The sequence below is a fragment of the Roseovarius sp. D22-M7 genome (assembly GCF_037083785.1).
Taxonomy (GTDB): Bacteria; Pseudomonadota; Alphaproteobacteria; order Rhodobacterales; family Rhodobacteraceae; genus Roseovarius.
This window is the reverse complement of the sequence record NZ_JBAPKY010000012.1, coordinates 1-55,913: the sequence shown is the minus strand read 5'-3', so window position 1 is coordinate 55,913 and position 55,913 is coordinate 1. Positions and strand designations below refer to the sequence as shown.

56 protein-coding genes, 1 tRNA gene and 1 pseudogene (1 of these 58 running past the window's edge) are annotated in these 55,913 nt (G+C 66.6%); 28 read left to right on the top strand and 30 right to left on the bottom strand.

Features of this window, described 5'->3' with window-relative positions:
- From hemF to V8324_RS07715, 5 genes are all read right to left on the bottom strand, one after another.
- Positions 1-571: the 5' portion of an oxygen-dependent coproporphyrinogen oxidase gene (gene hemF, locus V8324_RS07735; RefSeq protein ID WP_336419357.1), read on the bottom strand. 320 nt of this gene lie to the left of the window's left edge; only the first 571 of its 891 coding nucleotides appear in the window; its start codon is at positions 569-571; the stop codon falls past the left edge of the window.
- 28 nt (positions 572-599) lie between these two features.
- Entirely contained in the window at positions 600-1,400 is an 801-nt protein-coding gene (locus tag V8324_RS07730) for an SDR family NAD(P)-dependent oxidoreductase (RefSeq protein WP_336419356.1), read from the bottom strand.
- A gap of 42 nt (positions 1,401-1,442) precedes the next feature.
- Entirely contained in the window at positions 1,443-2,432 is a 990-nt protein-coding gene (locus tag V8324_RS07725) for a class I SAM-dependent methyltransferase (RefSeq protein ID WP_336419355.1), read from the bottom strand.
- A gap of 1 nt (position 2,433) precedes the next feature.
- A complete protein-coding gene (clpS, locus tag V8324_RS07720) occupies positions 2,434-2,796 on the bottom strand; it encodes an ATP-dependent Clp protease adapter ClpS (RefSeq protein WP_336419354.1) in 363 nt (120 codons plus the stop codon).
- Positions 2,797-2,881: 85 nt separating this feature from the next.
- The gene (locus V8324_RS07715) at positions 2,882-3,730 is read right to left on the bottom strand and encodes an IclR family transcriptional regulator (RefSeq protein ID WP_336419353.1); all 849 of its coding nucleotides are present in this window, start codon (positions 3,728-3,730) and stop codon (positions 2,882-2,884) included.
- Between the two features lie 201 nt (positions 3,731-3,931).
- On the opposite strand from V8324_RS07715, the gene bhcA reads away from it, so the two are divergent.
- The 6 genes from bhcA to V8324_RS07685 all read left to right on the top strand — a co-directional run bounded on the left by bhcA (position 3,932) and on the right by V8324_RS07685 (position 9,790).
- Entirely contained in the window at positions 3,932-5,122 is a 1,191-nt protein-coding gene (bhcA, locus tag V8324_RS07710; RefSeq protein ID WP_336419352.1) for an L-aspartate--glyoxylate aminotransferase BhcA, read from the top strand.
- Between the two features lie 11 nt (positions 5,123-5,133).
- A complete protein-coding gene (gene bhcB, locus V8324_RS07705) occupies positions 5,134-6,117 on the top strand; it encodes a beta-hydroxyaspartate dehydratase BhcB (protein ID WP_336419351.1) in 984 nt (327 codons plus the stop codon).
- Positions 6,114-7,277, top strand: coding sequence for a 3-hydroxy-D-aspartate aldolase BhcC (gene bhcC / locus V8324_RS07700; RefSeq protein ID WP_336419350.1), 1,164 nt, complete (start codon positions 6,114-6,116; stop codon positions 7,275-7,277). Before bhcB ends, bhcC begins: the two co-directional genes overlap by 4 nt.
- 10 nt (positions 7,278-7,287) lie before the next feature.
- Positions 7,288-8,280 carry an iminosuccinate reductase BhcD gene (gene bhcD, locus V8324_RS07695; RefSeq protein WP_336419349.1) on the top strand — a complete coding sequence of 331 codons (993 nt, stop codon included), beginning with the start codon at positions 7,288-7,290 and terminating at the stop codon, positions 8,278-8,280.
- Between the two features lie 356 nt (positions 8,281-8,636).
- On the top strand, positions 8,637-8,999 hold the full coding sequence (locus V8324_RS07690) for a hypothetical protein (protein WP_336419348.1): 363 nt from the start codon (positions 8,637-8,639) through the stop codon (positions 8,997-8,999).
- A gap of 89 nt (positions 9,000-9,088) precedes the next feature.
- Positions 9,089-9,790, top strand: coding sequence for a CDP-alcohol phosphatidyltransferase family protein (locus tag V8324_RS07685; RefSeq protein WP_336419347.1), 702 nt, complete (start codon positions 9,089-9,091; stop codon positions 9,788-9,790).
- 56 nt (positions 9,791-9,846) lie between these two features.
- Here the strand turns inward: V8324_RS07685 and V8324_RS07680 are convergent, their stop codons facing one another.
- Together V8324_RS07680 and mdoH are read right to left on the bottom strand one after the other, a co-directional pair.
- Positions 9,847-10,446 (bottom strand): YceI family protein, encoded by a 600-nt coding sequence (locus V8324_RS07680; protein WP_336419346.1) that lies wholly within the window; start codon positions 10,444-10,446, stop codon positions 9,847-9,849.
- Positions 10,447-10,477: 31 nt separating this feature from the next.
- Complete coding sequence (mdoH, locus tag V8324_RS07675) at positions 10,478-12,274, bottom strand: glucans biosynthesis glucosyltransferase MdoH (RefSeq protein WP_336419345.1); 1,797 nt, start codon at positions 12,272-12,274, stop codon at positions 10,478-10,480.
- A gap of 200 nt (positions 12,275-12,474) precedes the next feature.
- Here mdoH and V8324_RS07670 point away from each other — a divergent pair, with 200 nt between their 5' ends.
- From V8324_RS07670 to V8324_RS07645, 6 genes are all read left to right on the top strand, one after another.
- The gene (locus V8324_RS07670) at positions 12,475-12,870 is read left to right on the top strand and encodes a 6-pyruvoyl trahydropterin synthase family protein (protein WP_336419344.1); all 396 of its coding nucleotides are present in this window, start codon (positions 12,475-12,477) and stop codon (positions 12,868-12,870) included.
- Position 12,871: 1 nt separating this feature from the next.
- Positions 12,872-13,648, top strand: coding sequence for a methyltransferase domain-containing protein (locus V8324_RS07665; RefSeq protein ID WP_336419343.1), 777 nt, complete (start codon positions 12,872-12,874; stop codon positions 13,646-13,648).
- 97 nt (positions 13,649-13,745) lie between these two features.
- Positions 13,746-14,567 (top strand): RibD family protein, encoded by an 822-nt coding sequence (locus V8324_RS07660; RefSeq protein ID WP_336419342.1) that lies wholly within the window; start codon positions 13,746-13,748, stop codon positions 14,565-14,567.
- Positions 14,564-15,556: a zinc-dependent alcohol dehydrogenase gene (locus tag V8324_RS07655; RefSeq protein WP_336419341.1), complete on the top strand. Its 993-nt coding sequence runs from the start codon at positions 14,564-14,566 to the stop codon at positions 15,554-15,556. Before V8324_RS07660 ends, V8324_RS07655 begins: the two co-directional genes overlap by 4 nt.
- Complete coding sequence (locus V8324_RS07650) at positions 15,553-16,620, top strand: glycosyltransferase family 4 protein (protein ID WP_336419340.1); 1,068 nt, start codon at positions 15,553-15,555, stop codon at positions 16,618-16,620. Before V8324_RS07655 ends, V8324_RS07650 begins: the two co-directional genes overlap by 4 nt.
- Before the next feature lie 76 nt (positions 16,621-16,696).
- Complete coding sequence (locus V8324_RS07645; RefSeq protein WP_336419339.1) at positions 16,697-17,371, top strand: NAD(P)-dependent oxidoreductase; 675 nt, start codon at positions 16,697-16,699, stop codon at positions 17,369-17,371.
- A gap of 31 nt (positions 17,372-17,402) precedes the next feature.
- Here the strand turns inward: V8324_RS07645 and V8324_RS07640 are convergent, their stop codons facing one another.
- Positions 17,403-17,858, bottom strand: coding sequence for a phosphate-starvation-inducible protein PsiE (locus tag V8324_RS07640; RefSeq protein WP_336419338.1), 456 nt, complete (start codon positions 17,856-17,858; stop codon positions 17,403-17,405).
- A 29-nt stretch (positions 17,859-17,887) separates the two neighbouring features.
- Here V8324_RS07640 and V8324_RS07635 point away from each other — a divergent pair, with 29 nt between their 5' ends.
- On the top strand, positions 17,888-18,115 hold the full coding sequence (locus V8324_RS07635) for a hypothetical protein (protein ID WP_336419337.1): 228 nt from the start codon (positions 17,888-17,890) through the stop codon (positions 18,113-18,115).
- Positions 18,116-18,138: 23 nt separating this feature from the next.
- Here V8324_RS07635 and V8324_RS07630 read toward each other — a convergent pair whose 3' ends face one another.
- The 5 genes from V8324_RS07630 to V8324_RS07610 all read right to left on the bottom strand — a co-directional run bounded on the left by V8324_RS07630 (position 18,139) and on the right by V8324_RS07610 (position 23,990).
- Positions 18,139-18,678 (bottom strand): CBS domain-containing protein, encoded by a 540-nt coding sequence (locus V8324_RS07630; protein WP_336419336.1) that lies wholly within the window; start codon positions 18,676-18,678, stop codon positions 18,139-18,141.
- Between the two features lie 218 nt (positions 18,679-18,896).
- Positions 18,897-20,459 (bottom strand): ABC transporter ATP-binding protein, encoded by a 1,563-nt coding sequence (locus V8324_RS07625; RefSeq protein ID WP_336419335.1) that lies wholly within the window; start codon positions 20,457-20,459, stop codon positions 18,897-18,899.
- The gene (locus tag V8324_RS07620) at positions 20,459-21,505 is read right to left on the bottom strand and encodes a hypothetical protein (protein ID WP_336419334.1); all 1,047 of its coding nucleotides are present in this window, start codon (positions 21,503-21,505) and stop codon (positions 20,459-20,461) included. The genes V8324_RS07625 and V8324_RS07620 overlap by 1 nt, the downstream gene beginning before the upstream one ends.
- A gap of 32 nt (positions 21,506-21,537) precedes the next feature.
- Positions 21,538-22,347 (bottom strand): alpha/beta fold hydrolase, encoded by an 810-nt coding sequence (locus V8324_RS07615; RefSeq protein ID WP_336419333.1) that lies wholly within the window; start codon positions 22,345-22,347, stop codon positions 21,538-21,540.
- A gap of 116 nt (positions 22,348-22,463) precedes the next feature.
- Positions 22,464-23,990, bottom strand: a complete 1,527-nt coding sequence (locus V8324_RS07610) for a S8 family serine peptidase (RefSeq protein WP_336419332.1) — start codon at positions 23,988-23,990, stop codon at positions 22,464-22,466.
- Between the two features lie 107 nt (positions 23,991-24,097).
- Here V8324_RS07610 and V8324_RS07605 point away from each other — a divergent pair, with 107 nt between their 5' ends.
- The 3 genes from V8324_RS07605 (at position 24,098) to V8324_RS07595 (ending at position 26,056) form a co-directional block, all read left to right on the top strand.
- The gene (locus V8324_RS07605) at positions 24,098-24,604 is read left to right on the top strand and encodes an RNA polymerase sigma factor (protein WP_336419331.1); all 507 of its coding nucleotides are present in this window, start codon (positions 24,098-24,100) and stop codon (positions 24,602-24,604) included.
- A gap of 27 nt (positions 24,605-24,631) precedes the next feature.
- Positions 24,632-25,336 (top strand): hypothetical protein, encoded by a 705-nt coding sequence (locus V8324_RS07600; protein WP_336419330.1) that lies wholly within the window; start codon positions 24,632-24,634, stop codon positions 25,334-25,336.
- Between the two features lie 643 nt (positions 25,337-25,979).
- A tRNA-Met gene (locus V8324_RS07595) sits at positions 25,980-26,056 on the top strand.
- Here V8324_RS07595 and V8324_RS22355 read toward each other — a convergent pair.
- Positions 26,013-27,638 (bottom strand): recombinase family protein, encoded by a 1,626-nt coding sequence (locus V8324_RS22355; protein WP_442970486.1) that lies wholly within the window; start codon positions 27,636-27,638, stop codon positions 26,013-26,015. The two genes, V8324_RS07595 and V8324_RS22355, sit on opposite strands and share 44 nt — an antisense overlap.
- A gap of 243 nt (positions 27,639-27,881) precedes the next feature.
- On the opposite strand from V8324_RS22355, the gene V8324_RS07585 reads away from it, so the two are divergent.
- Together V8324_RS07585 and V8324_RS07580 are read left to right on the top strand one after the other, a co-directional pair.
- On the top strand, positions 27,882-28,427 hold the full coding sequence (locus V8324_RS07585) for a hypothetical protein (RefSeq protein ID WP_336419328.1): 546 nt from the start codon (positions 27,882-27,884) through the stop codon (positions 28,425-28,427).
- Positions 28,428-28,437: 10 nt separating this feature from the next.
- A complete protein-coding gene (locus V8324_RS07580; protein ID WP_336419327.1) occupies positions 28,438-29,082 on the top strand; it encodes a hypothetical protein in 645 nt (214 codons plus the stop codon).
- Here the strand turns inward: V8324_RS07580 and V8324_RS07575 are convergent.
- The gene (locus V8324_RS07575) at positions 29,073-31,025 is read right to left on the bottom strand and encodes a lytic transglycosylase domain-containing protein (RefSeq protein WP_336419326.1); all 1,953 of its coding nucleotides are present in this window, start codon (positions 31,023-31,025) and stop codon (positions 29,073-29,075) included. The two genes, V8324_RS07580 and V8324_RS07575, sit on opposite strands and share 10 nt — an antisense overlap.
- A 139-nt stretch (positions 31,026-31,164) precedes the next feature.
- Here V8324_RS07575 and dapA point away from each other — a divergent pair, with 139 nt between their 5' ends.
- Positions 31,165-32,040, top strand: coding sequence for a 4-hydroxy-tetrahydrodipicolinate synthase (gene dapA / locus V8324_RS07570; RefSeq protein ID WP_336419325.1), 876 nt, complete (start codon positions 31,165-31,167; stop codon positions 32,038-32,040).
- On the opposite strand, the gene V8324_RS07565 is transcribed toward dapA, so the two are convergent.
- From V8324_RS07565 to V8324_RS07500, 14 genes are all read right to left on the bottom strand, one after another.
- Positions 32,037-32,483: a molybdenum cofactor biosynthesis protein MoaE gene (locus V8324_RS07565; protein WP_336419324.1), complete on the bottom strand. Its 447-nt coding sequence runs from the start codon at positions 32,481-32,483 to the stop codon at positions 32,037-32,039. The genes dapA and V8324_RS07565 overlap by 4 nt on opposite strands.
- 4 nt (positions 32,484-32,487) lie before the next feature.
- Positions 32,488-32,733 carry a molybdopterin converting factor subunit 1 gene (moaD, locus tag V8324_RS07560; protein WP_336419323.1) on the bottom strand — a complete coding sequence of 82 codons (246 nt, stop codon included), beginning with the start codon at positions 32,731-32,733 and terminating at the stop codon, positions 32,488-32,490.
- Positions 32,733-33,398, bottom strand: coding sequence for a CDP-diacylglycerol--glycerol-3-phosphate 3-phosphatidyltransferase (gene pgsA, locus V8324_RS07555; RefSeq protein WP_336419322.1), 666 nt, complete (start codon positions 33,396-33,398; stop codon positions 32,733-32,735). Before pgsA ends, moaD begins: the two co-directional genes overlap by 1 nt.
- A 134-nt stretch (positions 33,399-33,532) precedes the next feature.
- The gene (gene uvrC, locus V8324_RS07550; RefSeq protein ID WP_336419321.1) at positions 33,533-35,401 is read right to left on the bottom strand and encodes an excinuclease ABC subunit UvrC; all 1,869 of its coding nucleotides are present in this window, start codon (positions 35,399-35,401) and stop codon (positions 33,533-33,535) included.
- Between the two features lie 297 nt (positions 35,402-35,698).
- Positions 35,699-36,478, bottom strand: coding sequence for an SDR family oxidoreductase (locus V8324_RS07545; protein WP_336419320.1), 780 nt, complete (start codon positions 36,476-36,478; stop codon positions 35,699-35,701).
- Between the two features lie 12 nt (positions 36,479-36,490).
- Positions 36,491-37,447, bottom strand: coding sequence for a calcium/sodium antiporter (locus tag V8324_RS07540; protein ID WP_336419319.1), 957 nt, complete (start codon positions 37,445-37,447; stop codon positions 36,491-36,493).
- Entirely contained in the window at positions 37,444-37,614 is a 171-nt protein-coding gene (locus V8324_RS07535; RefSeq protein ID WP_336419318.1) for a hypothetical protein, read from the bottom strand. The genes V8324_RS07540 and V8324_RS07535 overlap by 4 nt, the downstream gene beginning before the upstream one ends.
- 1 nt (position 37,615) lies before the next feature.
- Positions 37,616-38,413 (bottom strand): S49 family peptidase, encoded by a 798-nt coding sequence (locus V8324_RS07530; protein ID WP_336419317.1) that lies wholly within the window; start codon positions 38,411-38,413, stop codon positions 37,616-37,618.
- 58 nt (positions 38,414-38,471) lie between these two features.
- A complete protein-coding gene (locus tag V8324_RS07525) occupies positions 38,472-39,233 on the bottom strand; it encodes an ABC transporter permease (protein ID WP_336419316.1) in 762 nt (253 codons plus the stop codon).
- The gene (locus tag V8324_RS07520; RefSeq protein ID WP_336419315.1) at positions 39,230-40,159 is read right to left on the bottom strand and encodes an ABC transporter ATP-binding protein; all 930 of its coding nucleotides are present in this window, start codon (positions 40,157-40,159) and stop codon (positions 39,230-39,232) included. Before V8324_RS07520 ends, V8324_RS07525 begins: the two co-directional genes overlap by 4 nt.
- Before the next feature lie 76 nt (positions 40,160-40,235).
- Complete coding sequence (gene yihA, locus V8324_RS07515; protein WP_336419314.1) at positions 40,236-40,886, bottom strand: ribosome biogenesis GTP-binding protein YihA/YsxC; 651 nt, start codon at positions 40,884-40,886, stop codon at positions 40,236-40,238.
- Between the two features lie 49 nt (positions 40,887-40,935).
- The gene (gene yidC, locus V8324_RS07510; protein ID WP_336419313.1) at positions 40,936-42,771 is read right to left on the bottom strand and encodes a membrane protein insertase YidC; all 1,836 of its coding nucleotides are present in this window, start codon (positions 42,769-42,771) and stop codon (positions 40,936-40,938) included.
- Between the two features lie 62 nt (positions 42,772-42,833).
- Positions 42,834-43,529, bottom strand: coding sequence for a hypothetical protein (locus V8324_RS07505; protein ID WP_336419312.1), 696 nt, complete (start codon positions 43,527-43,529; stop codon positions 42,834-42,836).
- Between the two features lie 106 nt (positions 43,530-43,635).
- Complete coding sequence (locus V8324_RS07500) at positions 43,636-44,199, bottom strand: TlpA family protein disulfide reductase (RefSeq protein WP_336419311.1); 564 nt, start codon at positions 44,197-44,199, stop codon at positions 43,636-43,638.
- A gap of 25 nt (positions 44,200-44,224) precedes the next feature.
- On the opposite strand from V8324_RS07500, the gene argH reads away from it, so the two are divergent.
- The 9 genes from argH (at position 44,225) to V8324_RS07455 (ending at position 53,781) form a co-directional block, all read left to right on the top strand.
- Positions 44,225-45,616: an argininosuccinate lyase gene (gene argH / locus V8324_RS07495; protein ID WP_336419310.1), complete on the top strand. Its 1,392-nt coding sequence runs from the start codon at positions 44,225-44,227 to the stop codon at positions 45,614-45,616.
- On the top strand, positions 45,613-45,795 hold the full coding sequence (locus tag V8324_RS07490) for an argininosuccinate lyase (RefSeq protein WP_336419309.1): 183 nt from the start codon (positions 45,613-45,615) through the stop codon (positions 45,793-45,795). Before argH ends, V8324_RS07490 begins: the two co-directional genes overlap by 4 nt.
- Entirely contained in the window at positions 45,792-46,091 is a 300-nt protein-coding gene (locus tag V8324_RS07485) for a DUF2834 domain-containing protein (RefSeq protein ID WP_336419308.1), read from the top strand. The genes V8324_RS07490 and V8324_RS07485 overlap by 4 nt, the downstream gene beginning before the upstream one ends.
- A 125-nt stretch (positions 46,092-46,216) precedes the next feature.
- On the top strand, positions 46,217-46,582 hold the full coding sequence (locus V8324_RS07480) for a mannan-binding protein (RefSeq protein ID WP_336419307.1): 366 nt from the start codon (positions 46,217-46,219) through the stop codon (positions 46,580-46,582).
- Positions 46,583-46,703: 121 nt separating this feature from the next.
- Entirely contained in the window at positions 46,704-47,969 is a 1,266-nt protein-coding gene (gene lysA / locus V8324_RS07475; RefSeq protein WP_336419306.1) for a diaminopimelate decarboxylase, read from the top strand.
- A 39-nt stretch (positions 47,970-48,008) separates the two neighbouring features.
- Positions 48,009-50,636 (top strand): TIGR02302 family protein, encoded by a 2,628-nt coding sequence (locus V8324_RS07470; RefSeq protein ID WP_336419305.1) that lies wholly within the window; start codon positions 48,009-48,011, stop codon positions 50,634-50,636.
- 93 nt (positions 50,637-50,729) lie between these two features.
- Positions 50,730-52,196: an NAD-dependent succinate-semialdehyde dehydrogenase gene (locus V8324_RS07465; RefSeq protein WP_336419304.1), complete on the top strand. Its 1,467-nt coding sequence runs from the start codon at positions 50,730-50,732 to the stop codon at positions 52,194-52,196.
- Positions 52,197-52,262: 66 nt separating this feature from the next.
- A complete protein-coding gene (locus V8324_RS07460) occupies positions 52,263-53,537 on the top strand; it encodes an META domain-containing protein (RefSeq protein ID WP_336419303.1) in 1,275 nt (424 codons plus the stop codon).
- A 10-nt stretch (positions 53,538-53,547) separates the two neighbouring features.
- Positions 53,548-53,781 carry a hypothetical protein gene (locus V8324_RS07455; RefSeq protein ID WP_336419302.1) on the top strand — a complete coding sequence of 78 codons (234 nt, stop codon included), beginning with the start codon at positions 53,548-53,550 and terminating at the stop codon, positions 53,779-53,781.
- A 286-nt stretch (positions 53,782-54,067) separates the two neighbouring features.
- On the opposite strand, the pseudogene V8324_RS07450 reads toward V8324_RS07455, so the two are convergent.
- Positions 54,068-55,141 (bottom strand): annotated as a pseudogene (locus V8324_RS07450) (IS630 family transposase).
- Between the last annotated feature and the right edge of the window lie 772 nt (positions 55,142-55,913).

Below are 55,913 nucleotides of genomic sequence, written 5' to 3'. Positions count from 1 at the left end.
ACTCGTCCGCCCAGGCCTTTAGCCGCGGGTAGACATCCGCCCCGTGCGGCGCGAGATGCACCTCTTGCTGGGCGTGGAAATGTTCCGTATCCGCGTCGTACTCGATGCAGGGGTTGAGGTCGGACCCGCCCCCGAACCACCATGCGCCGGGTGTCCAGAACATGCGGGTATTCATGTGCACCGCCGGGGCGTGCGGGTTCTGCATATGCGCGACAAGGCTGATCCCCGACGCCCAGAAGCGCGGGTCGTCCTCCATTCCCGGCACGCCGCGCGCGGCCATCGCCTTTTGCGCGGCCTCGCCTAGATGCCCGTAGACCTGCGAGACGTTGACGCCGACCTTCTCGAAGACGCGCCCACCACGCATCACGCTCATCAGCCCGCCGCCGGCGTCCGATCCGTCATCGCTGGCGCGCGTGGTCTCGGTCACCTCGAACCGGCCGGGGGCCGCGTCCGACAACGGGCCGGTGGCGTGGCTGTCCTCGAGCGCTTCGAAGGCCGCGGCGATCTCGTCCCGCAACTGCCGGAACCATGCCGCGGTGCGGGCTTTCTCTTCTGAAAAAATCTCACTCATCGGTCATTCCCTGGTATTCCCTCGCCCCTTAATGGGCCGGGGCGGCGACGGGATCAAGCAGGGTACGGCCGCCATCCATTGTCAGGATCTGCCCGGTCATGAAGCTCGACCCCTCGCAGGAAAGGTACTGCACCGCTTCGGCCAGTTCGGTCGCCGACGCGATGCGCCCGAGCGGCGTGTGACACTCGATATCCTCGCGGTAGTCGCCGTGATCGCGCAGCGTATCTTTCAGCGATGCGCTCATCACCGATCCGAACGCCACGGCATTGACCCGGATCCGGTACGGGGCGAGGGCCACGGCAAGGCTGCGGGTCATCTGGTCGAGGGCCGCCGACGAAATGGAATAGGCCATCAGGTCGGGATGCGTGCGCCGCGCGGCGATCGACGACAGGTTGACGATGGTGCCCGCCGGGCCCTCGGTCGTGCCCTTGCTTTGCTTGATCATCCGGCGGGCGACCATCTGGCTCATCCGCAGCGACGTCATCAGGTTCTGCTGCAACAGCATCTCGACGGCGTCGTCATCGGGGTTGAGAGGATCCGACGGCACAACCTGGCGACAGGCGTTGATCAGGATGTCGATCTGGTCAAACGCGTCCAGCGTCGCCGAAAGCAGGTTGGCCTGCGCCAGCCGTTCGCGCAGATCGCCGGCGAAATAGCGCACGTTGTCGGCCTCGGCGGCCTTGCCCAGTTCGGCCTTGAGATGCGCCTCGTCCTTGTCGGCGAACATCACGTTGGCGCCCTTGTCGGCGAAGTGCCGGCCAATGGCGAGGCCGATCCCGTTGGCGCCGCCGGTGACGATGGTCGTCTTGCCCGCGATGGTGAATGACATGGCATGAGCCTTTCGAGCTTGTCCCAGGAAGGAGGCGAAGTATTACCGGGTCTTGCGCACCGGATGCCGGGCCCGCAGGATCTTGAAGCGGGTATCGCCCGCAATCTCGTCGACATGTTTGAAGCGCTGCGTCAGCGTCGCCTCGTAGAGCAGATGACGATTGGCCACCATCCACAACGTGCCCGAAGGCTTCAACGCGCGCGCCGCCGTCGCGATGAAGGCGCGGCCGAGATCGGGATCGGCCGTGCGACCGGTGTGAAAGGGCGGGTTCATGACCACCGCGTCGGCCCGTGTCTCGGGCTGCCAACTGGTCACGTCGGCCCAGTGGAACGCCGCGCGCGGATCGTGAACGTTATGGCGCGCGCAGTCGAGGGCGTCGTGATGGGCCTCGACCAGATCGAGCCGTGTCACGTCCCCGCGCTCGACGATGCGCGCGCCGAGATATCCCCAGCCGGCGCCGAGATCGATCACATGCGCGCCAAGCGCGGCGGGAAGGCAATCGGCAAGCCAGCGCGATCCCGGGTCGATCCCGTCGGCGGAAAACACGCCCGCCTTTGTGATGAAGCCGCCCTCGATCTCGGCATCCTGCGGGATCCAGTCGGAGAAATCCGACCCCGGCACAAGCGTGAAGATCTTGCCATGCGCCTTCGACAACGGCGCCTCGGCAGCCTCGCGCCGGCGGCACTCCTTGAGGAGCGACTCCACACCATCGGTCTTCTCGCCGTCCACGATCACCACCCCGTCGCTGACGCGTGTCGCCTGCGCGATCAGCGCGCGGGCCAGCGGCTTGGCGCGCGGAACGTGGACGATAGCCGCGCCATAGCGGCCCTCGGGCGCCACGGCACAGTGATACCCGCGCGCGCGAAAATGCTCGAAATTGGGTTTGAACGGGGTCAGGATATGCACCCGGTCGGCGTCCAGTGGCGACAGGTCCGACCCGATCTTGGGGGCGAGGACCGCGACCCGGCCCTCTTCGGGCAGGTGAACGGTTCCCGTCGTGACGGCAAGCGACAGGCGTGTCGGCGCGCTCACGCTATTCCTTTTCCATCGTGCATTGCAGCGGGTGCTGATGACGTCGGGCGAAATCCATCACCTGACCGACCTTGGTTTCGGCGATCTCGTGACTGAAGACGCCGACCACCGCAACACCCTTCTTGTGCACGGTCAGCATGATCTCGAAGGCCTGAGCGTGGGACATGCCGAAGAATCGCTCCAGCACCGCGACGACGAACTCCATCGGGGTGTAGTCGTCGTTGAGCAGCAGCACCTTGTAAAGCGGCGGACGCTCGGTCTTGGGCCGTGTCTTTACCGCGACGGCGCCCTTGCCCTCGCCGTCGGAATCGTCGCCCTCTCCGGACGCTTCGGGAAACTGCAACGTCATCATGTGCTGTCTCATCCTCGTTGCACTTCGGTCCATGCGATGTGTGCAGCATATAACTTTTGCCACCCATGAGAAAAGGGGGTGCGCGGGATTCGCACGCTCAGGGCGCGGCCTCGTGGGGTGCCTCCGGGCCTTCGGGGATCCGGCCCGCGATCAGATGCGTGATTCGCGTCGCCGCCCGCGCCACGGCCTCGCCGAAATCCGCCAGCCGCGCATCGGGAAACCGCGACGACGGGCCGGAGATCGAGATGCCCGCACAGGGCTCGGCCCGGGCATTGAAGATCGCGGCACCGATGCACGACATGCCGTCATGGCGTTCGTTGCGGTCAAAGGACCAGCCGCGTGACGCGGTGCGCGCCAGATCGTCGAAGAGCGCGCGCTGCGTGACATGCGTCCGGTCGGTAAAGCCGTGCAGCCCCGCCCCGGTCAGTAGCGCCGCGCGGCGATCCTCCGATAGCGCCGCGAGGATCGCCTTGCCGATCCCCGAGGCATGCATCGGGGTGCGCGAGCCGGGCGGAAAGAAGGCGCGGATCGGGTTACCGGTCTCGACCTGCCCGATGAATACCACTTCGGCGCCGTCGGGCACGGCGAGATTCGCAGTCTCGCCGGTCTCTTCCATCAGGCGCCGCATCACCGGGCGGCCCGCCTCGGACAGATCGGTGCGTTTGAGATAGGCCACCCCGGTGCGATACGCCTCTATACCGATGGTCCAGTCCTGACGCTCCTCGTCGAAGCGCACGAAGTCGCGCTTTTGCAGGGTGGTCAGGATGCGGTGCGTGGTCGCGGTCGGGATGTCGAGCGACTGCGCGAGATCGGTCAGGCTGACCCCGTCGCGTTGTGCGGCGGCGACGAGCACGCTCAGCGCGCGGTCGAGCGCCTGCATGGTGCCGGCACTGCTTTCGGCAAACTGCGATTTCGGGCGGCCGCGGGGGCGTCTGATCTGGGTCATGCGGGTCACCTCGTAGCCAGCGGGGACAGTGTGGAAACGAAAAATATTTTCACGATTACATGATGGACGAAATCGGAAAAAGGAAAACCGTTCAGAATCAATCTATAGACGGGCTTTTATCCGAAATGGAAAATGTTTTCAAGAAAATTGCCTAAACCGCGCGCATCGCGCATACTAACTTTAACCAAAAAGGATTGCGCCATGTCAGATCAGAACCCGGTCTTCATTCCCGGCCCCACGAACATTCCCGATCGCCTGCGACGCGCGATGCAGGTGCAGACCCAAGACCACCGGTCGCCCGCCTTTGCGGCGACGCTCGCGCCGGTCCTGGCCGGGTGCAAAACGGTGTTCGGTACAAAATCCGGCGAAATCATTACATTTCCCGCCAGCGGCACCGGTGGCTGGGAGGCGGCGATCACCAACTCGCTGTCGCCCGGCGACACGGTCCTTGTGGCGCGCAATGGCATGTTCAGCCATCGCTGGATCGACATGTGCCAACGCCACGGGCTGGATGTGCGGGTCATCGAATGTGCGTGGGGCAGCGGCGCGCCCGCCGACGAGTTCGCCGTCGCGCTGAAAGCCGACACGGATCACGCGATCAAGGCCGTGCTGGTCACCCATAACGAGACCGCGACCGGCGTGCGCTCTGACATCGCGGCGATCCGCGCAGCGATGAACGGGGCCGACCACCCTGCCCTGCTGATGGTGGATTGCGTCAGTTCGCTGGCCTCGATGCCGTTCGAAATGGACCGCTGGGGTGTTGACCTCGCCATCTCGGGCTCGCAGAAGGGCTTCATGCTGACCACCGGCATGGCGATCGTCGCCGCCAGCCCGAAGGCGCTGAGCGCCATGGATACCGCGCAATTGCCGCGCACCTTCTTCGATTTCCGCGACATGCTGGGCGCCACGGCACAGGGCGGCTTTCCCTACACACCGCCGCTGCAACTGATCCACGGGATGGCCGAAAGCCTGACCATGCTGTTCGACGAGGGGCTCGACAACGTTTATGCCCGCCACACGCGGATTGCCGAGGGCGTGCGCGAGGCGGTCAAGGGCTGGGGGCTGTCCCTCGTGGCCCGGTCGCCCGATCTCTATTCAGACACCGTCAGCGCGATCCACGTGCCGGAAGGGTTTGACAGCAACGCGCTGATCGACCACGCTTTCACAACCTACGGCGTCAGTTTCGGCGTCGGGCTGGGCGAATTGAACGGCCGCGCCTTCCGCATCGGGCATCTTGGCAGCCTGACGGATACGATGGCGCTGTCGGGGCTGGCGACCATCGAGATGGCGATGGCCGATCTGAACTATCCGGTCAGGCTGGGAAGTGGGGTCATCGCCGCGCAGGAACACTACCGCGCCACCGCCAAGCTCGCGCTGACCAAAGCGGCCTGAAAGGACACAGCATGCTGGACCAACAAGGACCGGGCGACCTGACAATCGAGGACGTGCGCACAGCGCATGACCGGATCAGGCCGTATATCCACCGCACCCCCGTCCTGACCTCGTCGTTCCTGAACGAGTTGACCGGGGCGGAGCTGTTCTTCAAATGCGAGAACTTCCAGAAAGCCGGCGCGTTCAAGGTGCGCGGCGCGACCAACGCCGTCTTCGGCCTGAGCGACGAGGTCGCAAAGCGCGGCGTCGCCACGCATTCGAGCGGCAACCACGCGCTGTCGCTCAGCTACGCCGCCGGGCGGCGCGGGATCCCCTGCCACGTCGTCATGCCGCGTACGGCCCCTACGGCCAAGAAGGACGCGGTCCGCGGCTATGGCGGAATCATCACCGAGTGCGAGCCGTCGACCACGAGCCGCGAGGAGGTCTTCGCGCGCGTCCACGCCGAGACCGGTGCGGATTTCGTCCATCCCTATAACGACTTGCGGGTGATCGCCGGCCAGGCGACCTGTTCGCTCGAATTGCTGGAGCAGACCGAGAACCTCGACGCGGTCATCGCGCCCATCGGCGGCGGCGGCATGATCTCGGGCACCTGCCTTACGCTGTCGAACCTTGCGCCCAACGTCGAGATCTACGCGGCGGAACCCGAGCAGGCGGATGACGCCTATCGCAGCTTCAAGGCCGGTCATATCATCGCCGATGATGCGCCGGTGACCGTGGCCGACGGGCTCAAGGTGCCGTTGAAGGACAACACCTGGCATTTCGTGTCGCATCATGTCACCGACATCCTGACCGCGAGCGAGGACGAGATCATCGACGCGATGCGCCTGACTTGGGCGCGCATGAAGATCGTGATCGAGGCAAGCTGCGCCGTGCCGCTCGCCACGATCATCAAGAATCCAAAGATCTTTGCCGGCAAGCGTGTCGGCGTCATCATCACCGGCGGCAATGTCGATCTCGACAAATTGCCCTGGATCGACCGAGGAGAGAAATCATGAACAAGCCCGTGACATTCGAAAGCTACGAGGTCGGCTTTGACATCCCCGCCCTGCCCGGCATGGACGAGGCGGATATCCAGACCCCGTGTCTGGTGCTCGACCTCGACGCGCTGGAGCGCAACATCGTCAAGATGGGCGAATGGGCCAAGGCGCATGGCATGCGGCACCGCGTGCATGGCAAGATGCACAAATCCGTCGACGTGGCGCTGCTGCAGGAACGGCTGGGTGGCGCGTGTGGCGTCTGCTGCCAGAAGGTGAGCGAGGCAGAGGTTTTTGCCCGCGGCGGCATCAAGGACGTGCTGGTCAGCAACCAGGTCCGCGACCCCGCCAAGATCGACCGGTTGGCGCGGATGCCCAAATTGGGCGCGCGCACCATCTGTTGTGTCGATGACGTGGCCAATGTAGGCGACCTGTCGGAGGCCGCGCAGAAGCACGGCACCCAGATCGAGTGCCTCGTGGAAATCGACTGTGGCGCCGGGCGCTGCGGTGTTACGACGACGCCCGAAGTGGTCGAGATCGCCAAGTCCATCGATGCGGCACCCGGGCTGAAATTCGCCGGGCTTCAGGCCTACCAAGGCGCGATGCAGCACATGGACAAGTACGAGGACCGCAAGGCCAAGATCGACCTCGCCGTCGCCCAGGTACGCGACGCCGTTGAGGGTCTGAAGGCCGAGGGCATCGAGTGCGACATCGTCGGCGGCGGCGGCACAGGCAGCTACTATTTCGAGGGCAATTCCGGTGTCTACAACGAGCTGCAATGCGGGTCCTACGCGTTCATGGATGCCGATTACGGCCGGATCCTCGACAAGGACGGCAAGCGCATCGACCAGAGTGAATGGGAAAATGCGCTGTTCATCCTGACCAGCGTCATGAGCCATGCCAAACCGGAAAAGGCGATCGTAGATGCCGGCCTCAAGGCGCAATCCGTGGATAGCGGCCTGCCGGTGATCTTCGGGCGCGACGATGTGGAATACGTCAAATGCTCGGACGAGCATGGCGTGGTCGCCGACCCCGAGGGCGTACTCAAGGTCAATGACAAGCTGCGCCTCGTGCCCGGCCATTGCGACCCGACCTGCAACGTCCATGACTGGTACGTCGGCGTCCGGGACGGCAAGGTCGAGACCGTCTGGCCCGTGTCCGCACGCGGCCGGGCGTGGTGAGGGCGGCCGGATGGACACTCAGGTGAACACCCAGGGCGTCGTCATGGTCGGCGAGGACATCTGCAAACAGGTCATAAGCCGTGCAGATGCCTTCGCGGCGGTCGAACAGGTCTTCGGCGCGATGGCGCGCGGCGATGCCTACAACTTTCCCGTGGTGCGCGAGGCGATCGGTCATGCCGAGGCGCTTTACGGCTTCAAGGGCGGGTTCGACCGCGCCGGCCTGACCCTTGGCCTGAAGGCCGGCGGGTATTGGCCGGGCAACGCCGACAAGGGGCTGACCAATCACCAGTCGACGGTGTGCCTTTTCGATCCAGATACCGGGCAGCTTGTCGCGCTGGTCGGGGGAAATTACCTGACAGCACTCCGCACCGCGGCGTCTTCGGCCATCTCGATCGCGCATCTCGCGCGACCGGATGCAAAGGTGCTGGGGATGATCGGCGCCGGGCATCAATCCGCCTTCCAGTTGCGCGCCGCCGCAGAGCAGCGCGATTTCGACAAGGTCGTGGCGTGGAATCCGCATCCCGACATGCTGCCCGCCCTGGGCAAGGTCGCCGGGGAGCTCGGGCTGGACTTCGAGGCGGTCAGCCAACAGGACCTGGCCGCGCAATCGGACGTGATCATCACGATCACCAGCGCGCATCAGCCGCTGCTGATGACCGACTGGGTGAAACCGGGCACACATATCGCCTGCATGGGCACCGACACCAAGGGCAAGCAGGAGGTCGATCCCGCGCTGTTCGGTGTGGCACAGGTGTTCACCGACGAGATCGCACAATCGGTCAGCATCGGCGAGGCGCAACATGCGGTGGCCGAAAGCGTGATCGGCGAAGGCGACATCACGCCGATCGGCGCGGTGATCAACGGCACCCATGCCGGGCGCGGCACCGCCGAGGCGATCACGCTTTTCGACGGCACCGGCGTGGGCCTGCAGGATCTGGCGGTGGCGTCGGTCGCCGCCCGGCTGGCGCGCGAAAAGGGGCTGGCGACCCCGCTGTCGCTGTAATTCCAAAGCCACGCGCGAGGGTGGGCTGCGCTCTCCCTCGCGCATGTGTCACGCGATCGTTGGGTGACCGTGAAGCCGTGATATGAGACGTTCTGCCGCAGGATCCCATCAATTCCTGCAACCAGAACGGAGATACACGATGTTGAAACGTCCGCTTCTCGCCACCGCGGCGACGCTTGCCAGCAGCCTTGACTTCGAGACCACCACGACCGCGGCCGACTGTCCGGTAGAGCACGAAAGCGTCTGGGACATGTCCGCGGAGGACATCACCGACTGCATGGAGGCCGCGATGGCCGACGCCTACGCGAAAAAACGAGCACGAGGCTGCGGGCGCCTATCGCGACCGGACCTTGACCTTGACCCGCCCGGCCGTTCAGGGCGCGCACAGCCAGAGACTGTTGCAGACCTTCGCCAATGACGCCGCGGGGGAGCAATATCTCAAGTTCGCCACCGAAGGGGTCGAGATGCCCGCAGGCTCTGTCATGGCCAAGGAAAGCTTCGGGATCGATGACGGCAACGGCCGCATCGGGCCGCTGTTTTTAACGACCAATCTCGAAGAGGGTGCATCGCCCGACACGGACGATTGGCGCTATGCCGCCGTTACCGGATCCGGCGGAACGATGGGGATCAGCCAGAGCTTCTGTCATGATTGCCAAGTCCAGTGGGAGGCGCAGGACATGATGGCCTATCCGATCGAAGAGGTGCGCATTTCGAACTGACACGGTGAGGGGAAGTGAGCGTCTTGTCCGCGGTAAAGCAGGCCGGTTTCCCTTTGCAAATCGGGCGCGGTTGCGCCATTGACACGCGCATGACCACCAAGATGCGCGCCCTCGCCGTTCACCTGCTGACCGCCACAGGCGCGGTCTTTGCGATGCTCGCCATGCTCGCGGCGATCGACGCCAAGTGGGAGTTGATGTTCCTGTGGCTGGTGGTGGCCTTTGCCGTGGACGGGGTCGACGGGCCCCTCGCGCGCAAGTACGACGTGGCGGCGAACGCGCCGCGCTTCGATGGCGAGCTTCTCGACCTGATCATCGATTATCTCACCTATGTCTTCATCCCGGCCTTCGCGCTTTTTTCCTCGGATCTGCTGCCGGGCTGGACGGGGTGGGTCGCGATCATCGTGATCACCTATGCCAGTGCGATGTATTTCGCCGATACCAGCATGAAGACCAAGGACAAGTCCTTTCACGGCTTTCCGGGCTGCTGGAACATGATGGTGATCGTGATGTTCGCGGTGAGACCGGATTTCTGGTTCATCCTCGCGCTTGTCGCGGTGCTGTCGGTGGCGATGTTCCTGCCGTTGCGGTTCATCCATCCGGTCCGCACCAAGCGGTGGCGCTGGCTGTCTCTGCCTGTGGCCTTCGCATGGACGTTCTTTGCGGGCTGGGCGGCATGGGTCGAGTTCGACCCGCAAAGCTGGGCGCATTGGGGGCTGGTGGTGACCAGCATCTACCTTGTCTTCGCAGGCATCGCGCAGCAGATCATACCGGAAAAGCGCCCGGCCGGCTGATCGACCGCCGGCACCCGCCGCGAGGGTCGCGGCGCGGGTGTCGGTGCGGCTTGTACTCAGTCGGCGCGGATCGCCTCGAATTCGAGGATGATGCCGACGCTGTCGCCGACCATCGTGGGCAGCGCGTAGGTCATGTCGAAATCGCTGCGCATGATCTCGGCCGTGGCGGAAATACCAAGCGTTTCCTTGCCGTGGCCGAAGGGATATTCCGCGCGCTTGTTGAGCGTGACGTCCAGCGTCACCGGCTGCGTCACGCCCCGGATCGTCAGATCGCCGGTGACCGTACCGGTGGTCTCGGACGTGGCCGTGCCGCCATCGGCGGTGAAGGTGATCATCGGGTGATCGCCGGCATCGAGGAAATCCCCGCCGCGGACGTGATTGTCACGCTCCGCGTGATCGGTGTCGACACTTTTCGCCCCGATCTCGACGCGTACCTGCCCAAGCTCGCGGGTTTGAGGGTCGTAGTCGAACTGGCCCTCGATTTCCGAGAAGCGGCCAAGGACCTTGGCGTAGCCGATATGCATCACCGTGAAGGCCACCACGGTATGCTCGGGGTCGATCCGCCAGGTCGCGGGCGCGGCCTGCACCGGTATTGCGACGCCGAGCGTGGTTGCCGCACAGAGGGCGGTGACGGCTGTCAGGCGTTGGATGGTCATGCGGTTCTCTCCTCGTCGTTTCGGTTGTTTCTCAGGCGGTGCCCGTGCGGGGCGCGGTGGCCTCGGGGACCGCCGGCTGGCGATCCTCGGGGATGTCGAACAGGCCACGGTCGATCGACCAGCGGCTCAGCCCCGGGAGGGTGGTCACCACGGCGATCGGGATCGCGCCCAGCATCGCCACGATCACCGGCGCGCCGAGGATCAGCGCCCAGGGGGCCGTCATCCACAACCAGACACACAGCACGAGGCCGGTCAAGGTCTGCGGCCAGAGCACGCGCGCGGCCTCGTTCCATCGCAGCCGGTCGCGGCTGCGCTGTTGCGCGGTCCAGCCGATGCGCTGCCCGACGCAGAGCCCCAGGGCGAACCGCGTCAACGCAAGCGCAACGATGGGCGCGATCAGCATCGAGATCACGATCTCGGACATCCCGCCAAGGATCACCCGCCCGCGCCCGCCATAGGCGGCACTGCGCGCGCCGTCGCCCAGCACCTGCGCCAGCCCCATGATCTTGGGGCTGAGGCTGAGCGTGACCAGCAGCACGAACAGCCCGACCCCGGCCCCGAGCGACGCCGCACCGGGCTGGATCCCGCCCGCCGCCAAGGCCGCACCGGTCAGGATGAATGCCATCCATGCGGGGGCGCTGACATACATCAGGATCGCCAGCACCAGCTGGATGCGACTGACGGGTTTCAGCCCTTGCATCCCGAGCAGGCGCAGATATTGCAGGTTACCATTCATCCAGCGCAGCTCTCGCCGGATGAAATCCACCAGGCTGGGCGGGTTTTCCTCGTGGCTGTCGCTTTCCTCGGCCAGCACCCGCACCTCGTAGCCGGCGCGCCGAATCAGCACCGCCTCGACCTGGTCGTGGCTGAGGATCGGCCCGGACAGCGGTCCCCGCCCGGGCAGCACCGGCAGCATGCAGTGTTCGCGGAAGGGTGCGGTGCGGATCAGCACGTTATGCCCCCAGTTCGGCCCGCAATCGGCCTGCCACCATGCCGATCCAAGCGTGTAGGAGCGCATGCCGTGCCGCATCCCGAACTGGAACGCGCGGGTGAAGAAACTGCGCGAGGGCAAGCCCGTCACGAGGCTTTGCAGCATGCCGATCTCGGGGCTGGCCTGCATCACGCGCACAAGGCGCAGGACGGTGTCGGCGCCCATCTCGCTATCGGCGTCGAGCGGCAGGAAGAAATCGCAATCGCCCTCGGGACCGTGCAGGAAGTCGGCGATGTTGCCGGACTTGTAGCCGGTATTCTCGGCCCGGCGGCGATACTGTATCCGCGCCTGCGGCTGCTCGGCGCGCCATTGCGCGACGCGCGCCTCTTCCTTCAGGGCGATGCCGGGATTGTCGGTGTCGCTAAGCACGTGAAACGAGAAACGATGTGCAAAGGGCGTGCGCGCCAGCTCGCCTTGCAGCCGGCGCAGCCGCGCGACCGAGGCGTCGGGATCCTCGTTGCGCAGCGGCATGACGACCGCCACCCGGGCCGTGATCGGCTCGTCCCCGCGGATGCGGGCCAGCGCGGGCGTCACCTGTGTCGCGGCGCGCGCGCCGTAGCGGCGATCCAGCAGGAAGCCGAGAATGCTGTTCCAGACGCCAATCGACAACCACGGCAGCGTCAGCACGAACGCCCCGAGCATCACCGCCTCGGCCAGAGAGATGCCGCCCGCCGCGAACAGCGTCAGCATCGCGGCGAACAAGGTGCAGACAGTGACGACGTTGAGCGCGAGGATGAGGGCACGCCGCGCACCCACGCCCATGTTGGGCCAGCCGCGCAGGGCGGCGTGATAGTCGGTCTGCTCCTCGAGCGCGCGCGTTGCCTGGAATAGTGCCAAGGTGGTGTCCTTCCTGTGGGCGGGTCGTATCATGCGGCCTTGTACTCTACTGCATTCGTTAAGACAGTCACGTATGATCATTCCACCGTGAGGCCAGCGATCCGCCCCGAATGTGCGAAGTTCCGCCCATGGGCATGTCCGCCTTGACCGGGACCGGCAGCGTGATAGGTCGCAGAGCGGTCTGGAGAAAAGGAAACCGAATGTTCGCTGTCGAGGTTCGCGATCACATCATGATCGCTCATTCGCTGCCCTCGCCCGTGTTCGGGCCCGCACAGGGCGTGCACGGGGCCACGTTCGTGGTCGATGCCGCGTTCTACACCGAGGATCTGGACGCGCACGGACTGGTTGTCGATATCGGTCTTGCGACGGAGGCCCTTGGTCGCGTTCTGGAGCCGCTGCGCTACGGCAATCTCGATGACAAACCGGAATTCGCGGGCAAGTTCACCACCACGGAATTCCTCTGCCACCATATCTGGACCGGCCTGCGCGAGATTGCCGGCAGCGAAGGGCTGGGCGATGCCGGCCGCCTGCGCCGGATCCGCGTGATGCTGCATGAAAGCCATGTGGCCCGCGGCTGGTACGAGGCCGACATCTGATATGGGGTTCGACGCCGCCTGGCTGACCCTGCGAGAGCCGGCCGACGCGCGGGCACGCGCGACGTCACTGCGTGACCGCGCGCTGCGTCTTGTTGGCCCCGGGGATACCGTGCTCGACCTCGGCTGCGGCACGGGCGCGACGCCGCGTGCCTTCGCGGCGCAAGGCGCCACAGATCTGCACTGGCGGCTTTTCGACAATGATCCCGACTTGCTGGCAGAGGCGGCCGCGCAGCACCCCGGGACCACGATCCTTGAGGGTGATCTCGCGGATATTGAGGCAGTGCCGCTGGAGGGCGCGAAGGTAGTCACCGCGTCGGCCCTGCTCGACCTGGTATCACGCGACTGGCTGGAACGCTTCGCCGAACGGCTGTCGCGGGCGGGCGTCGCGTTCTACGCGGTGCTCAGCTACGATGGGCGGATGCGCTGGACCCCCGGCGATCCCGCGGATGCCGAAGTGACCGCGGCGTTCAACGCGCATCAGCGCGGCGACAAGGGTCTTGGCCCGGCCTTGGGTCCCGACGCGGGCGAAACCGCCGCGGACGTGTTTCGCGCGCACGGGTTCGAGGTGACATTGGCGCAAAGCCCCTGGCAACTGGGGCCGGACGACGCGGACCTGCACGACGCGCTGCTGTCGGGGATCGCGCAGGCCGCGACCGAGGCCGGGTGCGACGCGGCCGATGCCTGGCTTGCGCGGCGGCGCGGGGATCTTGCGCAACTGGAGGCGGAAATCGGTCATCTCGATCTGCTGGCCGTCCCGCAGGGTCGCCCGGTGGCGTGATGACTTTCGCCGGATCGTGTCTATGTCGTAAGAATGTACGGACATGAACGACCGGAGATGCGTCATGGCCGGGAACGATAGGGGGACGGAGTTGCGAATGCAGAGTGCCGAATTGACACCGAGGGTCTGGGAACGGATCCGCGCCGCGCGCGACGGTGCTGTCTGCCTGTGTTGCGGTAGCTGGACACAAGGCGAGGCAGCGGCGCTGAGGCTCTACGGGTCGATGATCGCGGTGCCAGGCACGCAACATGTTGTCGCCCAGATCGGGCAATCGCTCGACGGGCGTGTCGCCACCGAATCCGGTGACGCAGCGGATGTCTCCGGGCCGGACGGGCTGGCGCATCTCCACCGGATGCGCGCGCTTGTGGATGCCGTGATCGTCGGCGTGAAGACCGCGCTGCATGACGATCCGCGCTTGAACGTCCGGCTGGTATCGGGCCGGTCGCCGGCCCGGGTGGTGATCGATCCGCAGGGGCGCCTGCCGAACACTGCGCGGCTTTTTGCCGAGGACGGCGTGCGCCGCATCGTCATCCAGGCGGTGGACACCGAAAGACCGCCCGGTGTCGAGGTCATCCGCCTGCCGCGCGGCTCGTGGATCGAACCGGGTGCCATAGTCAGGGCGCTGCGCGGGCTCGGATTGCATCACCTGATGGTCGAGGGCGGCGGCATCACCATCGCCCGGTTCATGGAGGCCGATCTGCTGACCCGCCTGCATGTCACGATCTCGCCACTGCTGATCGGCGCCGGCCCGCAGGGGCTGACGACACGGCCCGTGGCGCGGCTGTCGCAGGCCCGGCGTCCGGAAACGCAGGTCTACGGGCTGGGATCGGACGTGCTGTTCGATTGCCGCCTCGGGGCGTCCTCGGTCGCCCATCTATGGCCGCACACCCTGTCGACCGCGGCGCTGCAGGGGTCATGACCGGGTCCGGGGAGACACGCGCGCTTTGGATCACCGGCCCCGAACGGGCCGAGATCCGGGAAACGCATGTTGCGGCCGGCGCGGATGATTGCGTTGTCGAGACGCTCTATTCCGGTATAAGCCGGGGAACCGAGCGGCTGGTGTTCGAGAACCGCGTGCCGGAAACCGAACATCGGACGATGCGCGCCCCGTTCCAGGAGGGCGACTTTCCGTTCCCGGTAAAATACGGCTACAGCGCCGTCGGTCGCATTGCCGCCGGCCCCGACACCGGGCAACTGGTCTTTGCGCTCTACCCGCACCAGGCGCGCTTCGCCTGTCCAAAGGCGGCGGCGGTGCCGGTGCCTCCCGAGGTGCCCGTGGCCCGCGCGGTGTTGGCGGCGAACATGGAGACCGCCCTCAACATCATCTGGGATGCCCGCGTGCAGCCCGGCGACCGGGTGGCGGTGGTGGGTGCCGGCACCGTCGGCGCACTGGTGGGATATCTCGCCGCGCGCATCCCGGCGACCGATGTGTGCCTCGTCGATGTGGATGCAGCGCGCGTCAAGCTGGCGGATAGGCTGGGATGCGCATTCGCCGCGCCGCAGGATGCGCCCGGCGAGGCGGATGTGGTGATCCATGCCTCGGCCAGCGATGCGGGGCTGGCCACCGCGCTGTCGCTCGCCGGGCGCGAGGCCACGGTGGTCGAGGCCAGCTGGTTCGGCACCGGTCAAAGCCGTGTGCCCCTTGGCGGGGCCTTCCATCAGCGCCGGCTGCGCCTTGTCGGCTCTCAGGTTGGCGGCATCCCGGCCGATCATGTCGCACGTTGGGGCTATCGGCGGCGTCTGGAAACCGCGCTGCGGTTGCTGGCCGATCCGACGCTAGACGCGATGATCTCGGGCGAGAGCGCGTTCGAGGATCTGGCGCAAGACTATGCCTCGATCCTGCGCGCGCCCGACACGTTGTGTCACAGGGTGCGGTATGCCCCGACCCCGGAAAGCCCTGCGCCATGAGCCCAATGCGGTCCATGGTGTTCGGCGTGTCCGGCGACATCGACACGGTGACCGGCGGATACCTCTATGACCGCCGGCTTGGGAAGGCGTTGAGCGCGGCCGGGCATGACCTGCGCTATCTGCGGTTCGGCGACAGCTTTCCGCATCCCGAGCCCGCGGACATGACCGACGCGCTTGCACAGCTTCAGGCGCTGCCGGGGGACTGTCCGGCGCTGGTCGACGGGCTGGCCTATGGCGCGCTCGACACCTCGGGCCTTGCGCGGGTGCGCGCGGCGCTGGTGGCGCTGGTGCATCATCCGCTCGCGCTCGAGCCCGGGCTGGACGCGGACACCGCCGACCGCATGGCCGCTCGCGAGGCCGCCAACCTGGGGCTGGCGCGGCACATCGTGGTCACCAGCCCGCATATCGCGGGGCTGCTGAAGGAGCACTACGATGTCGCCGCGCATCGCATCAGCGTGGCGCGGCCCGGGTTCACGCCCCCTGCCCCAGCCTGCACGCCGCGCGGCACGCCGCCGCTGATCCTGTCGGTGGGCCTGCAGGCGCGGCGCAAGGGCCATGACATCCTGCTGCGGGCGCTATCGCGGTTGACCGATCTGGACTGGCAGGCCGAGATCGTGGGGCGTGCGCACGAGCCCGACACGGCCCGCGCGCTGCTGGAGTTGCGCGACACGCTGCACCTCGGGGCGCGCGTCACCATCGCCGGCGAGGTGGACCAGGCGGTGCTCGACGGGCTTTACCGGCGCGCCAGCCTCTTCGCGCTCGCCACACGCTACGAAGGCTACGGCATCGTCTTCGGCGAGGCCATGGGCCACGGCCTGCCCATCGTTGCGACGCGGGTTGGCGCAGTGCCGGGGACCGTGCCGGCCAAGGCCGGGCACCTGGTCCCGCCCGACGACCCCGACGCGCTGGCCCGCGCGATCCGGCGGTTGCTGACCGACACCGCGCTGCGCGAGCAGGTCGCGGCCGGTGCCCGAAGCGCCTCGGCCGATCTACCGAACTGGACCGATACCGCGCGGGTGGTGGCCGACGCGATGTTCGCGCACGCATCGGTACGGGCCAGTTGACGCAAGCGCGCCACGTGCGGAGATCGTGCGGAGATGATGGAACTTTGGCACCCCATTGCAGAGGAAGGAACGCGACATGACGCACCATGATGACACGCAGTCCACCGCATCGGACAGCCCGGTGCTGATCCTGGGGGCGACCTCGGGGATCGGCGCGCTGACGGTGGACGAGGCCCTGGACCGGGGCCTGCGCGTGCGCGGCTTCGCGCGCGGCGCGGACGCCATGGACCCGCGCGAGGGGCTCGAGCCCTGCGTCGGCGACGCGCAAAAACCCGAAGATCTGTTACGCGCCCTGCAGGGGGTGTCGGCGGTGATCTACGCCCTCGGGGTCAAGGAACGGCCGGCGATGGTCTGGCGAGAGGAGACGCTGTTCTCGCGAACCACCGCGGCGCTGATCGACGCGATGCAGGCGACGGGGGTTCGGCGGCTGGTCGCGGTCACGGGCTTTGGCGCCGGCCGCAGCCGCGACGCGATGAGCGCGTTGGAAAAGCTGGGGCACAACGCCGTGCTGGGGCGGGTCTATGACGACAAGTCCCGGCAGGAGTCGCTGATCATGGAAAGCGGTCTCGACTGGACCATCGCGCGCCCGGTGATCCTGACCAAAGGCGCACGCACCGGCACCGCGCGCGTGCTGCGCGAACCGGATGAATGGCGCAACGGCCTGATCTCGCGCAGCGATGTGGCGGCCTATCTCGTGGATGCGGTGATCGACGGACTCGACATCCAGCGCGACGTGGTGCTGGCACGGTAAGGCGTATCCGCTCGCGATGTCGCCTTCAGGCTCACTTGCGCAGGAACCGCAGCAGCACGACGGCGGCGAATGACAGCAGCAGGATCGCTCCGGCTTCGATCGCGATGCTGTAGGGATCCATGTCCTTGCTTTGCAGCACGATCAGACGCGCCAGTGCGGTGATCGCGATGAAGATCGGAAACACGAAGGGCTGGCCGCGCCCCGTATAGAATACGGCGACCATGGCGATCACCTCGGTGTAGAGGAACATCAGAAGTACGTCGCCAAGCTGGACGCTGCCCGCTGCGATCACGGTCCGGATCTCTTCGTAGGCGGCGAACAGTGTCAGAACCACCACCAGGAACAGCATCCCACGCTCGAGGTATTTCAGACCGGTTTCGACCAGCCTTTCCTCTGGATCCTGCACGCTATCGGACGAGTCGATCTCGCCGGGTTGATCCGCAACCGATGATGACGGCGCTTTCGCCTTTCTCGGGTTATCGTTCATGAGCCTCGATCCCTGTTGCGGTGTTGATGATGGCCTCGCGTGGCAAGCCGGCACTTGGTTCAGGGCAAATTGCCGCGCCAAATCGACCGAACGCTGCCGTGTTTTACTTCACGTTTATGCGCAGATTGTTTCCGCCCCTCTTGCCAAGTTTTCCAAAACGAACCCGGCGTCTGTTGCTTGCCGGGATCGTCCTGTCGTTTCTGGCCGGCCCGGCGGCGGTTCAGATCCTGATCCTGATCCTGACCGGGCTGACCTGACGCGCCGGATCGCCGGGTCGCGGTCACACCGCGCTCAGGACCACGATCATCGCGAGCACGTAGATCAGGATCCCGCCGCCGATCAGGAAGTAGTGAAACTTGCCGATGAAAGTGGCCTTGGCAAGTCCGCGCGCCTGGTCGAAGAGGTCGGGCCACGTATAGCTGACGAAATCGCCTTGCGTGAAAAGCGCCTGGATGCGGCCTTCGGAATCGACGACGGGCAGCCGCCGGAATCGCTCGTTGGACATCATGCGCAACCAGTCGAGCACGTAATCGGTCTCCTTCGCCATCCGGATCTCGCGGGTCATGATCTCCGACAGCTTCACCGTGTCGGGATCGCTGTTATGCGCGACAAGCTTGTACATGATGTCGCGCTCGGTCACGATGCCCTGCACGCGGTTGTCCTCGTCGACGATCACGATGCAGCCGTAGCTGCGTTCCTTCATCGCCGCGACGGCGTCCCTGACGGACATGTCGCCCGGACCGGTCAGAGGGTGAAACTTGTTGGTGTATTCGGGCCGGTCCATGAGACGCGCGCCCTTTCTCGGTTCATCCGTCGCCACTGTCGCTTTCCTCTCTTTTACGGTTCGCTATTGCGAGTCATTCCGGGCGATTTCGCGCGCCGGCCTGTCAATATGGTAAATCGACCGGCGACCCGATCAAGCACCGCGCCCGCATCCGCGTGAATTGCCCCCGGCGTCGCCATGTGGCACCCCGGGACACGGGCGCTGCGGCGATATGGGGCGGTGTTGTCTGTCCTTGCCCCTGCGACCTGGTCCGATCACGCGGCAAGCGGGCCGCCAGTGGCCCGTGCCAAGGTCGGATGACGCAGGGTCGTGGCGCCGATCCTCTCGAGATGGGCGGCAAGGGTGTCCCTGGCGGCGGGGTCGAGATGCCAGACGCCGTCCCCCAGCAGGACCAGCTGTGGCCTGCCCAGCAGGATCCGCGCCAGCGAGAGCGCGCTGCGGTCATGCGTCGACAGACCGCGGCCGCCTTCGGCGAGAGGGCCATCAAGCCCCCCTATCCGGTCCAGCAGCGCCCCCAGCCCGGCGTCGCGCGCCGCTTTTTCAAGCCTGGCATCCGACGGTTGCCGGCTCAGGCCGAGCGCCAAGTTCCGGCGCAGCGACCCCATGAGCACGGCGGGCGCGCTGCTCAGACGGTACACGCCGCGGCGAAGGCTGCCGCGCGACAGCTCGGTCAGGCAGATACCCGACAGCGCGACATGGCAGGGCGGGACCTTCTCGAGCCCGCACAGCGCGGAAAACAGCGCATCGGCGTCGGATGGCGCACAGGTCAGGTCGTGTCGCCCCCTCGCCGCGACGTCGAGCGACAGCGCGGATCCCCCCGGCATCGGCAGATCCCGCACCATGACATCAAGCGGCCCGCGCGGCAGGCGCGTGTCGCCCTGCCCGCTCCTGCGCTGTTCGCGCGCCAGGGCCGCCACGCATTTCCTGCGGGCCGCGAGGTAGGCCGCGCGGAAATTCCACACGCTTGCCAGGTCGCGCAGGGGCGTCACCACCAGGCCGATGGCGGCAAGCGCCCCGGCGATGGTGCCCGTGCCTGTCCCGGTCTGCGCGCCGGTGACGATCACCGCGCAGGCGGCCAGCCCGGCCACCGCATCGGGCAGCGACTTGAGCGATTCCGCCCAGGCCAGGCGGCGCATCGCGGCGCGGATCATGCGCTTCGTGCGCTTGCGAAGGCTGCGCAGCTCGGCCGGGCGGCGCCCCATCCGGTCAAGTTCGGGGGCGAGCGGCATGCGTTCGGCCATCTCGGCGGCGATCCGCGCGCGGCGCGCCCGCAGGCGGCGGTGCAGCGGCTCGAGCCGTGGCCCGACGACGGCCATCACCCCGAGCGTGACGGCGAAAAGGGGGGCGACGACAAGCGCGAAGCGCGGCTCGAGCCCCCACAGCACGGCGCAGGCGGCGGGCACCATCACCGCCGCCGCGATCAGCCGGGGCAACCCCTTGCCCAGCCAATTGCGAAAGGCGGTCATGTCGCCCACGAAACGCAGGCTCATGTAGCCGCTGCGCCGTCTGGCCACGGCGCTTGCCGGCATCCCCGCCGCGTGGTCCAGCAGCGCAAGGCGGATGGCAAGGGCATAGTCCTGCCCCAGCCGTTCGCCCATCAGCCGCGCCAGCACCCGCGCGCCCGCGATCACCAGCCCCGAGGCGGCCAGCGCCGCGATCAGGCCGAGCGGAAGACCGGCCTTGCCGTTCATCGCCTCGAAGAGGCCGCGGGTGGCGAAGGCCGCGGCGGCGGCGGCGGCGCCCTGCACAAGCGTCACGGCGCTGACCTTCGCCAGCCCCCGCCCGCGCCCGTTCTCCATGAGGTCGGGCATCGGCATCAGGCAGCCTCCTTGCGGCCCAGCCCGGCGCGCAGGGCAAACCCGGTCGCCTCGGCCGGATCGGCGAGATCGGCCTTGGTCAGCACGTGCAGTCCGGTCGCCTCTCCGGCCTCGGTACTGGCCATGGGCGAACAGCTGACCATACCGGTCAGCGCATCGGGGCGCAGCCCGTGACGGGTCAGCATCGCCACGCCGCCCGCCGCGGCCACGGCGTCGCCGCAGGCAAAGACCAGCCCCGAGATCAGCGCCTTGAACCACGGATCGGCGATCATCGCGGCGGTCTCGCGCTGCAAGAGGCCGTCGGCCACCTCCATCACCACGATGTCGCAGCCCTGCGCCCCGGCCTCGGCGATCAGCGCCCGTGTGGCCGATTTTATCCGGTGGAGAGGTTCGCGGTAAGTCGTGACCATCCCGGCATCGGTGAAATCGCCCACGTAATGTGCGCCGCTGTCGCTATATTCGTTGACATCGCCAAAGGCCCCGGTGCCGGTCGCCTTGATCGCGCCGACGCAAAACCCCGCGCGCCGCAGCCCGAGAACAAGCTGCGCGGTGGCCAGCGTCTTGCCCGAGTTCATCGAGGTGCCAAGCACGGCGATGACCGGCGGCTGCGGTTCGCCCCGGTGGGGGGCAATTGCGAAATCGGCGAGGTTCACCGCGCGCCCCGCCGCATCCAGAAGCCGGGCCGCGGGCATCAGCCGCGTGGCCGGCCTGATGCGGCTGTTGCGCGCCATCATGCGCCCGATGCAGCCGCCCCCGGCCAGCAGGTCGGCACCACCCGGGTCGATCTCGGCCACGCCTTCGAACTGGTCGGGAGCGTAGCGCGCGCCGCAGGCCATCACCACCGCATCGCCGGGATGGATCAGCGAGGGCCGTCCCGACGGCAATTGCACGCGCCGGTGCTGCCCGAGCCTGTCGACATGCGCGAGGATCAGGTCGCCGGGCCGTGCGGCGGCGAAATCGGTATCGGTGCGGGCCACGCGGGCACGCTCCACGCGCCGCGTGACGAAGGTCCACTTGGCGCGGTCGAGGATGTCGGTCAGGGTCATGTCAAATCTCCGTGGTTGCGTGGCGTGTGGGATCAACTCGGGATGCGGCGCGCATCGAGCACGCGAGCGGCGAGATCGTTTCGGGTGATGGCGCGCACCACGTCGTGGTCGCAATCGGCCAGTTCGACGAAGCGCGCCCGCGCGGGCACGCCGTGCCGGTCCGCCGCGGCGGTCAGCGCCGCGACATAGGCGCGGGCGCGCGCATGCCGATTGCGGCCCTGCCCGGCATCGAGGGCCGGGGTCGTGCGCAGCGCCGGGTCGCGGGCGACGTCGCGGCTGCCGACATAGACCGATATCGGCAGGCGCAGGAATTCGCGCAGCCCGTCGGTGTTGCGCCGCGCCCAGGTGGCGCCGGCGCGGTCGGTGCCGGGCGCAAGTCCGTAGGGATAGGGCATCGTCTCGTCGGGCAGGCAGTACCATCCCGCCGCCACCAGGTGCAGCGCGGTGACCCGGTGCGGGTAGAGCATGGCAAAGCGATGCGCCAGTTGCGCGCCGCCGGAATGACCGAAGATATCCACAGGGCCGGCATGCCCGGGCAGTCTTGCGGCGACGGCATCGAGCAGCGCCAGCAGCGCCTGATCCGGGCGCGCGGCCTTGCACGGACGCTGAAACGTGGGCCAGGCGTCCTCGGCGAAGTGCGGCACGACGAGCGTGCGGCCGGTACGCTCGGCCTCGGGCGAGAACAATCGCGCCAGTTCCTCGGCATTGCGCGAAATGCCGTGCAGGACGACCATGGGCGGCGCGGGCACGGGATCCGTCGGCCGGATGATCCGGGCCATCAGGCGACCGGCGGCGCTGTAGGCCGTGATCTCGCCGGCGATATCGGCGTCGAAATCCGTCATGATATCCTTCATCGTCTCTTTCTCCGGTCATGTGTTCGATACCGGGACAACGTGGCCCGCCGGGGGTTATTCCCCGGCGCGACGTATTTTCCTGCAGAATGTGAGAATGGGCCGGGCTACTCGGCGGAGACCGGCAGAAGGGGCAACCGCCCGGGGCACCTGCCCCCGAGATCCAGCAACCCGTACCCGTAGATGTCATCGCGGCCCTCGGGACCGAGATCCGAGGCCGTCGCGACAAGCCGCCCGCGCACGGCCTGCGGCGTCAGCATGGGATCGTGCTGCAGCCACAGCGCCGCGGCGGCGGTTACGAAGGGGGCTGCAAAGGACGTGCCGGTCTTCCAGCGCGCGCCCTCGATCGAGGCCGCGGTCCAGACCTCGACACCCTGGGCGGCCAGATCGACATGCGGCCCGCGCCCGGCGCGGCGATAGGCGGTGCCGCCGCGGTCCACCGCGGTGACCGAGATCACGCTGTCATAGGCTGCAGGATAGGCCGGGTCGGCGCGCGGGCCGGCATTGCCGGTGGCGGCCACGACGACGATCCCGCGCTGCTCGGCAAGCTGGTCGAGCGTATCCTCCAGCACGGTGTTGGGCGGGCCGGCAAGGCTGAGGTTGATCACCTGCACGCCGTCCTGCGCCAGCCGGTCCAGCGCGCGCACCAGCGTGAACGCATCGGCGCGCTCGTCGCCCGCATCGCGGTAAAAAGCATCGACCGCGCTCAGGCGCGCGCCCGGCAGCAGGCCCGGCACACGGGTCTCGGGATCCCCGACCAGCAGGGCGGCGACGGCGGTGCCGTGAACGGCCTCCGACGGCGAATAATCCTCGGGCACGATGCGCGTCAGCTCTATCTCGGCCGCCATCAGCGCCTCGTGATCGGGGTTGAGCCCGGTATCGACGATCCCGATGCGCACCGGCGCGCCGCATCCCGCGGGCCCGATCGCCCGGGGCCAGTTGATCAGGTCGCGCGCCGGGCAATGCAGACCGTCGCACGTCGCCGCCGGCGGGGCTTCGGTCAGCGCCGCCGCCGTGGCCATGCCGTCCTGCCCGGTGCGGTAGTAATGGTTGAAATCCGCGGCCTCGCCCGACGGCAGCGCGCGCAGCGCGGCGCGGGCCTCGTCCAGCGTCACGCCATCGGGCAGGTCGAAGCGGCGGATGGTGGTGGCGAGGCTCGCCAGGTCGACGCTTTCAAGAACGACATAGCCTTGCGCCACCAGCGTGGCGGTATCCTCGGGCGAGAGGCCGCGCGCGACGATCTCGTCGGGCGCGCGCTCGGGGCGGGGCGCGGGTTGCGGGGCGGCACGACGCCGGGACCGGGCCTGCGGCTGCTCGACCGATTGCCCCGTGAAGAGGCGGCGGAACGCCCGGATGACATCGCGCGGGCTGTCGACCTCGCCGGTCCCGACGCTGCCGGCGCCGCCACCACCGGACGCGCCACTCCCGCCTGACGAGCCACGGCCGCCGCCATCGTTGCCATCACCGCCGTCTCCGTCGCCGCCTTCACCGCCTTCCCCGCCTTCACCGCCTTCCCCGCCATCGCCGTCATCCGCCCACGCGGGTCCGACGATCTGGACTGACAGCATCATTGGTGCCATGCCCATCCCCCACAGGCAGATCACTGCCAGTCCCACCATCCAAACGCGTCGCATTCCGGAAATCTCCTTTTGTCTTCGTCACCGACCATGCCATGTACGCGATAACGTGGAAACCGTGTGGTAATTCCATCGGAACGCGACGAGGCCGGGAAAAGCAGGTGATGCGGGATCATTTCGTCGAGGAGGTCGTGGATCTTCTGCCCAATCTCAAGCGATTTGCCCTGTCGCTGTGCCGCAAGGGGGACGTGGCCGAGGATCTCGTGCAGATCACTGCCGAGCGGGCCTTTCGCGCACGCGCGCAATTCGACCCGGCGACCCGGCTCGAGGCATGGCTGTTCCGGATCCTGCGCAATGCCTGGATCGACATGATCCGGCGCGACGCCACGCGCGGCGAGGCGATCGACATCCACGACGCGCCGCAGGCCGACCCCGTGGACAGCGCCGCCCAGGCCGACGATCGGCTGATGCTCGCCTCGGTGCGCGCCGCCATGAAGGATTTGCCCGAGGATCAGCGCGCCGTGCTGCATCTGGTCTGCGTCGAAGGGCTGAGCTATGCCGAGACGGCCACCGCGCTGGAGATCCCCAAGGGCACGGTGATGAGCCGTTTGAGCCGCGCGCGCCTCGCACTGGCGAAAAAGGTCGGAATAGACGGCGCGGCCAGCCGTTGACATCAGGCAACACCAAGGATGGTGACCATGGACATCGACGACGAGACATTGATGGCGCTCGCCGACGGCGAGATCACCGGCGACGCCGCCGCGCGCCTGCACACCCGGATTGCCGCCGACCCCGAATTGGCAGCCCGCTACTGCGTGTTCACGCAGACCGCTCATTGGGTGAACGCGGCGGCGCGCGAGGGTCCCGACGCCGTCGTCTCGACCGACCTCGGCGCCCGCGTCAGGGACATGGGCGCGGCGTCGCGCGGGGCCGACACCGTGGTGCCGATGCGTGGCCCGGCGCCGCGATGGCAGCCGATGGCGCTGGCCGCCTCGCTGGCCCTCGCGGTCGGGCTTTCGGCCGGTGCCGTCTTCATGTCCGGGGCGCCACAAACCGGCCCGCTGGACTTGACCGCCGAGTTGAAGGCGCAACTCGGCACGCTGCCCTCGGGGAGGCAGACGGCCCTCCCGGATGGGCGCGAGGTGAGCATCGTCGCCTCTTTCACCGACGGTGCCGGCGCCTTCTGTCGCGAATACGAAACGGCGGCCGACGACGCGACACGCTATGTCAGCGTCGCCTGTCGCGACGGCTCGGACTGGTCGCTGCGGTTCGCGATGGCGACGGCGTCGAACACGACCGGCTATGCGCCCGCCGCGTCACTGGAAGCGCTCGACGCGTTTTATGCCGCGACCGATGCGTCGCCGCCGCTTCCCGAGGACGAAGAACGTGCGTTCCTGAAGTAGACTTGCACACCTCGCCGGAGTTGGAGAGGTTCACGCGTCATCACCTCATCCCCGGCGACCCGCAAGACCCGAGGCCCGCAGCCAGCGCCGAAGACGAAAATGCCTTTCGAGGAACAGCCACGCCATCAGAGGTCACGGCAGAGCGCGACTGTCGAATGACCCCGGAGCACCGCCTGTTTTTCACGCCCGCAAATCGCGGGTCTTGGAAATCCAGAATACCCGAACAGAACCATAACCTGCTGAATGCACTCAACTCATTGCCGATCAGGGTCTCAGACACCTCGTTTACGACGCCGCTATGCACGTATCTTGGCGGATCGGAGCCCCGACAGGCAGGCGGTTCAAACCGGATGCTTGCGAAATTCAGGGCTATTGCCACGCGCTACGAAAAAACCACGTCTGGGTATGCGACCAACTGGCACCTCGCAGCGGCACCCAACGTCCTACGGTGAATGTCCATGGGCCATGTGACAAGGCCGCTACGCGGTATTGCCGCATCCCGTGCAGTCAGTTGACAGGGATTGCCGCGAAAGAGACCTCCAAACCTGTCAACTCGCTGCATCATCATAGGGTCCAAAACCAAACCCGGCAGGAATTTTCGGCCTTGACGTCTTTTAGAAGCTGGCCTAATCGAAACCCGCATGGCGGGGTAGCTCAGGTGGTTAGAGCAGCGGAATCATAATCCGCGTGTCGGGGGTTCAAGTCCCTCCTCCGCTACCATCGAACCCCCCACTTGAACATCAGGGCTTGAGATGAGGGCGCTTAGGTGCCTCTTGACCTTGACGAGGATACCATCGTCCTCTGACGGAGAGACGACAATTTCTGCGACCAGTTCCCTCACCGTATCCCGTGCCGTGCTGTCCGATTTACCATCAGGTGAAGTGAGCGAAGTAACCAGGTCTCGCAAGGCGGACGCATACCGTGCCGGCGTGGCCGGGTTGAAGGTGATGTCCTCGTCACGCTCGTCGAGTGCCGCGAGTTCCACCTCCGCGGCGCGAAGGCCGTTCTTAGCCTCGAGGATTTTCGCTTCAACATCAGGGCCGTCCAGAACTCCCCGCTCATACAGTTTCAGGCGACGCTCGAACAGATTGCGTGCTTCTGCGACCGCGCGCTGGAGCTTGCCTTGATCGGGCTTGCCCGCGCCGGCGAGAGCCTTCCGTTCCTCATCATAGGCCGAAACGTATTGCTCAAGATAGGCGGGATGCAGAAGATGGTCGTGGAGCGTCGAGAATATCTCGTTCTCGATCAGATCCAGGCGAAATTTCCCGGCGTTGTCACAGGACCCGCTCTCTCGAGACGTCGAGCAGGCGATCCGAATTGCACTGCCCTTGCGGTCATGGATCGCCATGCCACTCCCGCAGCACCCACATTTCAAAAGGCCCGAGAACGGTCGGGTTGGCGTCCGGGTCGATTTTCCGGCCGACTTGGCGTGGGATGGCCGCGAGAGACGCTTCTGGACAGCGTCCCAGAGTTCCTCGTCGACGATCCGCAGATGCGGCACCTCGGCGTGTTTCCATTCCTCTCGAGCCTTTACACGGCTGACCCGCTTTCCGGTGACTGGATCGAGCACCATCCGGACCCGGTCCCAGACAAGGACGCCGGCGTAGATAGCGTTGCGAAGGATACCATAGCCTCGATCGGCGCTGCCGTTCAGCGTGGAGGCGTTCCACTTTGTGCCTCTCGGCGGCAAGATACCCTCTGCCTTGAGATCGTGGGCGATCTGCCGCGGGGAGGCACCGCCGGCGTATTCATGGAAAATCCGCCGGATCACATCGGCTTCATTCGGTTCAACCTGAAGCTCGCCAGGTCGTCCAGGGATCGGTGTGTAACCATACGCCTTTCCACCACCGCTTAGCCCTTCTCGAATGTTGCCGACCATGCCGCGATGGATCTTTTCACGGAGATCCTTGAGGAACAGCGTGCCCATGAGGCCGCGCACGCCGATCTGTATTTCGTTCTGCACACCTTCGTTGGCTGAAATGATGTCGATTTCGCTGAAGCGCAGCAGTTTCGAGACCTGGTGGAGATCGCCGGAATCCCGGCTGATGCGATCGACACATTCGACCACGACGGCATCGAACCTCCTGTTACGGGCTGCTTCGAGGAGTTGAGCGAGGCCGATGCGACCAATGAGTGTCTCGGACGTCATGGCGCGGTCTTCGAAGACCGCGACCTCGCCGTAGCCCTCGCGTTTCAGGTAACTTCGGCAAAGCTCCACCTGATCTTCAATGGAGCGATCCGATTGGAGCGCTGTTGGCTCCCGGGTGAGGCCGTTCCGNGCAAAGCTCCACCTGATCTTCAATGGAGCGATCCGATTGGAGCGCTGTTGGCTCCCGGGTGAGGCCGTTCCGCACCCCTCCCCCGACCCCCCCGCTAGCTCGCGCTTCCCACGCGGGGTCGAGAGGGGACACCCCTCTCGACGCTCTCCCCGATTGGCGGGCCACCCTGTGCTGCGCGCGCGTCATGACGCGCAGCACAAGGCGGCCTGCCCGAGAGCACAAACCGCGCTGCGCGTCATCATTCCAACCTCAGAATGGAGACGCCAATGCTATCCACATCATTCCCGACGTCATGGAAAGCTCAGCTCAGGCCTGGCGATGTCGTGAAGTTCCGCTTTCCGGTCGATGATCCGGACAACCCCGAGGCCAAGGCCAAACGCCGCCCCTGTCTCGTCCTCGGCGTTCGCTGGTACGGAAAGATCAAGCTGGTCGAGATTGCCTACGGCACCGGCGCGAAAAGCGGCGCAAATCGCGGCTTCGAGATCCGCGTCAAGGGCGGCAAGGCAAAGGCACAGGCCGGGCTAACCTGCGGCACCCGCTTCATCGGCACGCGCGAAATCATCGTGAGCGTCGGTCATTCCGGCTTCGAGCCCGAGCCGGAAACGGGAACACCCATCATCGGCCACCTGGATGCAAACGGCATGCGCCGGCTGCTCTCCGTCAAAGCGATGCTCAAGGCGCATGGAAACACGGCGCCCTCGGCGATCAGAGCCCGTCACCTGCGAGAGCAAAACCGGGAACGGCAACACGCGAACCGCGGTTTTCCAGAATGGAACCGCGCTTCGCGTGTTTCGATCCCGAAATCGAGTTGAGGACCACCAAATGTATCTCACGAACCCCGACGCACCCGACAGTATAGAGATCCGGGCGGCAGAGGCTTTCGCGGCGGCGCGCAGATGCGTGACCGCGTTGCACCAGGATATCATCCCGAAGCTTCAGCCACGCGAACGCCTCGGCCCGAAACGGCTTCTATCTGCGATAGAGCAACGCCGCATATTCGAAACCGAGACGCTCATCGAGCTCGATGTTCTGATCGAAAAGGTCTCGCGCCGGATCCGCGGGGGCTCCGAGCACGTCGAGCAGTACATCGCCGATGAATGCGCTGCAGAGGGCGGTGGCACGATCACTCACTGCCAGCTCACCCCCGACGCCGAGGCGCTCGCACGTGCTCTGCAGCGCCTGCTGGCGTTCAACCAGGCCATGCTCGATGTTCACGACATGGCTCTGGCCACGCTGGCAAATACAAGGCCCGCCTACGAGGCGGGCCTTGGAGCGAATGCGTGTTCGCTAAAGCTGGTTGCAGAAGCTCACTTTAGACTTTTACCGACGGAAATGCATATAGCATTGTTAATACGATATAATTTATTTCCAGACCAAGCATGGATCACAATGAGAGGCGCACTTGCAGCTTCACAACGAAGCTCTCGGCATGGCCTGAGCCGGGCCGGCGGCACCGATCAGTCGTAAAGGCCGGTCAGGCTGCGCGCGGCAAGCTCTTGCGAGAAAGGCCGCGGCAGAGCCGGGTCGCCCAGCCGGGCGCGGTAGATCGGCAGGCTTTCGGCCACGCGCATCACGTAATTGCGGGTCTCGCGGAACGGGATATGCTCGATCCAGTCGACGATCCCGTGCGCGTCCTGCAGGCGCGGATCGCCGTTCTCGTCGATCCATGTCGCGGCCCGCGACGGCCCGGCATTGTAGGCCGCGGCGACCAGCAGGATGTTGCCGCCATAGCGGGTCAGTAGCCGATCAAGGTAGGCCGCTCCCAGCCGTGCATTGTAGGCCGGATCGCCCAGCAGGGCGGAGGCGTCATAGGCAAGCCCCAGATCGCCGGCCACCGCGCGCGCCGTCGCGGGCATCAACTGCATCAGGCCGCGCGCGCCGGCGGGGCTCGCGACGACGGGGTTGAACTCGCTCTCGCGTCGCGCGATCGACAGCACCAGTTCGGCGGGCGCGGCCAGCGCGCGCTCGGGCAGATCGTAAAGCGGGTAATACGCGGCTTCGGCCACGATCCCGCGCGCCGCGCCGGCCTTTCCGACCATCACCTGCAGATAGGGCTGATCCAGCTCGGCCAGCATCTGCCCAAGCTGGATCAGCCCGGTGCGATCGAGGCCCTCGGACAGTTGCACGAAGAACCGCCGCGACAGCGACAGGTCCCCCAAGCGTAACGCCAGCGTGCCGATTTCCTTCAGATCGCCGCGCGCGAACGCGGCCGATCGCCATGGCGGGACATCCGCGTCGCCGCGCAGTTGCGCCTCGACGCCGGTGCCGGCCTTTTCGGCGGCCAGAAGCCCGTAAAAGCTGGTTGGATGCGCCGCACCCTCGCCGTAGGCAAACGCGGCCGCGGCGTCATCGCCGAGGGCCTCCTGCGCGCGGCCGATCCAGTAGCCCGCGCGGCCCAGCGAGATCGGTGTCGAGACCGCGGCGCGGAACCGCTGGAAGTGATCCAGCGCAAGCTCCGGCGCCTCAAGATGGCGCAGCGCGATATAGCCCGCCAGCCATTCCAGGTCGGCATATTGCGCGCCCTCGACGAGGTGATGCACCGCCGCCAGCTCGTAGGCCCGTTCCAGCGCGCCGTCGCGCATCTGTTGCCGCGCGAGATAGCGCCGCCAACTGGCCCAACGCTCGGGCTCGCCGAGACCGTCGCGGATACGACTCTGGCGCAGCAGGATGGCAATCGCCTCTTCGGCGTCGCGCTGCAAGGCCCGGTTGAAACGCTCGAAGGCGATGCCCGGTTCGCGAGTCTGCGCCTCGGTCAGGTCATCCGCCTCGCCGCGCTCGGCCTGCGCGCGCAGTTCGGCGCGTTGGCGGGCCGCGTCGCTTGCCAGCGGCAGCATGTCCTCGACTGCGCGCCACCCCCGCCACAGCGCGGTGTCGAGCCGCGCATCGTGATGCGGACGCAGCAGCGGGCCGAAATCGCGCCGAAAATCCGCGTGCTCGGACGGCGTCAGATCCAGTGTGCGCCAGGCCAGCACGATCCCGGCCTCGGCCTCGCCCTGGCGGCCGCGCGCCAGATGCGCGCGCGCAAGATTCAGCGCGCCGGTGCCGGTCTGCGGGCGGTAGCCCTTGTAAAACGCAAGGACATCGTCGAACGCCGCGCGGGTCATCGGGGCCTCGCTTGCCCGGCGCAGACGGTTCAGACCCGGCCAGTGGCCGTTGCGGTCGAGAAAGTCGAGGATCTCTGACGGGGCGCCGCGCCCGGCGCTCAGGCGGTACCACTCGATCAGGTCGGCCGCCGCCGGCCCGTCGCGTGCCGCCAGCGCCGCGGCCACGTCCCAACGGCCTGCCGCCATCGCCTCGAGCGCGCTGGCCAGCGGTCTCGGGGCAATCCGCGGCAAGTCCGCGGCCTGCGCCGCCAGGCTCGACAGACCCAGCCCGAAAAGCAGGGCGAGCACGCGCAACATCTCTTGCATTTCATCTCCGGCAAGGGGTAGACGACGCCAATCTAGGCGGCTTCAGGCCCGACGTCCATCGCGGGATGCCGTGCCGCGTGCGGATCATGGGCCACGGGGGGCCACGGGCCGGCCACCGGGACCGAAAAAGGAGCGTGTCATGTTCAAAGGATCTTTTCCAGCCCTCGTCACGCCGTTCCGCGACGGCGCGCTGGACCTCGACACGCTGGAAAAAGTGGTCGAGTGGCATGTCGCCGAGGGCAGTCACGGCCTCGTGCCCGTCGGCACCACCGGCGAAAGCCCGACGCTGAGCCACGAGGAACACGAGACGGTTGTGGCCGCAGTGGTGAGCGCCGCGGCTGGCCGCATCCCTGTGATCGCCGGCACCGGCAGCAACAACACCGTCGAGGCGATCCGCTTCATGCGGCACGCGCATTCGGTCGGCGCGGATGCGGCGCTGGTGGTCACCCCCTATTACAACAAGCCCAGCCAAGGCGGCATGATCGCGCATTTCACCGCGCTGCACGACTGCTGCGACCTGCCCATCATCATCTACAACATTCCCGGCCGCACGGCGGTGGACATGACACCCGACACGATGGGCGCGCTGGCAAGGCTGCCGCGCATCATCGGGGTCAAGGACGCCACCGGCGATCTGGCGCGGGTCTGCGCACAGCGGCTGACCTGCGGGCCGGACTTCATCCAGATCTCTGGCGAGGACCCGATCGCACACGGCTTCAACGCGGCGGGCGGTGTCGGCGTGATCTCGGTCACCGCAAACGTGGCACCGCGCCTCGTCGCGCAGGTGCAGGAGGCTACGCTGGCCGGCGATTTCGCGACCGCGCTGGAACTGCAGGACAGGCTGATGCCGCTGCACCGCGCGATCTTCACAGAGCCGGGCCTCGTGGGCGTCAAATACGCGATGTCCCGGCTGGGGCTTTGCAGCGACGAGGTCCGCCTGCCGCTGGTCGGCCTGAATGAGGCGACCAAGGCGCTGGTCGATCACGGGCTGCACCACGCCGGGCTGCTGGACTAGCCGCGCCAGCGCTCCAGCGCGTCCTCGTCCTCGTCGCGGGCGGCGACCCAGGCGGCGTCGGTCTCGGTGACTTCCTTCTTCCAGAACGGCGCGCGGGATTTCAGGTAATCCATCAGGAACTCGGCCGCCTCGAACGCGCAGGCGCGGTGGCGCGCGGCGGTGGCGACCATCATGATCGTCTCGTCCGGGGCCAGCCGCCCGTAGCGGTGCACGATCAGCGCGTCGCCGATCCCCCAGCGCGCCCGCGCCTCTTCGGCGATGCCGGTCAGCGCCTTCTCGGTCATGCCGGGGTAATGCTCGATCTCCATCGCGCGCAGCCCGCCGCCCAGATCGCGCACGAGGCCGGTGAAGGTCACGACCGCCCCCATGCCCGATTGCCGCGCGGCAAAGGCGTTGGCCTCTGCCCCGAGATCGAAGGGGGCTTCCTGCACGCGGACATCCATCGCCCTAGCCCCCGGTCATCGGCGGAAAGAACGCCACCTCGCGCGCGCCGGCCAGCGGCGCGTCGAAATCCGCCAGTTCCTGGTCGACCGCGACGCGCAGAGCCGACAGGTCGGCGAAGGCGGCGGCGTAGCGATCCTCGCGCGCGCGCAGGGCCTCGACCAGATCCATCACCGTGTCCGGCACCGTGTCGATCCGGTCCTTGGGGTGGCCGACACGTTCGCGCACCCAGGCGAAATAAAGCACATCCATCAGCGGTCATCCTTCAGATAGGGCACGGACTTGGCGAAATAATCCACGCCGGAGATCAGGGTCAGCGCGGCCGCCAGCCACAGCAGCCACATGCCGAAATACCCTGCCCAGACCATGCCCTGGTACTTCCACCAGAGGCCATGCAGATCCTCGACACGCTCTTCGAGAATATCCGCAACGAGGGCCGAATCCATGCCCTGTATCGCCATCTGGAAATAATGCACGAACACGCCTTGCGCAAACAGGACCGCGATGGCGATCATCTGCGCCGTGGTCTTCCACTTGGCCAGCTTCGTGACCTTCAGCGTCCCGGCGGTATCGCCCAGGAATTCGCGCAAGCCCGACACGAACACCTCGCGGAACAGGATCACCGTCGCCGGCAGCACCAGCCAGGGCGACATCGACGAATAGCCGACGATCACCATCAGCGCGATCACCACCATCGCCTTGTCGGCGATCGGGTCGAGCATGGTGCCGATCCGGGTCACCTGCTTCCAGCTGCGCGCGAGATAGCCGTCGAACCAGTCGGTGACCGCCGCGCCCACGAACAGGATCAGCGCGAACCAGTCGGCATAGGGCCGCGTGAAATAGAGAAACATCACCGCCACGGCCGGGGCCGCCAGCAGGCGCAGCATGGTCAGGATATTGGGCAAGGTCCATGTCATCGCCCCGTTCTAACCCGCCCGTCAGGCAAGGGAAAGCGCCGGATTGGGGGGACGGCCATGGCGCATATCGTCATCCTCGGGTCTCGGAGATCCTCGGGTCGAGCCCGAGGATGACGGCACGCCCCGACCGGGCCTCAGCCCTTTTCATGGAAGAAATCGAACAGCTTCTGCGCCAGCCCGTCCGACACGCCCTCGACCGCCTTGAGATCGGCGAGATTGGCGCGGCTGACGGCCTTGGCGGACCCGAAATGCGCCAGAAGCGCGCGCTTGCGGGCCGCGCCGACGCCGGGCACCTCGTCGAGCGGCGTGGCCGAGACCGACTTGGCGCGCTTGGCGCGATGCGTGCCGATGGCGAAGCGGTGCGCCTCGTCGCGCAGGCGCTGGATGAAATAGAGCACCGGGTCGCCGCGCCGCAGCGCCATCGGGCGCTTGCCGACACGGTGGAACTCCTCCTTGCCGTGGTCGCGGTCCACGCCCTTGGCGACGCCGACCATCGGGATGTCGGCCACGCCCATCTCCTGCATGATCGAGGCGACCGCGCTGACCTGCCCCGCGCCGCCATCGATCAGGATCAGGTCGGGCCACTGGCCTTGGCCGCGATCGGGATCCTCTTTCAGCAGGCGCTTGAAGCGGCGCGTCAGGACCTCCTTCATCATCCCGAAATCGTCGCCGGGGGTCAGATCATCGCCCTTGATGTTGAACTTGCGGTACTGGTTTTTCATCATCCCCTCAGGGCCCGCGACGATCATGGCGCCGACGGCGTAGGACCCTTGGATGTGGCTGTTGTCATAGACCTCGATCCGCTGCGGGGGACCCGGCAGGTCGAACGCCTCGGCCAGCCCCTTCAGAAGCTTGCCCTGCGTGGCGCTCTCGGCCATCTTGCGCGCGAGGCTTTCGCGCGCGTTGCGCAGCGCGGCATCGATCAGCTCGGCCTTCTCGCCGCGCTGCGGCACGCTGATGGTCACCTTGCGCCCCAGCTTCTCGCCCAGCATCTCGCTCATCAGGTCGGGGCTGTCGATGGCATGCGACAGAAGCAGCGCGCGCGGGGGCTCCTTGTCGGCGTAGAACTGGCCGATGAACGCCTCGAGCACCTCGGGCTCCTCGACATCGGCGCCGACGCGCGGGTAGAAATCGCGGTTGCCCCAGTTCTGGCCCGCGCGGATAAAGAACACCTGAACGCAGGCCTGCCCATTTTCCAGATGCAGGGCGATCACGTCGGCTTCGGTCACGGTGCGCGGGTTGATGCCCTGCGCGCTCTGCACCTGCGTCAGCGCCTTGATCCGGTCGCGCAGCGCCGCGGCGCGCTCGAACTCCATCGCCTCGGACGCCTCGGCCATCTGCGACGCCAGCTTTTCCTGGATCTCGGTCGAGCGGCCGGACAGGTAGCGTTCGGCGTCGCGCACCTGTTGTGCGTATTCAGCCTTCGAGATCTTGCCGACGCAGGGCGCGGTGCAGCGCTTGATCTGGTATTGCAGGCAGGGCCGCGTGCGGCTTTCAAACATCGTGTCGGTGCAGTTGCGCAGCTGAAAGACGCGCTGCAACTGTGCCAGCGTGCGGTTGACCGCGCCGGCCGATGCGAACGGGCCATAATAGCTGCCCTTGTCGCGCTTGGTGCCGCGATGCTTGCGGATCTGCGGATAGTCATGCGCGGTCACAAGGATGTTCGGGAAACTCTTGTCGTCGCGCAGCAGCACGTTGTAGCGCGGCTTGAGCTGCTTGATGAGGTTCTGCTCCAGCAGCAGCGCCTCGGTCTCGGTTGCGGTGGTCAGGAACATCATCGACGCGGTTTCCGAGATCATCCGCGCGATCCGCGCCGTGTGCCCGGTCGGCCGCGCATAGTTCGACACCCGCGCCCGCAGGTTGCGCGCCTTGCCGACGTACAGCACCCGCGCCTGCGCATCCAGCATGCGGTATACCCCCGGCGAGGCGTCGAGGCTGCGCAGGTAGTCGCGGATCACCGCGGGGCCGGTTTTCGGCGTGTCTGTGGTGTCTGATGAAGTCATTTCTTCTTAGCTATGATTCCCATCCGCGCCTGCAATGCCAAGAGGCAAAGGACAAGCTTGAAGAGATCCACCATTCCTGTGGATAAGTCTGATGATAAAATTCCGTGAGCCGGAATTTTTCTTTGTCTCAGGCGCACTTCTTCGGTTTGCCGCGATTTTAGGCATAAGTTCAAGTCACTGTTTTTATTGTTAAAAATAATGCGTCATCGGCAGGATATTGAAAACGCTCAGGATTTTGTAACGGTTGAGTGACGCCGGCGTGACCAGTGCAAAAGTTAAGGATGCGTTAACGTTTTGCTATTCAACTCCTAGCACATCTGGCGTGCGCCAGCCGAGATGCTGACCGCCATCCACGCAGATCAACTGCCCGGTGACGCCGGGCGCACGCAGAAGGTAGACCAGCGCTCCGGTGATCTCGTCAGCGTCGGCGCCGCGCGCGAGGATCGTCGCGGCGCGCTGCCGCGAGAAGTGCTGCGCGCTTTGCCGAAGGCCCTGCAATGTCGGACCCGGGCCGATGGCATTGACCCGCAGGCGCGGCGCGAGCGCCTGCGCGGCGGTCTGCGTGAACGCCCACAGCCCCATCTTGGCGATCGTGTAGGTCATGAACTCGGGCGTCAGCTTGCGCACCCGCTGATCGATCATGTTGACCACCAGGCCCTGCGCCACGGGCTCGTCATGGGCGTCGATCATGGGTTCCGGGACCTGCCGCGCCAGTTCCTGTGTCAACACGAAGGGCGCACGCAGGTTGCTTTCCATGTGCCGGTCCCAATGCGCGCGGCTCGCGGTGTCGATATTGTCGTACTCGAAGATCGAGGCGTTGTTGACCAGCACACTCACGGCGCCGCCCAGCCCCTCTGCGGCGCGGGCCACAAGCGGCGTCACCTGTGTTTCGTCCAGAAGATCGGCCTGCAACGACGCCGCGCGACGACCCATCCCGCGGATCTCGGCCACCACATCCTCGGCCGCCTCGGCCGAGCGATCGTAATGCACCGCCACGTCAAAGCCCTGACGCGCCAGTTCCAATGCTATCGCACGGCCCAGGCGTTTGCCCGCCCCGGTTACCAAAGCTCGTGTCATGTCGCGCCCCGCCTATGCCAACACGAACATGACATAGGCCACGTAGCCGCAGGTCAACCCGATCCCGGTCACCCGACCGATATCGCAGCGCATGAACACGAACGGGATCAGGATCAGCGAAGCGGCCAGCATCACCCACAGATCGAAGGTCAGGAATTCGGCATTGACCGGCACGTCGCCGACCAGCGCGGTGATCCCGATGATCGCCAGAAGGTTGAACATGTTCGACCCGATCACGTTGCCCAGCGCGACATCGGCCTGTTTGCGCAGCGCCGCCATTACCGTCGTCGCAAGCTCCGGCAGGGAGGTGCCCAGCGCAACGAGGGTCAGGCCGATCGCCGCGTCGCGCACGCCGTAGCGCGCCGCCAGGATCGAGGCATTGTCGACCAGAAGGTCGGCGCCCAGGGGCAGGCCGATCAGTCCTACGATCAGGAATACGACGATCTTCCACCACGGCATGTCGGGATCGGCGCCCTCGACCTCGTCGGGACTGTCGGCGGCCGCCAGCGCCGCGTCGCGCCGATGCGACAGCGCATCGCGCAGCGCCACGCCAAGGATCAGCGCCAGCGCCGCCAGCAGGATCAGCCCGGCGATCCAGTCGAAGATGCCGCGAAAGGCCAGCGCGATGAACAACACGCTGGCCGCCAGCATCTGCAGGTAGGACTTGCCACAGCGACAGCCGCTGGTATGCATCACCGCGAGGATCGCGGGGATACCCAGCACCAGCAGGATGTTGGCGGTGTTGGATCCCACCACGTTGCCCAGCGCCAGCCCCGGTTTGCCTGTCAGCACCGCGTTGACGGAAATCAGAAGCTCGGGCGCCGAGGTGCCGAAGGCGACGATGGTCAGGCTGACGATCAGCGCCGGCACGCCCACCCGAAGGCTTAGGTTCACTGCACCCCGAACCAGCGCATCGCCGGCCAGGAGCAGGATCGCCAGCCCGACGGCGACAAGGAGCCACGGCATCATGACTTGGGACCGCGCTCGCACTGGCACGGGCCCTTGCCGATCCGGTAGCGCCCGCATTTGCGGCATTTCGCGGCGGCAAGGCGCGCCTGCCCGGGAAAGCGCAGCTTGCCGAACATCGCCAGCACACCCATCGCCAGAAGGAAGAGAACGACGATCTTGACGATCATGTCAAAGCCCGAACCGGGCGAAGCTCGCCCGTTCCTCGACGGCTCCGAGGGCGTCCTGGGCCAGCGTCGCGCCGAAGCGCGCCAGCAGGCCCCGCCGCGGCCCGTATTTCGCGAAGCGCACCTTGTCGCCGTAAAGCTCCTTCATCTTAGGCTCGATATGCCCGATCCCGTCGGCCAGTCCCAGATCCACGCTGCGCTGGCCCAGCCAGAACTCGCCGGTGAAAATCTCGGGATCGTCGGCCAGCTTGTCGCCGCGCCGCGCCTTCACGTGGTCGATGAACGCCTCGTGGATCTCGCCCAGAAGGCCCTTGAGACGGGTCACGTCCTCGGGCTTTTCGGGCAGGAACGGGTCGAGCGTGCTTTTCGACTTGCCGGCGGTGTAGACCCGCCGCTCGATCCCCTGACGGGTCAGGAAGACCTGCGCGCCAAAGCCCGCCGAGATCACCCCGATCGAGCCCAGGATCGAGGATCTGTCGGCCCAGATATCGTCGGCAGCGACCGCCAGCCAGTACCCGCCCGAGGCCGCGACATCCTCGACGAAGGCATGCACGGGGATCTTCTTTTCCTCGGCCAGCCGGCGGATGCGCGCCGCGATCAGCGAGCTTTGCACCGGCGAGCCCCCGGGCGAATTGATCACCAGCGCCACCGCGGCGGGCTTGCCCCGCGCGAACGCCTTCTCGATGACCGGGCCGATCGCCTCGTCGCTCAGGGGCGCGCGCGCACCTGCGCCGATCATGCCCGACAGGCGGATGACCGCGACGACGGGCTTTCGGTTGATGAAGGGGATGCGGAATTTCATGACGCTCGATCTAGCCTCCGTGGGCAGGACAAACAAGACAGGAGGATGGCGCGCGGCCTCACGCCTTGATGCGGTAGCCGGTCGCGAAGATCCACCAGACGATCCCGAGGCACAGCCCGAAGAACAACGCGATTGCAGCCAAGCTGACCCCGATCCCGACATCGGCGACCCCGAAGAACGACCAACGGAACCCCGAGATCAGGTAGACGATCGGGTTCAGCAGCGCCACAGGCTGCCACGCCTCAGGCAGCATCGAGACCGAGTAGAACGCCCCGCCGAGGAACACCAGCGGGGTGATGACCAGCAGCGGAACAAGCTGCAATTGCTGGAAATTTTCCGACCAGATGCCGATGATGAACCCGAACAGCGAGAACGCGATCGAGATCATCACCAGGAACAGCAGCATCATCGCCGGGTGCCGGATCTCGAAATCGATGAAGAACTGCGCGGTGAAAAGGATCACCGCCCCGATCGCGAAGGCCTTGGTCGCGGCCGCACCGACATAGCCCAGCACAATCTCGAAGAAGTTGATCGGCGCCGAGAGGTGCTCGTAGATGGTGCCGATGAATTTGGGGAAATAGATCCCGAAAGAGGCGTTGGAGATCGCCTGGTTCATCACGCTAAGCATGATGAGGCCGGGCACGATGAAGGCGCCGTAGCTGACACCCTCGACCTGCTCGATGCGCCCGCCGATCGCGGCGCCGAAGACCACGAAGTAAAGCGTTGTGGAAATCACCGGCGACAGCAGCGATTCGAAGATCGTGCGGAAGAACCGCTTCATCTCGTAGACATACATCGCGCGAATGGCATAGAAATTCATGCCGCATCCTCCTGCACGAGACTGACGAAGATCTCTTCCAGACTGCTCGTCCGGGTCTCGATATCGCGCAGCGTCAGCCCCTCGCGCGTCAGCGCCTGCAACAGCCGGGTGATCCCGGTGCCCTGCCCGCGCGTGTCGTAATGATAGATCAGCGCGTGCCCCTCCTCGACCCGCTCAAGCGCGTATTTCTCCAGCGCCGCGGGGACCTCGTCGACCGGTTCTGCCAGTTCGATCTTCAGCGACTTGCGCCCAAGTCTGCGCATCAGCGCCGCCTTTTCCTCGACCAGCAGCACCTCGCCGCGGTTGATCACCGCGATCCGGTCGGCCATCGCCTCGGCCTCTTCGAGGTAATGCGTGGTCAGGATGATCGTCACGCCCTGCTCCTTCAGGCCGCGCACAACGTCCCACATCTCGCGGCGCAGTTCCACGTCGACGCCGGCCGTCGGCTCGTCGAGAAACAGCACCCGCGGCTCGTGGCACAGCGCCTTGGCGATCAGCACCCGGCGCTTCATGCCGCCCGACAATTCGCGGGTGCGCGCATTGCGCTTGTCCCATAATGACAACTGCCGCAACACCCGCTCGACGACCGCGTTGTCGCGCGGCTTGCCGAACAGCCCGCGCGAGAACTGCACGGTGTTCATCACCTTCTCGAACGGCTCGAGCGCGATCTCCTGCGGCACCAGCCCGACCATCGACCGCGCGCCGCGATAGCCGGTGACGATGTCGTGCCCGCCAATCTCGGCGGTCCCCTCGGTGGGCGTGGTGATCCCGCATAGCGCCGAGATCAGCGTCGTCTTGCCGGCGCCGTTGGGCCCCAACAGCGCGATGATCTCGCCCTCTTCGATATCCAGCGACACGTCGCGCAGCGCCTGCGATCCGTCACCGTATGTCTTGCCCATATTGCGGACCTTGACGATGGTGGTCATGCCTGTCCCTCTTCGCGTTCGCGGGGAACCTAGAGGTTTACCGCGCCAGTGCAATGGGCTCGCAGCCAATGCCAGCCTAGTCGAGCGTGGCGATCGCCGCGCGCAGCGTGCTCAGCCCCTCGCCGGTCTCGGCCGAGGTCAGGATCAGTTCGGGAAAAGCCGCCGGATGCGACGCCAGCCTTTCGCGCACCTGCGCCAGCACCTGGTCGCGGGTCGCGGCGTTGATCTTGTCGGTCTTGGTCAGCACGCATTGGAACGTCACCGCCGAGCTGTCCAGAAGCCTCATGATCTCCTCGTCGACGGTCTTGATGCCGTGGCGCGCATCGACAAGAACGAAGGCCCGGCGCAGCGTGGCGCGGCCCGACAGGTACTGCTTCAGCAGCGCCTGCCATTGCCGCACCACCGCCACCGGCGCATTGGCAAAGCCGTAGCCCGGCAGATCCACCAGGTAATGGCTGTCTCCGGCCGTGAAAAAGTTGATCTCCTGCGTGCGGCCGGGCGTGTTCGACGCCCGCGCCAGCGCGCGGCGCCCGGTCACCACGTTGATCAGCGTGGATTTCCCGACATTCGAACGGCCAGCGAAGCAGACCTCGGGCCGGTCGGCGGGCGGCAGGCCGTCCATCGCCACCACGCCTTTCAGGAAATCGACCGACCCGGCAAAGAGCATGCGCCCGCGCTCGCCCGCCTCCGGATCCGGCCCATCCGCGACGGGGAAGGGCAGCGCCATCACGCCGCCCCGCGCCGCGGGCACATCTTGTACGGGCCGACTGTCGGTCTCACTTCTTGTTGTCCGTGCCTGTCTGCGGCGTTTTCTTCTTGAAGCTCGACATGATGTTACCGAACACGTCCGGCTTGTAGCCCTGGCTGCGCATGATCAGATATTGCTGGCTGAAGGTGATCACGTTGTTGGCGATCCAGTAGATCACGAGACCGCTGGCAAAGCTGCCCAGCATGAACATGAAGACCCACGGCATCCAGGCAAAGATCATCTTCTGTGTCGGATCGGTCGGCGCCGGGTTCAGCTTCTGCTGCAGCCACATCGACACGCCCAGGCATAGCGGCAGGATGCCGATGAAGATCAGCGCCATGATCGATCCCGGCTCTGGCGCGGCCCAGGGCAGGATGCCCCAGAGATTGTAAAGCGAGGACGGATCGGGCGCCGACAGGTCGCGGATCCAGCCGATCCACGGCGCGTGCCGCAATTCGAGCGTGACGAAGATCACCTTGTAGAGCGAGAAGAAGATCGGGATCTGCAGCAGGATCGGCAGACAGCCCGAGGCGGGGTTGACCTTCTCCTTCTTGTAAAGCTCCATCATCTCCTTCTGAAGCTTCTGCTTGTCGTCGCCGGCCTGCTCCTTGATCTGCTCCATCTGCGGCTGAAGCTCCTTCATCTTCGCCATCGAGACGTAGGATTTGTAGGCCAGCGGCAACAGCACGATCTTGATCAGAAGGGTCAGGCCGATGATCGCCCAGCCCATGTTGCCGATCAGCACGTTGAGCCAGTGCAGCACCGCGAAGATCGGCTTGGTCAGGAAGAAGAACCAGCCCCAGTCGATGGAATCGAGAAACCGCGCGACGCCGGCCTCGTTCTGGTAGCTGCGGATCGTCGCCCATTCCTTCGCCCCGGCGAAGAGCCGGGTGTCGGATACCGAGGTCTCGCCGGGCGCGAGGCTGCGGGTGGGCTGCACGGTCTCGGTCTGGTAGATGCCGCGGCGCGGATCGTACTTGCTCACCGCCTTGAACGGGCTGCCCTGTTCCGGGATCAGCGTGGTCATCCAGTAATGATCGGTGATCCCGATCCAGCCGTTCTCGCTGACCTGCGTGACCTCGGCGGGAGCCCCCTCGCGGGGGTTGAACTCGTATTCCTCGACATTGGAATAGCTGGTTTCGGTCAGCTCGCCATCGGCCATGCCGACCACGCCCTCGTGCAGGATGAAAAAATTCTTCAGGTCATCCGGCGTCCCGTGCCGCGCGAGGATGCCGTAGGGCGCAAGGCTGACGGTCTGGTCACCGCCATTCTCGACGCTTTGGCGCACCGAGAACATGTAATCGTCGTCCACGCTCAGCTCGCGCCGGAACTCGAGGCCCGCGCCGTTGTCCCAGCGAAGGGTCACGGGGCTGTCGGGGGTCAGCGTGCCGCCGCTCTCGATCTCCCAGACGGTGTTGGCGCCCGGCACGTCCTCGGATGTCAGCCCGCTGCCCGGGGCCCAACCGTAAAGCGCGTAATAGGGATTGTCGGTGCCGACCGGCGACAGAAGACGTACGATCTCCGCGTCGGGTTCGATGGTTTCGCGGTAATTCTTGAGCAGAAGCTCGTCGATCCGCCCGCCCTGCAACGACACGCTGCCCTTGAGGCGCGGCGTGTCGATATCGAGACGCGGGGCGTCGAGGGCTTCCTCGGGACCCTCGCCCGAGGTGCCGCCGGTCGTGGCGTCGGTCGATCCCGGCCCGGTTTCGGCGCGCGGCGGCGTCAGCTCGCCCTGAGTCTCGCTGACGGTCTGGTTGGGGTCGACAGGCTCGGTTTCCGGCGGCGGGAACATCACGAACCAGACAAGGATCACGACGAAGCTGAGCGCCGTCGCGAGAATGAGGTTCTTGTTCTGATCATCCATGATCCGGCACCGTCCGTGTGTTGAAGGTCTCGCGGGCGTTCAACAGAGTGCGGTGCCAAAGGTCAAGGGGTTTCCGGGCACGCTTGTGGCGGGTCCGGTGCCAGCGCACCGTGAAACCGGATCGCCGACGCCCCGTCGCGCACCGCCTGCGCAAGCGCCGATTCGGCCGCCCGGATCATCCCGCGCCCCGACCGGTCGGTCACCGCGTCCGCCATGCAGATCCCCAGCGCCACACTGGGGCCGGGTGGATTTGACGCGCGCGGCGCGGGCCCCGAGAGCGCATCCTGCAGCCGCGTGCCCAACGCCGTCAGCGCCGCATGCGTCAGGCCTGAACCCGGGGCGAGCAGGATTGCCACCCGCCCCGGCGACAGCTCGAACAGAAGATCATCGTCGCGCAACACCCGCGATAGCCGGTCGAGACAGGATCTCGCGACCCCGCCATCCCCGACATCGATCCGGGCGATGACCAGCGCGAAACTCGCGTCGGACTTGCGCAACGACAGACACCGCTCGTCGATGGCGGCACGTAGCGGGTGCAGGGCGTCCACGGTCTCGCGCGACGCCGAAACGCCGCGCCGCTCTGCGATCAACAATCCGCCAAGAAGCCCGAAGGGCAGCATCAACAGCCCGGCGCCCGCGCCGAACCAAGCCAGCGCCAGCCCGCAGGCGATCGCGAAGATCGCCGCCTCTGCCCAATGCGCCCGCAATAGGCGCGCTCCCTCGGCGGGGGCGAGTGTCGTGGAACTGCGGCGGTCCATGCCATCTCCTGTCCGAATTCGGCCGACCTTAGACAGGCAGGATTAAGAAACGGCGAATTCCGCAGCGCGATCTGAGCCGGATCTTGAAGATCCGGCACGCTCGCGCTCAGCTTGCGCCGTCGCCGATCCATGCCGCGATGATCGCGCGGGCGCTGTCGCTGTTCCAGTCGGCATCGCCCTGCAGCCGCGCGACCTCGCGCCCCTGCGGATCCAGAAGCACGGTGATCGGCAGGCCGAACACGCCCATCGACCGTGCCAGCGCGCTTTTGGGGTCGCGGTGCAGCGGCAGGTTCTCGACGCCGATCTCGTCGAAGAATTTCTTCATCGCCGGGGCTGGGTTGCGCCCCGTGGCGATGGTGACCACCGCGAAATCCTCGCCCCCGAGCGCGTCTTGCAGGGCCGACAGCGTGGGCATCTCGTGCCGACAGGGCGCGCACCACGTGGCCCAGAAATTGACCACCAGGTGCTGTCCCTTGTAATCGGCAAGCGTCATCTCGCCACCTTCGGCGGTCACGAACGCGACCCCGGGCGCGGCCTCGGGGGTCTCGTGAAAGGACAGCTTCTTCATGTCGCCGTCGCGCAGCGCCGCGAGCGCCGACATATCGGCCAGCGCAGCGTTTGCACCAAGGCCGAGGGCGATATAAAGGATCAGGACGGATATGCGTTTCATGACTTCCTCCGAAGGGCCGGGCAGAATGACGGACACGACCTCGAACCAGATGTGGGGCGGCCGCTTCGCCGCAGGGCCGGACGCGATCATGGAGGCAATCAACGCCTCGATCTCGTTCGACAAGCGGATGGCGGTGCAGGACATCGCCGGATCGCGTGCCCATGCCGCCATGCTCGCCGCCACCGGCATCATCACCGATAGCGATGCCGAGGCGATGAGGGAAGGCCTGCTCACGATCTTGTCAGAGATCGAGGACGGCGAGTTCACCTTTTCCACCGCGCTCGAGGACATCCACATGAATGTCGAGGCGCGGCTGACCGCGCTGATCGGGCCGCGCGCCGGGCGGCTGCACACCGCGCGCTCGCGCAATGACCAGGTGGCCACCGATTTCCGGCTCTGGGTGCGCGATCAGCTCGATGCCGCGGACGCGGGCCTTCAGGCGCTGATGCGCGCGCTGGTGGGCCAGGCCGAGGCGGGCGCGGACTGGGTGATGCCCGGCTTCACCCATCTGCAGACCGCCCAGCCGGTGACCTGGGGCCATCACATGATGGCCTATGTCGAGATGTTCGCCCGCGATCTGGGCCGCGTCCGCGACGCGCGCGCACGGATGAACGAATGCCCGCTGGGCGCGGCGGCGCTGGCCGGAACATCCTTTCCCATCGACCGCGACATGACCGCGCAGGAGCTCGGGTTCGACCGGCCCTGTGCGAATTCCTTGGATGCCGTCAGCGACCGCGACTTCGCGCTGGAATTCCTAGGTGTGGCCAGCATCACGGCCATGCATCTCAGCCGCATGGCCGAAGAGCTGGTGATCTGGTCCTCGTCGCAGTTCCGGTTCGTGGCGCTGTCTGACCGGTTCTCGACTGGATCGTCGATCATGCCGCAGAAGAAGAACCCCGACGCTGCGGAACTGATCCGCGCCAAGGTGGGCCGGATCTTCGGCGCGAACGTGGCGCTGATGACGGTGATGAAGGGCCTGCCGCTGGCCTATTCCAAGGACATGCAGGAAGACAAGGAACAGGTCTTCGACGCCGCCGACACGCTGATGCTGGCGCTCGCCGCGATGGAAGGCATGGTGCGCGACATGGCGGCGCAGCAGGGCAATCTGGAGGAGGCCGCAGCCTCCGGGTTTTCCACGGCCACCGACCTCGCCGACTGGCTGGTGCGGGTGGCGGGCCTGCCGTTCCGCGAGGCGCATCACGTCACCGGCACCCTCGTGGCGCGGGCCGAGGCGCAGGGCGTTGACCTGCCGGACCTGGATCTGGCCGAAATGCAGGCGGTCCATGGCGACATCGACGCATCGGTTTACGCTGTGCTAGGCGTGCATAATTCCGTCGCCTCGCGCACCAGCCATGGCGGCACGGCGCCCGAGCAGGTGCGCGCGCAGGTGGCCCGATGGAAGGAGCGTCTGGGATGAAACGGATCGGACTTGGCGTGATCGGCCTTCTGGTACTTGCAGCCTGCGGCGTCGAGGGCCCGCCGCTGCGCCCGTCAGTCGGCGCGACGATCAGCGCGGGCTCGGGCGGGGTGCATACCAGCGTCCGCACCGGCGCACGTGTGGGCAATGTGAATGTCGGCGTGGGGGTCGGGCTATGAGATGGGTTTTCGCCGCATTGGCGCTTTGGGGCGCGGTGCATCCGATGTATTACTTCATGTCCTACATGGCCGCCAATGACTGGAGCCTCGCGGCGCTGATCGACGCGTGGTATGTCAATGACAGCACGACCGGCCTGACCTGGGACCTGACCATCGCGGCGATCGCCCTGACCGTCTGGATCGTGGCCGAGGTCGCCCACCGTCGGTTCTGGCTTGGGCTGATCGCCATCCCGGCCACGTTCTGCATCGGCGTCAGTTGCGGCCTGCCGCTCTATCTCTTTCTGCGGTCCCGGTAACCGTCGAAATTCCTCAATCATGAAGATAGTGTGAACATGTTCACATCTACTTATGCGGGAATCCCCCATGGTCGGATGGCTGGCACGCGTCAGCAGATCATCCAACCCAAGAAAGGGAACTTGTCATGAAGATCCGTATTTTCTCCTCCGCCCTCCTCCTCGCCGCAACCGTCTCGGCCCCGGCCCTTGCCAAGGACGTGCAGGCCGGCCCGATCTGGAGCAATGATGACGCCGCCATGAAATGCCCGGCCGCGGCCGCTGCGGTGCACGGCACGTGGAACGGCAACTGGACCACGACGGTTCCCAGCCGCATGTCGGTCTGCGGCGTCGACGATATCAATCCGCAGGACGTGCAGGCCGGCCCGATCTGGAGCAACGAGGACGCCAACGTCAAATGCCCGGTCGCGGCGGCGGCGGTCAACGGCGCATGGAACGGCCAGTGGACCACCACGGAAGAAGGCAAGATGTCGGTCTGCGGCGTGCTGTTCTGACATCCATGCCTCTGCAATCCAAGGCGGTCCCGGTTCCCCCGGGGCCGCCAACCTGACCAAAGGGGCTGGCCCCGGATCGCGCGCTGCGCTACGTGACGGTGGCAGGCGAACGGAGGTCTCCTTGGATCATTTTCTTTACCGTGACGGCGCGCTTCACGCCGAGGATGTACCGCTGGCCGAGATCGCCGCATCCGCCGGCACGCCCTTCTACTGCTATTCCACCGCCACGCTGACCCGGCATTTCCGGCTGTTCGACGCGGCGCTTGCGGGCATGGACCACCTTGTCTGCTACGCGATGAAGGCCGCCAGCAACCAGGCGATCCTGAAAACGCTGGCCAATCTTGGCGCCGGGATGGACGTGGTGTCGGGCGGCGAATACGCCCGGGCGAAGGCCGCCGGCGTGCCCGGCGACCGCATCGTGTTCTCCGGCGTCGGCAAGACCGGCGACGAGATGCGCATGGCGCTGAAGGGCGGCGTGCGCCAGTTCAACGTCGAAAGCGAGCCGGAACTGGACCTGCTCAGCGCGGTGGCGACCAGGCTCGGCGTCACGGCGCCGATCACCGTGCGCGTCAACCCGGATGTGGACGCACGCACTCATGCCAAGATCGCCACCGGCAAGAGCGAGAACAAGTTCGGCATCCCGATCAGCCGCGCCCGCGCCGTCTACGCGCAGGCCGCGACGCTGCCCGGCATCGAGGTGGTGGGCATCGACGTGCATATCGGCAGCCAGCTGACCGATCTGGAGCCGTTCCGTCAGGCCTATCGCAAGGTGGCCGAGCTGACCGAGACGCTGCGCGCCGACGGCCACCAGATCCGGCGGCTGGACCTCGGCGGGGGCCTTGGCATCCCCTACACCCGCGACAACACCGCACCGCCGCCGCCCGACGCCTACGGCGCACTGATCGCCGAGACCTTGGGCCATCTGGGCTGCGAGATCGAGATCGAGCCGGGGCGGCTGATCGTCGGCAATGCCGGGATCCTCGTCGCGCAGGTGGTCTACGTGAAATCCGGCGAGGGGCGCGACTTCCTGATCCTCGACGCGGCGATGAACGACCTGATCCGCCCGGCCATGTACGACGCGCATCACGATATCGTGCCGCTGACCGAGCCCACGGCCGGCGCCGGGCGGATGCCCTACGACGTGGTCGGCCCGGTCTGCGAATCGGGCGACACCTTCGCCAAGGGGCGTCTGCTGCCGCCTCTGAAGGCAGGCGATCTGGTCGCCTTCCGCAGCGCCGGCGCCTATGGCGCGGTGATGGCCAGCGAATACAACACGCGGCCGCTGATCCCCGAAGTGCTGGTCGACGGGCAGGACTTCGCCGTGATCCGCGCACGCCCGACATTTGACGAGATGATAAATCGCGATACACTCCCACCATGGCTTTGACGCGGGGCGCGTGCAAAGCCCGCTGACGAGGTGCCGCTCATGGCCGACACGCAAGACCCCCTGACAACCGTAACCGCCCGCTTGCGGCGTCCCCTTCTTCTGACATGGGCGGGGCTGATCGCCGAACGGCTCGTCCGCGCCCTTTGGCCGGTCTGGAGCTTGCTGGCCCTCGCCGCCGCGCTTCTGATGCTGGGCGTACAGGATGTGCTGGGGATCGAGACCGTCTGGACCCTCGGCGCACTGATGGGAATTGCGACGCTCGGGCTTTTGGTGCGCGGACTGGGGCGGCTGCGGCTGCCGCACAGAGCCGACGCGCTGGCGCGCCTCGACGACACGTTGCCCGGCCGGCCCTTCGCGGCGCTCGCCGATCACCAAGCGGTGGGCGCCGGCGATGCCGGATCGCAGGCGCTATGGCGCGTCCACCAGCAGCGCATGGCGGCGCGCGCCGCCGGGGCGCAGGCGGTCGAGCCCGACTTGCGCCTGTCGCGCCACGACCCGTTCGGGCTGCGCTACGTCGCGTTGCTGACGCTGGTGATGGCGCTTCTCTTCGGGTCGATCTGGCGCGCGGGATCGGTCACCGACATGATGCCCGGTGGGGGCGGCGGGGCGGCACTCGCCCAGGGCCCGACATGGGAAGGCTGGGTCGAGCCGCCGCGCTACACCGGTCGCCCCAGCCTCTACCTCGCCGACCAGACCGGCACGCTGCGCGCGCCCGAGGGCAGCGAGGTCACGCTGCGCTTCTACGGCGCGGCGGACGCCTACGCACTGCGCGAAACAGTCTCGGGCACCGCTCCCGCCACGCCTGAACCCGACACGGAGATAGATCCCGATCGCGCGCCGGAACAGTCCTTCGAGATCGCCCGCGATGGCGAACTGCGAGTCGATGGCCCCGGCGGGCGGATTTGGGAGGTCGAGGCGATCGCCGACGTGGCCCCCGAAGTCACGCTGATGGAGGACGAGGTCAAGACCGCCTTCGACGGCCAGACCAGCCTGCCCTTCGCGGCGGAAGACGATTACGGCGTGGTCGCTGGCACCGCGCGGATCACCCTCGATCTCGACGCGGTGGACCGCCGCCACGGGCTTGCCACCGATCCCGAACCGCGCGATCCGCTGACACTGGACCTGCCGATGCCGCTTTCCGGCGACCGGGCGGACTTCACCGAGACGCTGATCGAGAACCTGTCGCAGCATCCCTGGGCGCATCTGCCGGTCACCGTAAAGCTGCAGGTCGAGGACGCGATCGGGCAGACCGGACAGTCCGACCCCGTGACGATGGACCTTCCGGCGCGCCGCTTCTTCAACCCGATGGCGGCGGCGGTGATCGAGCAGCGGCGCGACCTACTGTGGTCACGCGACAATGGACGCCGCGTCGCCCAGGTGCTGCGCGCCGTTTCCTACAAGCCTCGCGAGGGGCTCTTCCGGTCCGAAGCCGCGTATCTGCGGCTGCGGGTGATCATCCGCCGGCTGGAATCCGGCCTCGAGGGCGGGCTGGATAATGACCGACGCGACGAGATCGCGCAGGCGCTCTGGGATCTCGGCCTGCTGCTTGAGGACGGCAATCTCGACGACGCTCTGGAACGGATGCGCGACGCGCAGGAACGCCTCAGCGAGGCGATGCGCAACGGCGCCAGCGAAGAGGAGATTGCCCGCCTGATGCAGGACCTCCGCGCCGCCACAGAAGACTACCTGCGCCAGAAGATGCAGCAGGCGCAGCGCGAGGACCCCGAGGGCGGCGACGACCAGCGCAGCGCGGAAAATATGATGCAGATGAACCAACAGGATCTGCAGGACATGATGGACCGCATCCAGGAGCTGATGAACGAGGGCCGCTTCGCCGAGGCGCAGCAGGCGCTCGAGGAATTCCAGCGCATGATGGAGAACATGCAGGTCACCCAAGGCCAGGGCGGTCAGGGGCAATCGCCGGGACAGGAGGCGATGGAGGGCCTCGCGGAGACGCTGCGCGACCAGCAGGGCCTGTCAGACCAAGCCTTCCGCGACCTGCAGGACCAGTTCAATCCCGGCGGTCAACCGGGCCAGCCGCAGGGCAACCAAGGGCAGCGCGGCCAAGGTCAGGGCGGACAGCCCGGCCAACCCGGCCAGGGCGGCACGCAACCCGGCGAGGGCCAGCGCGGACAGGGCCAGAACGGACAGGGGCAAAACGGTCAGGGCCAGGCCGAGGGCGATCTTGCCGACCGGCAAGAGGCGCTGCGCCGCGAGCTGGAGCGTCAGCGCCAAGGCCTGCCGGGGCTCGGCGGCGAGGCCGGCGATGCCGCTCGCGGCGCACTGGAGGATGCCGAAAGGTCGATGGAGCGTGCCGAAGAGGCGCTGCGCGGCGATGACCTTGCAGGTGCCATCGACAACCAGGCCGACGCGATGGAATCGCTGCGCGAGGGCATGCGCAACATGGGCGAGGCGCTGGCCGAACAGCAGCAGAACCCCGGCGGACAGGGCGAGGGCGAGGGCGCGCCGGGACAGGCGCAGGCCGACCCATTGGGCCGCGAAAGCGGACAGGGCGGCCGCCTCGGCACGCAAAGCGAGCTGTTGCAGGGCGAGGATGTCTATCGCCGCGCGCGCGACCTTCTCGACGAGATCCGCCGCCGCTCGGGCGAGGGCGACCGCCCGGAGCTCGAGCTTGACTACCTCGAACGGCTGCTCGAACGCTTCTGATCGCTCCGGCGTCCCGACCCGCATGTGCTGGACATTCCCGGCCCAAGCTGCTTTTCCTGTGCCGCGCAACGCATGTGTCGAGAGGGGACCCCAATGACCGAGACCGATCTGAAATCCATACTCAACGATCCCGCCCTGCTGGCCGAAAAGGCCTATATCGGCGGCGAATGGGTGGATGGCGACAACGGCACGTTCGAGGTCTGCAACCCCGCCCGCGGCGACGTGATCGCCAATGTCGCCGATCTCAGCCGCGCGCAGGTCGCGCGCGCCATCGACGCCGCAAAGACCGCGCAAAAGGACTGGGCGCAATGGACCGGCAAGGAACGCGCGACCGTGCTGCGCCGCTTTTTCGATCTGATGATGGAAAACCAGCACGACCTCGGGGTGATCCTGACCGCCGAACAGGGCAAGCCGCTGGCCGAGGCCAAAGGCGAGATCGCCTATGGCGCGTCGTTCATCGAGTTCTTCGGCGAAGAGGCCAAGCGCATCTACGGCGAGACCATCCCCGGCCATCAGCGCGACAAGCGCATCACCGTGATCAGGCAGCCCATCGGGGTCGCCGCCTCGATCACGCCGTGGAACTTTCCCACCGCGATGATCACCCGCAAGGCCGCGCCGGCGCTGGCCGCCGGCTGTGCCTTCATAGGGCGGCCCGCGGCGGAAACGCCGCTTTCGGCCACGGCGATGGGCGTGCTGGCCGCGCGCGCGGGCATCCCCGCCGGCGTGTTCAACATCGTGCCCTCGTCGAGCGCGTCGGAAGTGGGCCGCGAATTCTGCGAGAACCCGGGCGTCGCCAAGCTGACCTTCACCGGCTCGACCGAGGTGGGGCGGATCCTCTTGCGACAGGCTGCCGATCAAGTGATGAAATGCTCGATGGAGCTGGGAGGCAACGCGCCCTTCATCGTCTTCGACGACGCCGATCTGGATGCCGCGGTCGAGGGCGCGATCCTGTGCAAGTTCCGCAATAACGGCCAGACCTGCGTCTGCGCCAACCGCATCTACGTGCAGGCCGGCGTCTACGACGCTTTCGCCGCCAAGCTAAAAGCCGCGGTCGAGAAGCTGCGCGTCGGCGACGGGCTCGAAGAGGGCATCACGCTGGGGCCGCTGATCAACGCCGATGCGCTCGACAAGGTGCGCGCGCACGTGGCCGACGCCACGGCCAAGGGCGGCACGGTGATCCTGGGCGGCGCCGAGGATGCCGAGGGGCTGTTCCTGCCACCAACGATCATCACCGGCGCGACCCGCAACATGGACTTCGCCACCGAGGAAACCTTCGGCCCCCTCGCGCCGCTTTTCAAGTTCGCGGATGTCGACGAGGTGATCGAGCTGGCCAATGACACGATCTTCGGCCTCGCGTCCTATTTCTACGCGCGCGATCTCAGCCGCGTCACGCGAGTCGCCGAGGCGCTCGAATACGGCATCGTCGGCGTCAATACCGGCATCATCTCGACCGAGGTCGCGCCCTTCGGCGGGGTCAAGCAATCCGGACTCGGGCGCGAGGGCAGCCATCATGGCATCGACGAGTTCCTCGAGATGAAATATATCTGTACCAGCATCTGACAGTCTCGACCGTCCGGCGGGACGCGGCTAATGTGGCGGGGACCGCAGCCCCCAAGGAGGACCTCGATGCGCCGCGTCTCTGCCCTTTCCCTCGTGCCGGCTCTGGCCCTGGCCGTCGCCGGGGTCGTCGTGCCGGCCGGCCCCGCGCCGGCACAGGCCGACGACATCCGCCCGGTCACCGGCACGATCGGCTACCAGCAACGCATCGCCCTGCCGCCCGAGGCCGAGGCCATCGTGGTTGTCGAGGGGCGCTTCGGCGCGATGCTGGGCGAGACGATTCTCGACCCCGACGGGCGGCAGGTGCCCCTGCCCTTCGAGATCACCGTGCCTTCGGGCCTCTCGGGCGATCTGAGCGCGGTGATCCGCGTGCTCGGCGATGCGCGCTGGGTGCTCGAAGGGGTCACGTTCGAGGCCGGGCGCAATCCCGTCGATCTCGGCGGCCTGACGCTCGAGCCGGTCACGCCCCTGGCCTTCGCCGCCGAGTATGTCTGCGGCGACATCCCGGTCTCGGTCGGGGTGCTCGACGGTCGGATGGTGCTGCGCGTCGAGGGCCGCGAGATCATGCTGGAACAGGTGCGCGCGGCGTCGGGCGCACGCTACGAGGCGCCGGGCGAGGCCGACACCCTGGTGTGGAACAAGGGCGACACGCTGACCCTGCGGGTCGACGGGCGCGACTTCCCCGAGTGCACAAGGCGGCCAGCCGCCGAAAAGGCCCCCTACCGCGCGCAGGGCAACGAGCCGGGCTGGCATGTCACGCTGACAGCCGACAGCGCCACCGTGGCGGCCGATTACGGCGATATCACCCGCGAGGTCCCGCGCCCCGAGGTGCAGGTGATGCCCGGTGCGTACCAGTTCGAGATGCCGCAGGCCGGCGCCGCCCTGCGTATAGAGGAAAGCATTTGCCACGACGACGCCACTGGCATGCCGCATCCCGACACGGCACGGCTGACCCTCGACGGTCGCAGCCTTCGCGGTTGCGGCGGCGCCCCGGCTGACCTGCTGACAGAGCATCTGTGGCGCATCACCGCCATCGGCGGCGCCGAACTGGTCGAGCCCGAGCGCCTGTCGCTCAACTTCCTGCCCCCCGACCGCGTGGCCGGGAGCAGCGGCTGCAACCGGATCATCGGCAGCTTTAACCTGACCGGCGAAAGCCTGCAATTCGGTACCATGGGCAGCACGATGATGGCCTGCGACGATCCGCTGATGGCACAGGAACGCCGGATGCTCGACGCGCTGGAACAGGTGACACGCTTCGACATCACTCCGGACGGCACGCTGATTCTGATCGGCGGCCCCGACGGCGACGTCCTGCTGGAGGCCCGCCCGCCCGCGCCGGACTAGATTCTCCGTCTTGACCAAACCGTTTTTTTGGCAACCGGTTTCGGTCTTGCTGAACAAGGGGATGCGCCAGTTCGATCGGCTTTTCCGTAAGGGCAGTGAGCGCGACTCTGGCGGGTTTCTTGGCCCGCATCATAATTTCATGTTTCCGTCGCAGGGTCGGGCTATCGCGGGCGGCGACGAGGGCTGGCATGTAGGGCGCGTCGCGCAGAGACTTGCGGGCGCGCCGTGGATTTTCGTGCCCTGAGCAAACGGCTTTGCAACAACCCGGTGGCGCGGATCGTGTTCGCACCGGTCGGGCCCGTGTCACCGAGCGCCGGTTCGCAGAGGCACATGGCGCCCCCGCCGGGACAGACACGATGGACGCGCAGATGCTGGCACGGACAGGCGCGGCGTTCGACCTTGCCAAGCAAGTACCATACTCCAGACACCCGCGCATTCTCAATGCCTTGCACGCTGCACGCACCGGGTTGATCCAGGACCCCGCCAGATTATGAAATCGTGCCCAAATCCAAGGTGTTATACCAACGGCCTTAGCGTTTGACCGCTTTGGCGTATTCTCGGGTGGTAATCGAGCGCACGGTGGCGATGTCGGTGGCGAAGAAGTTCCAAGCGTCGCAGCATCGTGCCACGATCTCCTCGTAGGTTTCGAACACAGAGATGGCGAGGCGGTTGGCGCGGAGGTCGGCCCAGACGTTCTCGACCGGGTTGAGCTCCGGGGCGTATGGCGGGAGCGGCAGCAGGGTGATGTTGTCGGGCACCTTCAGAGCCTTGGCGCCATGCCAGCCGGCACCGTCGAGCACGATAACGGCATGCGCGCCCCTGGCGACCGTGCGGGAGATCTCGGCGAGGTGGGCATTCATCGCAGCGGTGTCGGCGTTGGGCATGACCAGCGCGGCGGTGGCTCCGCGTTCGGGGCAGACGGCGCCGAAGATGCAGGCCAATGCAGGCCCAGGTGTAGCGGGTGTCGCGAGGCGCGCGCGGGCGGCTGCCGCGCGGAGCCCGGATGCGGGTGAGCGTGCCCTGCTGGCCGACCCGGGCTTCATCCTGGAACCACACCTCCAGCGGCTTTTCCTTGGCGTGATCCGGCAGGGCGTCGGTTACGGTCCCGGCGAAGTTTTTTTGAACGCCTCCTGGGCCTCGGGGTCGGATTTCGGGTGCTGCGGACGCACCGACAGCCGGCGAAATCCGAGCGCGGCCAACTGCTTGCCCACCGTGCGCTCGTGCATGGTGACGCCTAAGTGCACCTCGATCCTGCGCTGAAGGTCGACGCGCCGCCAGCGCACCACCCCGTCCACGGCAGGGTCGGGACCCTCGCGCACCATCCGTGCCGGGTCGGCCGTCTGCTCAGCGCTCGGCCGCGGCGCGGGCCCGGCCGAGCGGCGGTCGGACAGCTCCGCCAGCCCGTCGGCGTTGTAGCGGTGGACCCAATCCCGGAGCGTCTGCCGGTCCATCCCGCAGGTCTCGGCCGCGGTCTTGCGGTCCACCCCCTCCAGCACCAGCGCGATGGCCAGCATCCGCCGCGCCGCCTTGGCATCCTTCGCCTTCGCCGCCGCAACCCGAAGCTCACGTGCCGACAAGTCCGTTCGTGTAATCGCAACCGCCATCGAAACCTCCATGCTTCGATGAAAGGGAATCACAGCAGTGAACCGAAGGGAAGCCCGCGAGAGTCACGGACCCGGGCCGTTGGTATTACGGTCCTGAAACGCCAGACCAAGGCGCGGCTTGCGCGCCCGGACCGGCCGATCGCCGAACTGAACGCCGAGATCGCGACGCTCATCGAGGCACGCCAGGTCACTGCGCGAGGGGCAATGCCGAGTGAGAGTGAACTGGCCGTGTTCAGCGAGCATGTGCGCACTTGTCGATGGCCCGTGCCATGGAGGGGCGACGCGACCACCACACAGATGTCGGCGCAAGGCTTTTTCGTCGGCACCTTTGCGAAATAGGCGTTTGCCGATCCGTCGCTTCCGCATCGCAACCTGCCGGGCCGTATCTGGTGGCCAACGTCAAAGCTTGGCCGCGAAAAATACGCGCTCGTCCATTGTCGTGGGACCGTGTATGGGTGGCTCCCGCGGGGCATTGGCGTTTGGGGCGACGCTGGCATGATTTGGGTTGCGGCCATGTATGCGGCGTCTGGATTGCAGCACGATGGCTGCGGGCCCTGATGAACCGAAGGTCCGCGACGCGAAACTCCCGATCGATGGCACGCGCCTGGTTGCGCTCCGGTCCGAACAGGGTGGCCTTGGCGATATGTCCGTCATTACCATTCTCGTCACGCCGAAGGCGTGCCACTCAGGACAGGGCGCGCCTTTGGCGCGACGCACTTGCCTTCTTGTAAGGGCTGAGCGCCCTTTTTCTGTCAGGCGGCGGTTGCCGCCC

Bases quoted from the DNA above. Each gene is read 5' to 3' on its own strand.
- V8324_RS07685 (WP_336419347.1), top strand. From the start codon at position 9,089: ATGACCACCAAGATGCGCGCCCTCGCCGTTCACCTGCTGACCGCCACA.
- V8324_RS07600 (WP_336419330.1), top strand. From the start codon at position 24,632: ATGGACATCGACGACGAGACATTGATGGCGCTCGCCGACGGCGAGATC.
- V8324_RS07605 (WP_336419331.1), top strand. From the start codon at position 24,098: ATGCGGGATCATTTCGTCGAGGAGGTCGTGGATCTTCTGCCCAATCTC.
- V8324_RS07535 (WP_336419318.1), bottom strand. From the start codon at position 37,614: ATGATCGTCAAGATCGTCGTTCTCTTCCTTCTGGCGATGGGTGTGCTG.
- dapA (WP_336419325.1), top strand. From the start codon at position 31,165: ATGTTCAAAGGATCTTTTCCAGCCCTCGTCACGCCGTTCCGCGACGGC.
- V8324_RS07660 (WP_336419342.1), top strand. From the start codon at position 13,746: ATGCAGAGTGCCGAATTGACACCGAGGGTCTGGGAACGGATCCGCGCC.
- yihA (WP_336419314.1), bottom strand. From the start codon at position 40,886: ATGGCGCTGCCCTTCCCCGTCGCGGATGGGCCGGATCCGGAGGCGGGC.
- V8324_RS07465 (WP_336419304.1), top strand. From the start codon at position 50,730: ATGACCGAGACCGATCTGAAATCCATACTCAACGATCCCGCCCTGCTG.
- V8324_RS07625 (WP_336419335.1), bottom strand. From the start codon at position 20,459: ATGCCGATGCCCGACCTCATGGAGAACGGGCGCGGGCGGGGGCTGGCG.
- bhcD (WP_336419349.1), top strand. From the start codon at position 7,288: ATGGACACTCAGGTGAACACCCAGGGCGTCGTCATGGTCGGCGAGGAC.
- V8324_RS07645 (WP_336419339.1), top strand. From the start codon at position 16,697: ATGACGCACCATGATGACACGCAGTCCACCGCATCGGACAGCCCGGTG.
- V8324_RS07530 (WP_336419317.1), bottom strand. From the start codon at position 38,413: ATGAAATTCCGCATCCCCTTCATCAACCGAAAGCCCGTCGTCGCGGTC.
- V8324_RS07490 (WP_336419309.1), top strand. From the start codon at position 45,613: ATGAAACGGATCGGACTTGGCGTGATCGGCCTTCTGGTACTTGCAGCC.
- V8324_RS07615 (WP_336419333.1), bottom strand. From the start codon at position 22,347: ATGACGGATTTCGACGCCGATATCGCCGGCGAGATCACGGCCTACAGC.
- V8324_RS07655 (WP_336419341.1), top strand. From the start codon at position 14,564: ATGACCGGGTCCGGGGAGACACGCGCGCTTTGGATCACCGGCCCCGAA.
- V8324_RS07665 (WP_336419343.1), top strand. From the start codon at position 12,872: ATGGGGTTCGACGCCGCCTGGCTGACCCTGCGAGAGCCGGCCGACGCG.
- V8324_RS07525 (WP_336419316.1), bottom strand. From the start codon at position 39,233: ATGAATTTCTATGCCATTCGCGCGATGTATGTCTACGAGATGAAGCGG.
- V8324_RS07610 (WP_336419332.1), bottom strand. From the start codon at position 23,990: ATGCGACGCGTTTGGATGGTGGGACTGGCAGTGATCTGCCTGTGGGGG.
- V8324_RS07480 (WP_336419307.1), top strand. From the start codon at position 46,217: ATGAAGATCCGTATTTTCTCCTCCGCCCTCCTCCTCGCCGCAACCGTC.
- V8324_RS07585 (WP_336419328.1), top strand. From the start codon at position 27,882: ATGCTATCCACATCATTCCCGACGTCATGGAAAGCTCAGCTCAGGCCT.
- bhcC (WP_336419350.1), top strand. From the start codon at position 6,114: ATGAACAAGCCCGTGACATTCGAAAGCTACGAGGTCGGCTTTGACATC.
- V8324_RS07635 (WP_336419337.1), top strand. From the start codon at position 17,888: ATGGCCTCGCGTGGCAAGCCGGCACTTGGTTCAGGGCAAATTGCCGCG.
- V8324_RS07730 (WP_336419356.1), bottom strand. From the start codon at position 1,400: ATGTCATTCACCATCGCGGGCAAGACGACCATCGTCACCGGCGGCGCC.
- V8324_RS07715 (WP_336419353.1), bottom strand. From the start codon at position 3,730: ATGACCCAGATCAGACGCCCCCGCGGCCGCCCGAAATCGCAGTTTGCC.
- bhcA (WP_336419352.1), top strand. From the start codon at position 3,932: ATGTCAGATCAGAACCCGGTCTTCATTCCCGGCCCCACGAACATTCCC.
- V8324_RS07460 (WP_336419303.1), top strand. From the start codon at position 52,263: ATGCGCCGCGTCTCTGCCCTTTCCCTCGTGCCGGCTCTGGCCCTGGCC.
- V8324_RS07500 (WP_336419311.1), bottom strand. From the start codon at position 44,199: ATGAAACGCATATCCGTCCTGATCCTTTATATCGCCCTCGGCCTTGGT.
- V8324_RS07470 (WP_336419305.1), top strand. From the start codon at position 48,009: ATGGCCGACACGCAAGACCCCCTGACAACCGTAACCGCCCGCTTGCGG.
- V8324_RS07580 (WP_336419327.1), top strand. From the start codon at position 28,438: ATGTATCTCACGAACCCCGACGCACCCGACAGTATAGAGATCCGGGCG.
- V8324_RS07650 (WP_336419340.1), top strand. From the start codon at position 15,553: ATGAGCCCAATGCGGTCCATGGTGTTCGGCGTGTCCGGCGACATCGAC.
- clpS (WP_336419354.1), bottom strand. From the start codon at position 2,796: ATGAGACAGCACATGATGACGTTGCAGTTTCCCGAAGCGTCCGGAGAG.
- V8324_RS07640 (WP_336419338.1), bottom strand. From the start codon at position 17,858: ATGAACGATAACCCGAGAAAGGCGAAAGCGCCGTCATCATCGGTTGCG.
- bhcB (WP_336419351.1), top strand. From the start codon at position 5,134: ATGCTGGACCAACAAGGACCGGGCGACCTGACAATCGAGGACGTGCGC.
- V8324_RS07545 (WP_336419320.1), bottom strand. From the start codon at position 36,478: ATGACACGAGCTTTGGTAACCGGGGCGGGCAAACGCCTGGGCCGTGCG.
- V8324_RS07565 (WP_336419324.1), bottom strand. From the start codon at position 32,483: ATGGATGTCCGCGTGCAGGAAGCCCCCTTCGATCTCGGGGCAGAGGCC.
- pgsA (WP_336419322.1), bottom strand. From the start codon at position 33,398: ATGACATGGACCTTGCCCAATATCCTGACCATGCTGCGCCTGCTGGCG.
- V8324_RS07485 (WP_336419308.1), top strand. From the start codon at position 45,792: ATGAGATGGGTTTTCGCCGCATTGGCGCTTTGGGGCGCGGTGCATCCG.
- argH (WP_336419310.1), top strand. From the start codon at position 44,225: ATGACGGACACGACCTCGAACCAGATGTGGGGCGGCCGCTTCGCCGCA.
- yidC (WP_336419313.1), bottom strand. From the start codon at position 42,771: ATGGATGATCAGAACAAGAACCTCATTCTCGCGACGGCGCTCAGCTTC.
- moaD (WP_336419323.1), bottom strand. From the start codon at position 32,733: ATGGATGTGCTTTATTTCGCCTGGGTGCGCGAACGTGTCGGCCACCCC.
- V8324_RS07620 (WP_336419334.1), bottom strand. From the start codon at position 21,505: ATGACCCTGACCGACATCCTCGACCGCGCCAAGTGGACCTTCGTCACG.
- V8324_RS07575 (WP_336419326.1), bottom strand. From the start codon at position 31,025: ATGCAAGAGATGTTGCGCGTGCTCGCCCTGCTTTTCGGGCTGGGTCTG.
- V8324_RS07505 (WP_336419312.1), bottom strand. From the start codon at position 43,529: ATGGACCGCCGCAGTTCCACGACACTCGCCCCCGCCGAGGGAGCGCGC.
- V8324_RS07540 (WP_336419319.1), bottom strand. From the start codon at position 37,447: ATGATGCCGTGGCTCCTTGTCGCCGTCGGGCTGGCGATCCTGCTCCTG.
- V8324_RS07520 (WP_336419315.1), bottom strand. From the start codon at position 40,159: ATGACCACCATCGTCAAGGTCCGCAATATGGGCAAGACATACGGTGAC.
- V8324_RS07680 (WP_336419346.1), bottom strand. From the start codon at position 10,446: ATGACCATCCAACGCCTGACAGCCGTCACCGCCCTCTGTGCGGCAACC.
- uvrC (WP_336419321.1), bottom strand. From the start codon at position 35,401: ATGACTTCATCAGACACCACAGACACGCCGAAAACCGGCCCCGCGGTG.
- V8324_RS07670 (WP_336419344.1), top strand. From the start codon at position 12,475: ATGTTCGCTGTCGAGGTTCGCGATCACATCATGATCGCTCATTCGCTG.